Annotated in this window: 46 protein-coding genes and 3 tRNA genes (1 of these 49 only partly in view); 16 read left to right on the top strand and 33 right to left on the bottom strand. The window is 72.1% G+C overall.

Annotated features, from left to right (window positions below):
* Positions 1–551, bottom strand: partial view of a catalase gene (locus KUM38_RS13265; RefSeq protein ID WP_217129535.1) — the 5' end (the start) only. The gene continues 901 nt to the left of window position 1, outside the view; only the first 551 of its 1,452 coding nucleotides appear in the window; it begins with the start codon at positions 549–551; the stop codon falls past the left edge of the window.
* A 144-nt stretch (positions 552–695) separates the two neighbouring features.
* Between KUM38_RS13265 and KUM38_RS13260 the strand changes: the two genes are divergently transcribed.
* A complete protein-coding gene (locus KUM38_RS13260) occupies positions 696–1,112 on the top strand; it encodes a Fur family transcriptional regulator (protein WP_190161507.1) in 417 nt (138 codons plus the stop codon).
* A gap of 114 nt (positions 1,113–1,226) precedes the next feature.
* Here the strand turns inward: KUM38_RS13260 and KUM38_RS13255 are convergent.
* From KUM38_RS13255 to KUM38_RS13240, 4 genes are all read right to left on the bottom strand, one after another.
* A tRNA-Met gene (locus KUM38_RS13255) sits at positions 1,227–1,300 on the bottom strand.
* Between the two features lie 287 nt (positions 1,301–1,587).
* On the bottom strand, positions 1,588–3,405 hold the full coding sequence (locus KUM38_RS13250) for a tetratricopeptide repeat protein (protein ID WP_217129534.1): 1,818 nt from the start codon (positions 3,403–3,405) through the stop codon (positions 1,588–1,590).
* A 223-nt stretch (positions 3,406–3,628) separates the two neighbouring features.
* Positions 3,629–3,702, bottom strand: a tRNA-Met gene (locus tag KUM38_RS13245).
* A gap of 55 nt (positions 3,703–3,757) precedes the next feature.
* Entirely contained in the window at positions 3,758–6,697 is a 2,940-nt protein-coding gene (locus tag KUM38_RS13240) for a UPF0182 family protein (protein ID WP_254397128.1), read from the bottom strand.
* Positions 6,698–6,861: 164 nt separating this feature from the next.
* Here KUM38_RS13240 and KUM38_RS13235 point away from each other — a divergent pair, with 164 nt between their 5' ends.
* Positions 6,862–7,404, top strand: a complete 543-nt coding sequence (locus tag KUM38_RS13235) for a PPA1309 family protein (protein WP_254397075.1) — start codon at positions 6,862–6,864, stop codon at positions 7,402–7,404.
* 9 nt (positions 7,405–7,413) lie between these two features.
* Here the strand turns inward: KUM38_RS13235 and KUM38_RS13230 are convergent, their stop codons facing one another.
* From KUM38_RS13230 to KUM38_RS13215, 4 genes are all read right to left on the bottom strand, one after another.
* Positions 7,414–8,508, bottom strand: a complete 1,095-nt coding sequence (locus KUM38_RS13230) for a PDZ domain-containing protein (protein ID WP_217129531.1) — start codon at positions 8,506–8,508, stop codon at positions 7,414–7,416.
* Between the two features lie 97 nt (positions 8,509–8,605).
* A complete protein-coding gene (locus tag KUM38_RS13225) occupies positions 8,606–8,770 on the bottom strand; it encodes a hypothetical protein (protein WP_167534472.1) in 165 nt (54 codons plus the stop codon).
* A gap of 173 nt (positions 8,771–8,943) precedes the next feature.
* The gene (locus tag KUM38_RS13220) at positions 8,944–9,402 is read right to left on the bottom strand and encodes a molybdenum cofactor biosynthesis protein MoaE (RefSeq protein WP_217129530.1); all 459 of its coding nucleotides are present in this window, start codon (positions 9,400–9,402) and stop codon (positions 8,944–8,946) included.
* A 119-nt stretch (positions 9,403–9,521) separates the two neighbouring features.
* On the bottom strand, positions 9,522–10,634 hold the full coding sequence (locus KUM38_RS13215; protein ID WP_217129529.1) for an SDR family oxidoreductase: 1,113 nt from the start codon (positions 10,632–10,634) through the stop codon (positions 9,522–9,524).
* Positions 10,635–10,826: 192 nt separating this feature from the next.
* Between KUM38_RS13215 and KUM38_RS13210 the strand changes: the two genes are divergently transcribed.
* A complete protein-coding gene (locus KUM38_RS13210) occupies positions 10,827–12,269 on the top strand; it encodes a zinc-dependent metalloprotease (RefSeq protein WP_217129528.1) in 1,443 nt (480 codons plus the stop codon).
* On the top strand, positions 12,266–12,787 hold the full coding sequence (locus KUM38_RS13205; protein WP_217129527.1) for an NUDIX hydrolase: 522 nt from the start codon (positions 12,266–12,268) through the stop codon (positions 12,785–12,787). Before KUM38_RS13210 ends, KUM38_RS13205 begins: the two co-directional genes overlap by 4 nt.
* Positions 12,788–12,845: 58 nt before the next feature.
* On the opposite strand, the gene KUM38_RS13200 is transcribed toward KUM38_RS13205, so the two are convergent.
* From KUM38_RS13200 to KUM38_RS13185, 4 genes are all read right to left on the bottom strand, one after another.
* Positions 12,846–13,601 carry an AIM24 family protein gene (locus KUM38_RS13200; protein ID WP_217129526.1) on the bottom strand — a complete coding sequence of 252 codons (756 nt, stop codon included), beginning with the start codon at positions 13,599–13,601 and terminating at the stop codon, positions 12,846–12,848.
* A 17-nt stretch (positions 13,602–13,618) separates the two neighbouring features.
* A complete protein-coding gene (locus tag KUM38_RS13195; protein WP_217129525.1) occupies positions 13,619–14,299 on the bottom strand; it encodes an AIM24 family protein in 681 nt (226 codons plus the stop codon).
* Positions 14,300–14,310: 11 nt separating this feature from the next.
* Positions 14,311–16,077, bottom strand: coding sequence for a TerD family protein (locus KUM38_RS13190; protein WP_217129524.1), 1,767 nt, complete (start codon positions 16,075–16,077; stop codon positions 14,311–14,313).
* Between the two features lie 136 nt (positions 16,078–16,213).
* Positions 16,214–16,810 (bottom strand): M48 family metallopeptidase, encoded by a 597-nt coding sequence (locus tag KUM38_RS13185; protein ID WP_217129523.1) that lies wholly within the window; start codon positions 16,808–16,810, stop codon positions 16,214–16,216.
* 217 nt (positions 16,811–17,027) lie between these two features.
* Between KUM38_RS13185 and KUM38_RS13180 the strand changes: the two genes are divergently transcribed.
* The gene (locus tag KUM38_RS13180; protein ID WP_217129522.1) at positions 17,028–18,254 is read left to right on the top strand and encodes a TOMM precursor leader peptide-binding protein; all 1,227 of its coding nucleotides are present in this window, start codon (positions 17,028–17,030) and stop codon (positions 18,252–18,254) included.
* Positions 18,247–19,614: an AarF/ABC1/UbiB kinase family protein gene (locus KUM38_RS13175; protein ID WP_217129521.1), complete on the top strand. Its 1,368-nt coding sequence runs from the start codon at positions 18,247–18,249 to the stop codon at positions 19,612–19,614. The genes KUM38_RS13180 and KUM38_RS13175 overlap by 8 nt, the downstream gene beginning before the upstream one ends.
* A gap of 43 nt (positions 19,615–19,657) precedes the next feature.
* On the opposite strand, the gene KUM38_RS13170 is transcribed toward KUM38_RS13175, so the two are convergent.
* The 5 genes from KUM38_RS13170 to KUM38_RS13150 all read right to left on the bottom strand — a co-directional run bounded on the left by KUM38_RS13170 (position 19,658) and on the right by KUM38_RS13150 (position 23,628).
* Positions 19,658–19,867 (bottom strand): hypothetical protein, encoded by a 210-nt coding sequence (locus KUM38_RS13170; protein WP_217129520.1) that lies wholly within the window; start codon positions 19,865–19,867, stop codon positions 19,658–19,660.
* A 136-nt stretch (positions 19,868–20,003) separates the two neighbouring features.
* Complete coding sequence (locus KUM38_RS13165) at positions 20,004–20,327, bottom strand: hypothetical protein (RefSeq protein WP_217129519.1); 324 nt, start codon at positions 20,325–20,327, stop codon at positions 20,004–20,006.
* Entirely contained in the window at positions 20,324–20,692 is a 369-nt protein-coding gene (locus KUM38_RS13160; protein ID WP_073932361.1) for a WhiB family transcriptional regulator, read from the bottom strand. The genes KUM38_RS13165 and KUM38_RS13160 overlap by 4 nt, the downstream gene beginning before the upstream one ends.
* 166 nt (positions 20,693–20,858) lie before the next feature.
* Complete coding sequence (locus tag KUM38_RS13155; RefSeq protein ID WP_217129518.1) at positions 20,859–21,173, bottom strand: hypothetical protein; 315 nt, start codon at positions 21,171–21,173, stop codon at positions 20,859–20,861.
* Positions 21,174–21,336: 163 nt separating this feature from the next.
* Positions 21,337–23,628, bottom strand: a complete 2,292-nt coding sequence (locus tag KUM38_RS13150; protein WP_254397073.1) for an ATP-dependent DNA helicase UvrD2 — start codon at positions 23,626–23,628, stop codon at positions 21,337–21,339.
* 101 nt (positions 23,629–23,729) lie between these two features.
* Here KUM38_RS13150 and KUM38_RS13145 point away from each other — a divergent pair, with 101 nt between their 5' ends.
* On the top strand, positions 23,730–23,987 hold the full coding sequence (locus KUM38_RS13145; protein ID WP_217129516.1) for a mycoredoxin: 258 nt from the start codon (positions 23,730–23,732) through the stop codon (positions 23,985–23,987).
* Between the two features lie 75 nt (positions 23,988–24,062).
* Here KUM38_RS13145 and KUM38_RS13140 read toward each other — a convergent pair.
* The 6 genes from KUM38_RS13140 to KUM38_RS13115 all read right to left on the bottom strand — a co-directional run bounded on the left by KUM38_RS13140 (position 24,063) and on the right by KUM38_RS13115 (position 34,258).
* Positions 24,063–24,137 (bottom strand) — tRNA-Trp (locus KUM38_RS13140).
* Between the two features lie 83 nt (positions 24,138–24,220).
* The gene (gene nudC, locus KUM38_RS13135; protein WP_308408960.1) at positions 24,221–25,165 is read right to left on the bottom strand and encodes an NAD(+) diphosphatase; all 945 of its coding nucleotides are present in this window, start codon (positions 25,163–25,165) and stop codon (positions 24,221–24,223) included.
* A gap of 149 nt (positions 25,166–25,314) precedes the next feature.
* A complete protein-coding gene (locus tag KUM38_RS13130) occupies positions 25,315–26,727 on the bottom strand; it encodes a dipeptidase (RefSeq protein WP_217129514.1) in 1,413 nt (470 codons plus the stop codon).
* A gap of 10 nt (positions 26,728–26,737) precedes the next feature.
* The gene (locus KUM38_RS13125) at positions 26,738–30,211 is read right to left on the bottom strand and encodes an ATP-dependent DNA helicase (protein ID WP_217129513.1); all 3,474 of its coding nucleotides are present in this window, start codon (positions 30,209–30,211) and stop codon (positions 26,738–26,740) included.
* Between the two features lie 100 nt (positions 30,212–30,311).
* Complete coding sequence (locus tag KUM38_RS13120) at positions 30,312–33,614, bottom strand: ATP-dependent DNA helicase (RefSeq protein ID WP_217129512.1); 3,303 nt, start codon at positions 33,612–33,614, stop codon at positions 30,312–30,314.
* Positions 33,615–33,871: 257 nt separating this feature from the next.
* Positions 33,872–34,258 carry an MGMT family protein gene (locus KUM38_RS13115; RefSeq protein WP_217129511.1) on the bottom strand — a complete coding sequence of 129 codons (387 nt, stop codon included), beginning with the start codon at positions 34,256–34,258 and terminating at the stop codon, positions 33,872–33,874.
* Positions 34,259–34,444: 186 nt separating this feature from the next.
* Between KUM38_RS13115 and KUM38_RS13110 the strand changes: the two genes are divergently transcribed.
* From KUM38_RS13110 to KUM38_RS13100, 3 genes are all read left to right on the top strand, one after another.
* Positions 34,445–37,120: a lysylphosphatidylglycerol synthase transmembrane domain-containing protein gene (locus KUM38_RS13110; RefSeq protein ID WP_217129510.1), complete on the top strand. Its 2,676-nt coding sequence runs from the start codon at positions 34,445–34,447 to the stop codon at positions 37,118–37,120.
* A gap of 69 nt (positions 37,121–37,189) precedes the next feature.
* On the top strand, positions 37,190–38,740 hold the full coding sequence (locus tag KUM38_RS13105) for an alpha/beta hydrolase (RefSeq protein WP_217129509.1): 1,551 nt from the start codon (positions 37,190–37,192) through the stop codon (positions 38,738–38,740).
* Positions 38,741–38,877: 137 nt separating this feature from the next.
* Entirely contained in the window at positions 38,878–40,377 is a 1,500-nt protein-coding gene (locus tag KUM38_RS13100) for an alpha/beta hydrolase (RefSeq protein ID WP_217129508.1), read from the top strand.
* Positions 40,378–40,448: 71 nt separating this feature from the next.
* Here the strand turns inward: KUM38_RS13100 and moeZ are convergent, their stop codons facing one another.
* From moeZ to KUM38_RS13065, 7 genes are all read right to left on the bottom strand, one after another.
* On the bottom strand, positions 40,449–41,627 hold the full coding sequence (gene moeZ, locus KUM38_RS13095) for an adenylyltransferase/sulfurtransferase MoeZ (RefSeq protein WP_217129507.1): 1,179 nt from the start codon (positions 41,625–41,627) through the stop codon (positions 40,449–40,451).
* 63 nt (positions 41,628–41,690) lie between these two features.
* Positions 41,691–42,446 carry a spherulation-specific family 4 protein gene (locus KUM38_RS13090; RefSeq protein WP_217129506.1) on the bottom strand — a complete coding sequence of 252 codons (756 nt, stop codon included), beginning with the start codon at positions 42,444–42,446 and terminating at the stop codon, positions 41,691–41,693.
* Positions 42,434–43,432, bottom strand: coding sequence for an NAD(P)-dependent oxidoreductase (locus KUM38_RS13085; protein ID WP_217129505.1), 999 nt, complete (start codon positions 43,430–43,432; stop codon positions 42,434–42,436). Before KUM38_RS13085 ends, KUM38_RS13090 begins: the two co-directional genes overlap by 13 nt.
* Positions 43,433–43,902: 470 nt before the next feature.
* Positions 43,903–45,027 (bottom strand): hypothetical protein, encoded by a 1,125-nt coding sequence (locus KUM38_RS13080; RefSeq protein WP_217129504.1) that lies wholly within the window; start codon positions 45,025–45,027, stop codon positions 43,903–43,905.
* Positions 45,024–46,700, bottom strand: coding sequence for a DUF3492 domain-containing protein (locus KUM38_RS13075; protein ID WP_217129503.1), 1,677 nt, complete (start codon positions 46,698–46,700; stop codon positions 45,024–45,026). The genes KUM38_RS13080 and KUM38_RS13075 overlap by 4 nt, the downstream gene beginning before the upstream one ends.
* Positions 46,701–46,915: 215 nt before the next feature.
* Positions 46,916–48,544, bottom strand: a complete 1,629-nt coding sequence (locus KUM38_RS13070; protein ID WP_217129502.1) for a DUF3152 domain-containing protein — start codon at positions 48,542–48,544, stop codon at positions 46,916–46,918.
* An 8-nt stretch (positions 48,545–48,552) separates the two neighbouring features.
* Entirely contained in the window at positions 48,553–49,608 is a 1,056-nt protein-coding gene (locus KUM38_RS13065) for an alpha/beta fold hydrolase (protein ID WP_217129501.1), read from the bottom strand.
* A 244-nt stretch (positions 49,609–49,852) separates the two neighbouring features.
* Here KUM38_RS13065 and KUM38_RS13060 point away from each other — a divergent pair, with 244 nt between their 5' ends.
* The 4 genes from KUM38_RS13060 to KUM38_RS13045 all read left to right on the top strand — a co-directional run bounded on the left by KUM38_RS13060 (position 49,853) and on the right by KUM38_RS13045 (position 51,751).
* The gene (locus KUM38_RS13060) at positions 49,853–50,080 is read left to right on the top strand and encodes a hypothetical protein (RefSeq protein ID WP_217129500.1); all 228 of its coding nucleotides are present in this window, start codon (positions 49,853–49,855) and stop codon (positions 50,078–50,080) included.
* Between the two features lie 199 nt (positions 50,081–50,279).
* A complete protein-coding gene (locus KUM38_RS13055) occupies positions 50,280–50,924 on the top strand; it encodes a TetR/AcrR family transcriptional regulator (RefSeq protein WP_085574399.1) in 645 nt (214 codons plus the stop codon).
* Between the two features lie 154 nt (positions 50,925–51,078).
* The gene (locus KUM38_RS13050) at positions 51,079–51,306 is read left to right on the top strand and encodes a DUF3107 domain-containing protein (RefSeq protein ID WP_019522837.1); all 228 of its coding nucleotides are present in this window, start codon (positions 51,079–51,081) and stop codon (positions 51,304–51,306) included.
* Positions 51,307–51,481: 175 nt separating this feature from the next.
* Positions 51,482–51,751 carry a hypothetical protein gene (locus tag KUM38_RS13045; protein WP_217129499.1) on the top strand — a complete coding sequence of 90 codons (270 nt, stop codon included), beginning with the start codon at positions 51,482–51,484 and terminating at the stop codon, positions 51,749–51,751.
* 274 nt (positions 51,752–52,025) lie between these two features.
* Here the strand turns inward: KUM38_RS13045 and KUM38_RS13040 are convergent, their stop codons facing one another.
* A complete protein-coding gene (locus KUM38_RS13040) occupies positions 52,026–52,781 on the bottom strand; it encodes a ferritin-like domain-containing protein (RefSeq protein ID WP_030834591.1) in 756 nt (251 codons plus the stop codon).
* A 480-nt stretch (positions 52,782–53,261) separates the two neighbouring features.
* Between KUM38_RS13040 and KUM38_RS13035 the strand changes: the two genes are divergently transcribed.
* Complete coding sequence (locus KUM38_RS13035; RefSeq protein ID WP_254397071.1) at positions 53,262–55,667, top strand: DEAD/DEAH box helicase; 2,406 nt, start codon at positions 53,262–53,264, stop codon at positions 55,665–55,667.
* Between the two features lie 76 nt (positions 55,668–55,743).
* Positions 55,744–56,625 carry an alpha/beta fold hydrolase gene (locus tag KUM38_RS13030; protein WP_217129498.1) on the top strand — a complete coding sequence of 294 codons (882 nt, stop codon included), beginning with the start codon at positions 55,744–55,746 and terminating at the stop codon, positions 56,623–56,625.
* Between the two features lie 15 nt (positions 56,626–56,640).
* On the opposite strand, the gene KUM38_RS13025 is transcribed toward KUM38_RS13030, so the two are convergent.
* The gene (locus KUM38_RS13025; RefSeq protein WP_217129645.1) at positions 56,641–57,543 is read right to left on the bottom strand and encodes an NYN domain-containing protein; all 903 of its coding nucleotides are present in this window, start codon (positions 57,541–57,543) and stop codon (positions 56,641–56,643) included.
* Positions 57,544–57,671 lie beyond the last annotated feature (128 nt).

Here is a 57,671-nt window from a genome sequence, read left to right as displayed (position 1 = left end):
ATGCCGCGGTCACCGAACAGCCAGGTCACCTGGTGCGTGGACTCCGGCGACAGACCCCAGAAGTCGAAGACGTTGTCCGCCTCCGTCGAGCCCGTGTACGGGTCGCGCTTCTGGGTGTGGATGAAGTCCGGGAACTTGATCGCGTCCCGGATGAAGAACACCGGGGTGTTGTTGCCGACGAGGTCGTAGTTGCCCTCCTCGGTGTAGAACTTCAGCGCGAAACCGCGCGGGTCGCGCACGGCGTCCGCGGCGCCCAGGTTGCCGGCCACCGTCGAGAAGCGCAGGAAGGTCTCCGTCTCCTTGCCGACCTCGGAGAGGAACGCGGCCCGCGTGTACTGCGTGACGTCGGCGGTCACCGTGAAGGTGCCGTAGGCACCGGCACCGCGGGCGTGCACCACACGCTCCGGGATGCGCTCGCGGTTGAAGTGGGCCAGCTTCTCGATGAGGAGCTGGTCCTGAACGAGGACCGGGCCACCGACGCCCGCGGTCTCGCTGTTCTGGTTGTCGGCTACCGGAGCACCGGCCTCCGTAGTGAGCGGTCCCTGCGTCACGTGCGCCTCCTGCGTCCTTGCTGACCAAACCGTGCCTTGGCCAAATCCGATCTCGATCCTACAATGGACAATGTCTAAGTCAAGTAAAGCTCCAAAGTCACACCCGTTCGGGATTCCTTTCCCCCTGCTGTTAGGCTGGTGCCTATGAGTGACCTTTTGGATCGGCTCCGCGGACGTGGATGGCGGATGACCGCGCAGCGCCGTGTCGTGGCCGAGGTCCTCGACGGCGAACACGTCCACCTGACGGCCGACGAGGTGCACGCCAGGGCTGTCGCCAAGCTGCCCGAGATCTCCCGGGCGACCGTCTACAACACCCTGGGCGAGCTGGTCTCGCTCGGTGAGGTGCTGGAGGTCGCCACGGACAAGCGGGCCAAGAGGTACGACCCCAACGCCCACCGCCCGCACCACCACCTGGTGTGCGCGCAGTGCGGCGCGATCCGCGACGTCCACCCGACCGGCAATCCGCTGGCCGACCTCCCCGACACGGAGCGCTTCGGCTTCACGGTCTCCGACGTCGAGGTGACGTACCGCGGAGTCTGCCCGAACTGCGCGGCGGCCTGAGACACACGAGCGAGCCCCGGCACCGATGGGTGCCGGGGCTTCTCCTCTGCCGTCCGGACGCGCCGTACGCACCGAGGGCCGGAACCCTGTCGGATTCCGGCCCTCGGCCTTCAGTAGCGGGGACAGGATTTGAACCTGCGACCTCTGGGTTATGAGCCCAGCGAGCTACCGAGCTGCTCCACCCCGCGTCGATGAATGAAACACTACGTGAAGACGTCCAACAGAAGCAAATCCGTTCCCGCGCGCCACTGCGAGCGATCGTGCCTCCCCCAGTGCCTCAAGGGCCTGGGAGGTACTCCAGGGCCGATGGGGGTCCCCCACTCGAGCGGAGTCGAGAGTGGGGGAGGGTGGGCGATGGGGGCACCTCCCGCTCATGGGGTCCCTCCGCCCGAGCGAAGCCGAGAGTGAGGAGAAGCCGAGCGTGGGGGAGGCACCCGCCAGCGCCGGGCCGCACGACCAGCCCCCGGCCCACCCGTCATGCCGACAGTTCCTCACGCAGCGCGTCCCGCAGCCGAGTGGCCCGCTCCGCGACCGCCGCCGGCCCCAGCGCCACCGCCCGCTCCGCCCACCGCTGCCCCTCCGCCAGCTCCCCCCGCCGCGCGTAGACCAGCGCGAGCCGCAGCGCCGCCCGCCCGTGCCCCGCATCGGCCGCCCGGGTCCACCACACGGCCGCCTCCGGCTCACTGCCCTCACGGGCCAGCAGCAACCCCAGATTGAAGGCGCCGTTGCGCGACCCGGCCTCCGCCGCCTCCCGGTACCAGCGCGCCGCCTCCACCACGTCCCCCCGGGCCGCCGCGAGCATCCCGACCCGCACCTGCGCCCGCCGGTGACCCTGGGAAGCGGCCCGCTCGTACCACTCCTCGCACTCGCTGCGCCGGTTCACCGGCTCCCCCAGCTCGTGCGCGGGCTCCGGCGGCCTGCGGGCGTCCAGCACCGTGGCCAGCCGGTACGCGGCCTCCGCGCTCCCCCCGCCCGCCGCGCACCGCAGGAACCGCTCCGCCTCGCTCTCCTCGCCCTCCCGCAGCCGCGCCATCCCGACCTGGAGCGCCGCTTCCATGTGCCCGGCGGCCGCCGCCCGCTCGTACCAGCGCAGCGCGGACCGCTCCTCGCCCCGGCCCGCGTGCAGGATGCCGAGGTTGAAGGCGGCGTCCACGCTGCCGGTCTCCGCGGCCTTGGAGAACCACGGCTCCGCTCCGGTCTCGTCCCCGGCCCGCAGCAGCAGGATCGCCAGCGCGTTCGCCGCCTCGCGATGGCCGGCGTACGCGGCCCGGCGGTACCACTGCTCGGCCTGGGCGGTCCGGCCCTGGTCGGCGCAGAGCAGCCCGAGGTTGTACGCGCCGTTGATGTCACCGGCGTCCATCGCGGCCCGGTACCAGCGCTCGGCGGTCTGGGTCTCGCCCCGCTCGGCGTGCAGCGCGCCCAGCGCGTTGGCGGCGTTGCCGTCGCCGTCCTGTGCGGCCCGCAGCCACCACACGGCGGCGTTCTCGGTGTCCCCGGCGTCGCGCAGCAGGAAGCCGAGCGCGCAGGCGGCCCGGGCCTCGCCGTCCTTGGCGGAGGTCAGGTACCAGCGGCCGGCCTCCTTGAGCTCGCCGCGGCGCTCCAGGATCGTCCCGAGGTGCAGCGCGGCCCGGCGGTGTCCCCGCGCGGCGGCCTGCCGGTACCACTGCTCGGCCTCCCGCACCAGCGCCGCGGCACCGTCGTCGCTCTCCCGCGCGGCCCTGCGGTCCAGCGCGCGGGCCAGCCGGTACGCCCCTTCCCGGTGCCCCCGCTCGGCGGCGGCCCGCATCCAGCGCTCGGCCTGGACCGTGTCCCCGCGGTGTTCCAGCAGGTCGGCAAGGGCGTACGCGCCGAGGGTGTGACCCTGTTCGGCGGACTGGCGCAGCCAGTACTCGGCGGCGGGTTCGTCCCCTCGCTCCCGGTGGTGGCGGCCGAGCGCGTGGGCCGCCGCGGTGGAGCCGGCCACGGCGGCGATCCGCCACCAGCCCGCGGCCTCGTCGGCGTAGCCCCGCTGGTGCAGCAGGACGCCCAGGTTGTTGGCGGCGGCGCGGTCGCCCGCGGTGGTGGCGGCACGCAGATGGGGTTCGGCTCCGTCGAGATCACCGCGGCGCAGCAGCATGGCGCCGAGGACGCTCATCGCCTCGACGTCGCCGGCCTCGGCGGCGAGCCGCTGACGCAGCTCCTCGGCCGCCTCGTCGGCGGCCTCCCCCGTCTCGTCGCGGGGTTCCTCCCGAGGGGAGGACTGCACAAAACGCCCTGTCCCGAACAGAGTTGCCTTGTCCCCCATACCATCCATCGTCGCACCACCTGCAACCTGGGTACACCTGGTATACCGCAGTCAGTGAGGTCACTACAGCGTTTTGTCGACATGCCCACAGAGAGACAAGTCAAACACAGATCCGCCAACTCCCGTCGGCGGCACGGCCGTCACCCGCCCAGGCACATGCGTTCGCCCATCACAAAGGCCCGGATTCCTGGAGGAATCCGGGCCTTTGATGTCGCTGACTTCGCGACGTGAGTAGCGGGGACAGGATTTGAACCTGCGACCTCTGGGTTATGAGCCCAGCGAGCTACCGAGCTGCTCCACCCCGCGCCGTTGCGTTGCAACCGTAGCACGGCGCGGGACGGACGTCTGACCAGCCTGCTCGCTAACTGCTCGGGCTCGCGTCGGGACCGGGACCGCTGTCCCCGTCGCCGACGCCGCCGCCCCCTTCTGCCGACTGGGCCTCCTCGGCCTTGCGCAACGCTTCCTCCAGGTCCTTCTGCGCCTGGCCGTAGGCCTCCCAGTCGTTCTTCTTCAGGGCTTCCTGGCCGGCCTCGAAGGCCTTCTGGGCGTCGTTCAGCGCTTCCTGGACCGTCGGGTCGTCGGACGTCGGCGGTGGCGTCGTGCCTTCCTCCTCGCCGGTTCCCTCGTCCTCGCCCGGTGGTGGCTCGGTGGCCGTGCCCTCACCCCCGAAGACCTTGGCGAGGGCCTGGTCGAGGGTGTCCTCGAAGGCGGTCTGGCCTCCGTAGGTCACCAGCACCTTCCGCAGCAGCGGGTACTTCAGTCCACCACCGCGTACGTAGACCGGCTCCACGTAGAGCAGTCCTCCGTCGAGCGGGACGGCCAGGAGATTGCCGTACTCGACCTCGGAGTCGCCGCCTCTCAGCAGCCTGATGGACTCAGCGATGTCCTGCTCGGAGTTGAACTGGCTCTGGACCTGTTTGGGTCCGGCGGCCGTGGTGCTGGTCGGCAGTTTCAGCACTCTGATCTTGCCGTAGTCATCGGTGCCCGGATCGGCGTTCACCGCCATGAAGGCACTGAGGTTGTCACGCCCGTTCGGCGTGAACGTCGTGGTGAGCGAGAAGGTCTGCTCCTGCTGGTCGGGCATCTTCATGCTCAGGTAGTACGGAGGCACCGCGTCGCCCGTCTTGTTGGTCGGGTCGTCCGGCACCTGCCACACCTCGCTGCCCGAGAGGAACGTCGTGGCGTCCTTCACGTGGTAGCGGGTCAGCAGTTCGCGCTGCACCTTGAACAGGTCCTGCGGGTACCGCAGGTGGGCCATCAGCTCGCCGGAGATCTCGGTCTTCGGCTGCACCGTGTCCGGGAACGCCTTCATCCAGGTCTTCAGGACGGGGTCCTGGGTGTCCCACTGGTAGAGCTTGACCTCGCCGCTGTACGCGTCGACGGTCGCCTTCACCGAGTTGCGGATGTAGTTGACCTGGTTCTGCTGGGCCACCACCGCGCGCTGGTCGTTGGTGGCGGTCAGCGAGTCGGCCGTGGTGTCACCGAGGGTCGTCCGCGACGCGTACGGATAGCCGTTGGTGGTCGTGTAGGCGTCGACGATCCACTGGATACGGCCGTCCACGACCGCCGGGTAGGCGTCGCCGTCGATGGTCAGCCACGGGGCGATCGCCTCGACGCGCTCCTTGGGCGTGCGGTTGTACAGGATCCGCGAACCCTCGCCGATCGCCCCGGAGTACAGGATCTGCGGCTCGTTGAACGCGACCGCGTAGGCGGCCCGGTTGATCGGGTTCTCGAGGTCGACCCCACTGTCGCCCCGGTAGCTGTACGTCTTCTCGCCGCTGTCGTCGGAGTAGTCGATCTCCTTCTGGGGACCGCCGACGATCGAGTACGTGGTGGTGCGCTCGCCGTAGTAGACGCGCTGCTCGTACTCCGGGAGTTCTCCCTTGGACGGCAGGTCGGACTCGATGAAGTCCGGACGGCCGCCGGAGTCCACGCTGGTGCCCTCGGCCGCGACGACACCGTATCCGTGGGTGTAGCGGAAGTGGTCGTTGATCCAGTTCCGCTTGGGGATGCCCTCGAGGTTCAGCTCGCGCAGACCGATGACCGTGTCCTGCTCCTTGCCGCCGATGGGGTACCGGTCGACGTCCAGGTTGGTCGGGAACGCGTAGTAGTTCCTGATCTGCTGGAGCTGCTGGAACGTCGGCGAGACGATGTTCGGGTCCATGATCCGGATGCTCGCCGTGTCGGTGACGTCGTCCCGCAGCTGGGTCTTGTCCTCGGTCTGGCTCGTGCCCGGGTAGTCGGTGACCTTGGAGTCGTCGATGCCGTAGGCCTCACGCGTGGCCTTGAGGTTCTTCTCGACGTACGGCGCTTCCTTGGCCTGCTCGTTCGGCTGGACCTGGAACTTCTGCACGATCGCCGGGTACAGGCCGCCGATGAGGATCGCCGACAGCACCATCAGGCCGAAGCCGATCACGGGCAGCTGCCAGGTGCGCCGCCACAGGGTGGCGAAGAACAGCAGCGCGCAGATCACGGCGATGCAGAACAGGATCGTCTTGGCCGGCAGATAGGCGTTGGCGTCGACGTACCTGAGGCCCGTCCAGCTGTCGGTGGCCTTGAAGTCGCTGGACTTCACCGCCAGTCCGTACCGGTCGAGCCAGTAGGCGACCGCCTTCAGGGTGACGAAGACGCCGAGGAGCACCGACAGGTGTCCGGTGGCCGCGGCCGTGGCGCGCGCGCCCGGACTGGTGATGCGCAGCCCGCCGTACAGGTAGTGGGTGAGCGCGGCGGCGATCAGCGCCAGGATCGTGGCGGCGAAGCCGAAGCCGAGCAGGAACCGGTACCAGGGCAGGTCGAAGGCGTAGAAGGAGACGTCGAGCTTGAACTGCGGGTCCTTCTGGCCGAAGGACACGCCGTTGACCCACATCAGCCAGGTCCGCCACTGGCCCGACGCCGAGGCGCCGGCGATCAGACCCACCAGCGCGGTGATGCCGAGCAGCAGCCACTTCTTGTACGGGGCGATGCCCATCCGGTACCGGTCGAGGTTCTGCTGCTCCATCGACATGGCGCTCAGCGGTGGCCGCATCCGGTGTGCCAGCCAGACGTTGAAGCCGACCGCGAGGGCCATCAGCAGACCGAAGACGAAGAACAGCCCGATCTTGGTCCACAGGGTCGTCGTGAACACCGACGAGTAGTTGACCGAGCGATACCACAGCCAGTCGGTCCAGAAGCCCGCGAACATGGTGAACACCATGCCGAGGACGGCCAGGACGCCCAGTGTCATGAGCAGGGTCCGGACCCGTCGGGACGGCCGGCCCACTCTGATCCGTGGCCCCGTCGGGCCTCCGCCGCGGTCCGGCATCTGGAAAGCCAAGGTAGGCACCTCGAAGTTCGCTGTTGATTCGTCAGGCCCGCGTCTTCACGGACCGTGCGTGGCCCCCCGTGATCGTGGGCCCACACCTATGCAACTTACTCACGCTTTACTCGGTTCCCGATTCCGGCCGGGAACGAGAGAGGATTGTGACCATGTCCAACACACCCATGGCGGCCAATCCGCTCACCCGGGCCGTGCTCGAGATCGACGAGTACGTCTCCGGCCTCGGCTGGGACCAGCCCGCCCGCCTGTTCGCCCTCGTCGACACCGCCCGGCTGCGGGCCGAACAGCCCTCGCTCGCGGACCGGCTCGGTCTGGGCGACGAACAGGAGACAACCGCGCTCACCCCGATCGAGCAGGACGAGATTCCAACGGGCAAGCCGCTCGACGAGTTCCTGGGCACCATCGCCTGGCCCGACTCGGTGACCGGCTGCGCCCTGACCGTGGAACGGCTGATGCTGCCGCCGTCGGCCGAGGCCCAGGTCCCCAAGGACCTGGACGAGGCCGCGCTGACGAAGTGGGTGGCGCGGCACCCGGAGCGTCAGGAGGTCCGGATGACGGTCGCGGTGCTGCGCGACGGGGCCCGCGAGTCGGCTCTGCGACTGCGTGAGAAGGACTCCGCCACGGAGGTCCTCACCGGCTCCGAACTCGTGCCGGGCCTGGCCCAGGCGCTGGCGGCGACGTTCGAGGAGTAGCGGGACGGGTCAGGACGCCGTGCACGTCGGCAGGTCCGAGGTGTCGCCGGAGCGGATGTCCTTCAGGGCGTCCAGGGCGTCGTCGATGGTGTCCACCTTCACCAGGGTGAGGCCCTTTGGGGTGTCCTTGGCGGCGGACGCGCAGTTGTCGGCGGGCGTGAGGAAGTACTGGGCGCCCTTGCTGCGCGCGCCGACCGTCTTCATCTCGATCCCGCCGATCGGCCCGACCTTGCCGTCGTCGTCGATCGTGCCGGTGCCGGCGACGAACGTGCCGCCGGTCAGGCTGCCCGGGGTGAGCTTGTCGTAGATGCCGAGGGCGAACATCAGGCCCGCGCTCGGCCCGCCGACGTCGGCGAGCTTGATGTCGATGGTGAACGGGAAGGTGTGGTCGGTCCCGGCGGAGATCCCGACGATGGCGCGCTTCTCGCCGCCGTCCTCGGAGGCCGTGGTGGTGATCGTCACCTTCTCGGTCTTCGTCGCCGCCCGGTTCTCCTTCTCGGCGGCGGCCTGCTCCTTGGCCGGCACGATCGTGAAGACGACGTCCTCACCCGGCTCGTGCTCGGTCACCCGCTCGGCGACGTCGGCCGGCTCCTTCACCGCCTTGCCGTCGACGGCCTTGATCACGTCGCCCGCGTGCAGCTCGCCCTCGGACGGGGACCCCTTGACCACCGTGGAGACGATCACCCAGGACTCCACCGGGACGTCGAGTTCCTTCAGGGCCGCGACCTTGGCGCTCTCCTGGGACTGGCTGAATTCCTCGGCGTTCTCCTGGGTGGACTCCTCCTCCGTCTTGCCGTCGGGGTAGAGGGTCTCGTGCGGAACGACCTTGTTGTCGTGCGCGAGCCATCCGTAGACGGCCTCGACGAGGTTCATCCGGTAGTCGGCGCTGGTGACCCGTACCGTGGTCATGTTGAGGTGGCCGTCCGCCGGGTAGGTCCTGCGACCGTCGATCTGCAGCACCGGCTCGCCGTCGTGCTCGCCCAGCGTGTTCACCGTCGGCCCCGGGGACATCTCCGAGTAGGGCACGGGGATGAACACTCCCGCGCACAGGAGCGCGATCAGCATCAGGGTGGAGGCGAGCATCGTCGCGGTGCGGCGTGGCATGCCTCGACAGTACGGGACAGGCCTGTCAGCGCACCGTCAGGGCCACCCGGACGGGCGGCCCTGCACGTCGTACGCCGTGACCTGTTGTTTTCGGCCTTCAGCTACCCGAGCGCGGTTTTTCCATGGCCTCGCGGAACCGGGCGTAACCGATGAGTTCGGGGCCGTCTCCCCGCACCTTGCGGGTGCGATTGGCCCAACTGCCCCACAGTCCCGCTCCGATCGCGGCCACAAGCGGAATCAGCAACCAGGCAAGCGCCGCCATGCCGACCTCCCAACCCCATGAGCGTCCGCAACACTGACTGATCAGCAGATTAACCATCAGCAGTGACAACGCTCACGCCAGGGGTGGGGTTACGCAACCGGAGGTCCGGGCCTGCTTCCAGCAGGCACCCACCCGCCCTCCTGTCGCCCGACCACCACCCCTCGACGACGGCGCTACGCGCCGACCCATTCCTCGGTGCCGTCCGAGAACCGCTGGTGCTTCCAGATGGGCACCTCGTGCTTGAGGTCGTCGATCAGCTTCCGGCAGGCCTCGAAGGCCTCCCCCCGGTGCGGGCACGACACGCCGACGACCACGGCCAGGTCCCCGACCCGGAGGTCCCCCACCCGGTGGACGGCGGCCAGCGCCCGAACGGGGTACTCGGCGGCCACCTTCCCGGCGATCCGCCGCATCTCGTCCTCGGCGCTGGGGTGGCACGAATAGCCGAGCTCGTCGACGTCGGCGCCCCCGTCGTGGTTGCGCACGGTCCCCACGAACAGCGCCGTCCCGCCGGCCGCGTCGTCCCCGACCGCGCGGAGGATCTCGTCCACGGACAGCGGCGTGTCGCGGATCGAGATCAGCTTGATCGGGTCCTGTGCGGCCTGCTCACCCGGGTGCTCGTGCGTGGATGCCATGCCCCTATCGTGCCCCACCCCGGCGACGACGCGGAACGGCGTCATCACCCGGTACGCGCGCGTGCCCGTTCGGAGCTTCCTCCAGTAGGCACGTCTCGGAGCCTCCTCCAAGAGGCACGTCAGATCCGGCGCCGGGCCTTGCGGGCCCGTCGCACCACCGCGGCCGCGCCCAGCAGGGCCACCGTCGCTCCCGCGGCGCCCGCCGCCGTCGCGTCCTTGCGCCCCAGTCGCCGGCCGGCGACCGTGTGCCTGCCGGACACCTCCTCCAGCAGCTCCGCGAGCACCTCCTCATTGGTGTGCGCGGGCCGCCACCCGGCGTCGTGCAGCCGGCTCCCGCTCACCACCCAGGGGTGCATCGTGTACGCCAGGTCCCCGGCCGGGGACGGGGTGAGACCGATCCGGTGCAACCGGGCCGCCGCGCCGAGCGCGACCGCCGACGGCAGCTCCATCCGCCGGATCCCGCTGAGCTCCTCGACCTCCTCCTGCTCCAGCCACCCGTCGCAGCCGACGGCCAGCTCACCGTCGACCTTCTCCAGGACGGCGTACTCCAGGGCGCTGCACAGATCCTCGACGTGGCAGAACTGCCACGCGGGCCGCGAGCCGGCCACCACGAGCAGCCTGGGCGACTCGAAGTACCTGGTCAGCGCGGTGTCGGTACCTCCCACCAGCACGGCGGGACGCACGACCGTGACATTGAGCCCCGGGTGTGCCCTGGGCGCCCGGCGCGCGAGCCGCTCGATCTCCAGGAGGTCGCCGACGCCCGTGGCCTCCGCCGTGGCCCGCAGCTCCGCGTCCTCGGACAGCGGCAGCTCGTTGTCCGGCAGCGCCCCGTAGACCATCGTCGACGTGCACAGCACCACGCGACGCACTCCGGCGGCCGCGGCGGCCGTCAGCACCGTCTGTGTGCCCCGCACGTTGTAGGCCGTCCGGGCGGCGGCATCGGTCTCCAGATCGAGGTCGAGCGCGAGATGGACCACCACGTCGGCCCCGCGCAGCTTGTCCGCGATGGCCGGATCCCGTACGTCCAGGATGTGCCAGCGCGCCTCGGCGCACTCGCCGCGCCGCTCGTCGATGGCGATGACCTGCTTGATCTCCTCCGAGGCGGCGAGCCGCGCGGTGAGCAGCGCGCCGATGCCGGACGCGGCACCGGTGACCGCGACGACGGGCCCGCGCGCCGCGGGGGCGGTCGGGCCGTTTCGCGCTGCGCGAACCTGTGGATCTGGGGAACTCACCGGGCGTCTCCAGCGGTTGTCTTCAGTACGAGCGCGAGCGACGCGTACGTACCAGGTGGCATCCATCCTGCCGCAGGCCTGCTGTCGGCGAAGCACCGAGGCCCGAACCGCTTCAGGTGTCTACGCTGGGTGGTGTTGTCGGGCAGCCGTGCCGCCGGAAAGAACCGGTGGCCCTACCAGCCGAGGAAACCCGTGAGTGACACCCCATTCGGATTCGGCCTTCCGCCGGAGGAGCCGGACGACGGCGACGAGGGCAAGAAGAAGGACCCGCAGAGCGGTGGTGGTCAGGGCCCGGCCAACCCGTTCGGCTTCGGCATGCCCGGAGCCGGAGGCTTTGGCGGCCCGGGCGCGGACAATCCGTTCGCCGCGATGTTCGGGTCACTGAACCCCACCGACCTGGGCGCAGCGTTCCAGCAGCTCGGCCAGATGCTCTCCTACGAGGGCGGGCCGGTGAACTGGGACATGGCCAAGCAGATCGCCCGGCAGACCGTCTCGCAGGGCACCGCGGAGGGTTCGAAGGACGCGAGCGTCGGCCCCGCCGACCGCAGGGCCGTGGAGGAAGCGGTCCGTCTGGCCGACCTGTGGCTGGACGACGCGACCTCCCTGCCGTCGGGTGCCAGCTCCGCCGTGGCCTGGAGCCGCGCGGAGTGGGTGGAGGCCACCCTCCCGGCGTGGCGGGAGCTGGTCGACCCGGTCGCCGAGCGCGTCGGGAACGCGATGGGCGATGTGCTGCCGGAGGAGATGCAGGCCATGGCCGGCCCGCTGATCGGCATGATGCGCTCCATGGGCGGCGCCATGTTCGGCACGCAGATCGGGCAGGCCGTCGGCGTGCTCGCCGGTGAGGTCGTCGGCTCGTCCGACATCGGCCTGCCGCTGGGCCCGGCCGGCCGGGCCGCGCTGCTGCCGCTGAACATCGAGACGTTCGGCAAGGACCTGGGCGTCTCCCAGGAGGAGGTGCGGCTGTATCTCGCCCTGCGCGAGGCCGCCCACCAGCGCCTGTTCGCGCACGTCCCGTGGCTGCGCTCACACCTGTTCGGCGCCGTCGACGGCTACGCGCGCGGGATCAAGGTCGACACCGGCAAGCTCGAGGACGTCGTCGGCCAGTTCGACCCGCAGAACCCCGAGCAGCTGCAGGAGGCCCTCCAGCAGGGCATGTTCCAGCCGGAGGACACGCCGGAGCAGAAGGCCGCCCTGGCCCGGCTGGAGACGGCGCTGGCGCTCGTCGAGGGCTGGGTGGACGCCGTGGTGCACGCCGCGGCCAAGCCCCGGCTGTCGTCGGCCGACGCGCTGCGCGAGACGCTGCGCCGCCGCCGCGCCTCGGGGGGCCCGGCGGAGCAGACGTTCGCCACGCTGATCGGTCTGGAGCTGCGCCCGCGCCGACTGCGCGACGCCTCACGCCTGTGGGCCTCGCTCACCGACGCGCGCGGGGTCGACGGCCGGGACGCCCTGTGGGCGCACCCGGACATGCTGCCGACGGCGACCGACCTGGACGACCCGGACGGCTTCGTGCACCGCGAGCAGATCGACTTCTCCGAGCTGGACAAGATGCTCGGCGAGGCCGCCGGCAAGCCCGACCTCAAGAAGAAGGACGAGGGCGAGGACAAGAGCGAGAACAAGGGCGACGACGCCGAGTGAGCCTCCACGACGACGCCGTCCTCGTGCTCAAGGGGTACGAGGACCAGTCCGAACTGCGCCAGACCTATCTGGACCACCTCGCGGCGCATCCGGACGGCATGTGGAAGGCCTGTACGGACGGCCACATCACGGCCAGCGGCCTGGTGATCGATCCCGAGCGGGGCCGGGTGCTGCTGACCCTGCACCGCAAGCTGCGGATGTGGCTCCAGATGGGCGGGCACTGCGAGCCGGGTGACGTCTCGCTCGCCGCGGCGGCCCTGCGGGAGGCGACGGAGGAGTCCGGCATCGCGGGACTGGCCCTGGTGGCCGGTGGCCCCGTGCGTCTGGACCGCCATCACACACCGTGCGCCTGGCACCTGGACGTCCAGTACGCGGCGCTGGCTCCGGCCGGCGCCGTCGAGGCGATCAGCGACGAGTCCCTCGACCTGCGCTGGTTCCCGTACGACGAGGTGGCGGACGTGGCGGACACCTCCGTCACCCGATTGGTGGAAGCGGCCCGGACGAGACTGGGCGTCTGACACAGGGGTGAGGGGCGGCCGCCCGGGCGGTCGCCCCTCACCCCTGTGTCGTCCCCGGTCAGCTCCAGACGTTGCCCTGGTTCTGGCCGCGGGCCCCCTGCTGTCCCACGCCGTACTGCGCGGCGAGGCCGCCGCCCGTCTGGGCGTTCTGCGGCGGCAGCAGTTCGCTGGGCTGGACGAGCGCGAAGCCGCTGCCCATGAAGCTGAGCTCCCAGCCCTCGCCGGTGTTGCCGCGGCGCCGCCACACCCCGGAGGAGTGGGTCTGGGCCTGCATCTGCACGCGCAGGGACGTGGACCAGGCGACGATCGCGTCGGCGTCGCAGTTGACGTACTTGTCCGGCGTCACCTGCATCAGCAGCGGCATGCCCGAGGTCATCAGGGCGACCTTGCCGCGGCCTGTGATGTTGAGCTGGTACTTCCCGGAGCCGGAGATGCCGTACAGGCTGTCGACGGCGATGACCTCGTGGTGCAGCGAGGAGTCCATCGCGAGCACATAGCTGCTGTCGACCGTCAGCCCGTCCTGCTCCACCTCCATGACGTGGATGCGCTGGGCGAGGTTGGCGAGGTAGACCGTGCCCTGCCCGTGGCAGCGCATCAGGTCGAGTCCCTCACCGGTCTGCGCACGCGCGCGTGATGCGCTGTTGCCCTGGAACTCGGCGTCGAACTCGACGAGTCCCTGGTAGGCGACCATCGTGCCCTTGCGGGCGAGGATGTCGTCGTGGCCCTCCAGGGCGACGCGGAGCATCTGCTGGTTCTGCAGGCTCCAGCGCTCCTGGGTCTGCTGGTCGTTGAAGGCGAAAAGCGGGCTCTGCATGGTGTGGTTGCTCCCCCTCAGCCCCGGACCCGGAGACGGTCGGTGCTGTCCTCACTGGGCTGGACGACGACGATGCCCTGACCGGAGAAGGCCATCTGGTAGGCCTCCCCGCTGCCGCGGCCGATCAGCGACTGGGCGCGGAAGCTGCGCTTGCCCTTCACCTTGAGGTTCGGGGACCAGGCGACCAGGGCGTCCGGGTCGACATACGTCTCGTCGTCGCCGCCACCGCAGTCCACGACGATCGGCTTGCCGCGCGAGGTCAGCGCGACCCAGCCCTGTCCGGAGATCTTGGTGTTCCACAGGCCCTGTCCGGCGAACTTCGCCAGGCCCTTGACCCGCTCCACGCCCCACGTGAGATGGGCGTCGAAGGCGAGCAGATTGGTGGCGTTGACGGAGATGCCGTCGCCGTTGAGGTTGATCACGACGACGTTGGCGCCGTAGTCGGCGAGGTAGAGCAGGCCGTCGCCGGAGCACTTCATCAGCGGCGCGCCCTCACCGGTCATCCAGTCCTTGGCGATCTGGCGGACGGCCGGCGGGTTGGGCTCGTACTGGACGAACCCCTCGTAGGCGACCATCGAGCCCACGCGCGCGAGGAGGTCGTGCCCGGTCTGCATGGCGACCTTCAGCATGTGGTTGCCGTGGTTCTCCATGCGGGCGGTGACGGGGGCGGGGGCATAGCCCGCGAGTGGCTGGTTCATGACGGGCTCCCTCAGATCTCGTACGGCTGGACGACGATGAAGTTGCCGGGTGCGCCCCGGAACTGGAGGTTGACGCTCTCCCCGGTGTCGCCGGGGTAGGAGTTGCGGCGCATCCGCACCTGGCTGGAGACGACCACCTGGGAGGCGGCCGACCAGGCGACCACGGCGTTGCAGTCGGCGAACGTGGTGGGCGTGACCGGCAGCACCACCGGCGTGCCGTGGGTCTTGACGACGATGGTGCCGGTCCCCTGGAACTGCATCGTGAACAGCGCGCCGCCGGGGATGCCGTGTCCCTCGATGCGGCGGACCTCGTACTGGAGGCTCTCGTCGAAGGCGAGGACGTTCTCGGCGGAGACGCACACGGCGTCGCCCTGGAGCTCGATCGGGTGCAGCATCGTGGAGTTCTCGGCGAAGAACACCTGGCCCTTGCCGGTGCAGCGCATCAGCTGCATCTCCTGGCCGGTGGCGTTGCCGACGATGCGGCCGGAGAAGCCGGCGCCCTTGTAGCTGAAGTCGACCTTGCCCTGGTAGAGCACCATGCTGCCCTGCCGGGCCAGGACGGGCTGCTCGCCGATGCCGAGGTCGACGCGGACGAGCTTCTTGTTCTGCTGCGTCCAGCGCTGACCGGTGGGCGTCTCCTTGAACTGCTGGAGCGCGCCGAGCACGCCGGGGCCCTGCGGTGCGCCCTGGGGTGCGCCCTGGGGTGCGCCCTGAGGCGCCCCGTACGGGGCCTGCTGACCGGGCGGTTGTCCGGGCGGGGGCTGCTGTCCGTAGCCCGGAGGGGGCGTGGGCTGTCCATAGCCGGGCGGCGGGACGGGTGCCTGCGGGACCTGCGGCTGTCCGTAGCCGGGGGGCGGCGGGACGGGTGCCTGCGGAACCTGCGGCTGTCCGTAGCCCGGGGGCGGCGGGGCGGGCTGGCCGTACGGCGGCTGCTGGCCCGGCTGACCGTAGGGCGCGGGCGCCGGCGCCGGGGGCGGCACCGGGGAGCCACCGGGCGGGGTGTGCAAGGGGGCGGCGATGGTCGGTGCGGCGTGCACCGGCGGCGCGGAAGGTGCGGGGGCCGGCGGCGGCGCGAAGCCCTGTGCGGCGGGCTGGGGCGCGGGGGCCGGAGCGGGCGCGGGGGCGGGAGCCGGGGCCGGGGCGGGCGCCGGGGCGGGCGCGGCGCCTCCGGGTACGCCGAACGCGGGCGGGGCGAAACCGGGCGCGGCTCCGCCCGCCCCCGGCTGCTGCTGGGGGGCGGCCGGCTCGTCCTCGGCGACCTCGCCGCCGAAGTTCCGCAGCAGCGCGTCGAGCCCGCCGTCGAAGCCCTGCCCGACGGCGGCGAACCGCCAGACGTCCTTGAAGTAGAAGTCGCCCAGCATCACGGCCCGCTCGGTGGAGAACTCCGAGCCGCTGAACGGATACCGGGCCACTTCCTCGCCGCCCGCGACGATACGGATGTACCCGGGACCGATCTGCGACATCTGCCCGGCGCCGTCGAGGGTCGCCGTGAAGGACAGCTTCCTGATCTGCTGCGGGATCCGGTCCAGCGTCACGCGGAACGACTCCGTGTCGCCCGCCTGGGCGCCCAGGAGCTGGACGGACTCCTCGGGGGACTTCGGCTGGTTGTAGAAGATGAAGTAACGCTCGTCGGAGAGCCGTTCGTCGGCGTCGAGACCGAAGCAGCTGATGTCGAAGGTCAGCCCCGGACCGGAGATCTGCACACCTACGTACAGATCCATACCCGCCGTGAGGTCACTGATCCTGGCCTTGTGGCCGCGTTGGAATTCCCTGGCCATACGTACGACCGTCCCCCATCCCGAATGTGAGTGCGTCGCGCCAGGCTAACGGCAAACTCGGACACCGGATGAAGTCGGTACAGACCCGGTACACAACGCGTGCGTAGGCCTACGGTGCGCTCACCTCGAGCGGTGCTCACGCATCACGCGCACCCGGCACGTGCGGCAGCCGCTCGGCCGCGACCACCCCTTCGAGGTAGCCGCGGGCCCGCTCGGTCCTCGGATACGCCTCCAGCAGCCGCCAGAAGCGCGGGCCGTGCCCGGGCACCAGCAGGTGCGCCAGCTCGTGGCAGAGGACGTAGTCGACGACGTACTCGGGCATGCCCTGCAGCCGGTGCGACAGCCGGATGCTTCCCTCGGACGGGGTGCACGAGCCCCAGCGCGTGTTCTGGTTGGTCACCCAGCGCACCGAGGCGGGCCTGGCCCGTCCGCCGAAGTACTGGTCGGACAGCCGCCGGGCGCGCTCGGCCAGCTCCGTGTCCCCGAGGGTCCGCCTGCTCTCCTGTGCGGCCAGCTTGTCGAGCATGACGGTCACCCAGCGCTGCTCCTCCGCCTCGGACATCCGGGCAGGGATGAGTACGACGGTGCGATCGCCCTCGCGGTACGCGGAGACCGTTCTGCGACGGCGGGCGCTCCTGCGGACCTCGATCGCGCTCGCCCGTGAGCCGTTCGTCGGCTGGCTCGTCGTGCTGCGCTGTGACTTTCCGGCGCTGTGCAGTGGGTCGGCGGGCACGCCCCGACGGTACCCGCTGCACACGGGGAAGTCTTGGCTCCGGGACGGTTCCCTGGCGTTCCCCCCCACCGAGCGCCGGATTTGTACGATGAATCCCACCGCCTGTGGACAACTTTCGGCAGCCTGCGCCCCGTCCCGGCATGCTGGCATGCGTCGGACGAGCTGTGAAGGGCTCGACCACTCAACGGGGACGATCCGGGACATACGGGGGCCTGTCATGCATCCGATGGTCAAGCCCGCGCTTCGGCGCGGATGGCGCGATCTCAACACCGTGCAGTTCGGGATGACACCGGCGCACGCGTTGACGCTGGGCCCTGTGGACACGGCCACGGGCAGCTTCCTCGACCTGCTCGACGGCACCCGCGGGCTGGAGCTCCTGCGGGAGGAGGCACGGCGCATGGACCTGCCCGAGGGCCATGTCGACCGGCTGGTGCGCCGGCTGTCGCGGGCCGGGCTGCTGGACGACTCGCGGGGCGGCGGGCCGGACGCCGAGGCCCTGCGGGAGAAACCGGAGGTGCTCGACCGGCTCCGTCCGGATCTGGCGTCCCTCGCCCTGACCACCTCCGCACCGGGCGATCCGCTCCGCCGGCTGGCGGCGCGCCGCAGTATGCGGGTGCAGGTGAGAGGCGGGGGCCGGGTGGGCACCACCCTCGCGGCACTGCTGTCGGGGGCCGGGGTGTGCGAGGTCGACGTGCGCGACGTCGGGCGGGTCGAGCCGTGGGACGTCGCGCCGGGCGGGCTGCCCGCCGAGGCCGTCGGCGACCGCAGGGACGAGGCGGCCCGCCGCGCGGTACGCCGGGCCGCCCCGGACCGCCCGCCGCACCGGACCGCCCGCTCTCCCCGCGCAGAGGGCGACCCCGGCTTCGGACTGGTCGTCCTCGCCCCGCGGGACGACGTCGCCGTGCACGCGCCCGATCCGACGGCCGCCGAAACCCTGGTGTCCTCGGGCACACCTCACCTCTACGCCGGTGTCGTGGAGGGGACCGGTGTGGTCGGCCCGCTGGTCCTGCCCGGTGAGACGAGCTGTGCGGGCTGTCTCCAGCAGGACCGCACCGACCGGGACCCGGTCTGGCCGCGCCTGGCCGCCCAGTGGCGCTCCGGGCGGCAGCGCCGGGTGGGCGCCTGCGACGTGACGCTGGCCACGACGGTGGCCGGACTGGCGGCCGCTCACGCGCTCACCTTCCTGGACGGCCGGGTCCCGTCCAGCGCCGGCGCACGCTGGGAGGTCTCCCTCCCCGCTCTGCACTGGCATGCGCGCCCGGTCCGGCCGTATCCGGACTGCCCGTGCGGAGCCGCGCGCAAAGATCCGGAAAAAGGTAAGGGAGAACACACCTCCGGGGACGGGGGGTCACACGAGACAATGACCGTGCACGGGCCGTCGGAGGAGTGGCGCCGCAAGGCGGACGCGAAGCGGCCGGCAGGGACTTGGAGGGCGCATGTCTGATCTTCCCCGCAAGGCGGTCACCCGGACCGCCAAGCTGGCCGCGCTCCCGCTCGGCTTCGCCGGGCGGGCTACCTGGGGACTCGGCAAGCGGATCGTGGGCGAGTCCGCGGAGCTTGTCGGCCGCGAGCTCCAGCAGCGCACCGCCGAGCAGCTGTTCAAGGTGCTCGGCGAGCTCAAGGGCGGTGCGATGAAGTTCGGCCAGGCCCTGTCGGTCTTCGAATCGGCCCTGCCGGAGGAGGTCGCCGGTCCCTACCGGGCGGCACTGACCAAGCTGCAGGAGGCCGCCCCGCCGATGCCCACCCGTACCGTCCACGCGGTGCTGGAGAAGCGGCTGGGCGCAGGCTGGCAGAAGCTGTTCCTGAAGTTCGAGGACAAGCCGTCCGCCGCGGCCTCGATCGGCCAGGTGCACCGGGCGGTGTGGCACGACGGCCGCGAGGTGGCGGTCAAGGTGCAGTACCCGGGCGCCGGCGAGGCCCTGCTGTCCGACCTGAACCAGCTGAGCCGCTTCGCCCGTCTGCTGGGTCCGCTCATCCCCGGCATGGACGTCAAGCCGCTGATCACGGAGCTCAAGGACCGGGTCTCCGAAGAACTGGACTACGGCCTGGAGGCCCAGGCCCAGCGGACCCACGCCGAGGAGTTCGACGGCGATCCCGACGTCGTCGTGCCGGATGTGGTCCACCAGTGCGAGCAGGTGCTGATCACCGAGTGGATGGACGGCACACCGCTGTCGGAGATCATCTCGGACGGCACGGAGGCCCAGCGCGACCGGGCCGGCCAGCTTCTGGCCCGCTTCCTGTTCTCCGGTCCCGCCCGCACCGGTCTGCTGCACGCCGACCCGCATCCCGGCAACTTCCGTCTGCTGCCCGGCGGTCCGGAGGGCGAGGACGACTGGCGCCTGGGCGTACTGGACTTCGGCACCGTGGACCGGCTCCCGGGTGGGCTGCCCGAGCCCATCGGCGAGGCCCTGCGGATGACGCTGGACGGCGAGGCGGAGGCCGTCTACGAGATGCTCTGCGCCGAGGGCTTCGTCAAGGAGTCGATCGAGCTGGACCCCGACGCCGTCCTCGACTACCTCCTGCCGATCATCGAGCCGGCCCAGGCCGACGAGTTCACCTTCACCCGCGGCTGGATGCGGAGCCAGGCGGCCCGGATAGCCGACCCCCGCTCCCCCGCCTACCAGCTGGCCAAGCAGCTCAACCTTCCCCCGGCCTACCTCCTGATCCACCGGGTGACCCTGAGCACGATCGGCGTGCTCTGTCAGCTGGGGGCGACGGTGCGGCTGCGGGAGGAACTGGAGGAGTGGCTGCCGGGCTTCGTCCCGGAGGAACCGGCGGAGGAGGAACCGGCCGCCCAGGCCTGACGGACCCGAGGGGCACGTCGAGCGCCGCGGGCACCGGCTGCCCCTACCACCACTGCGCGTCCAGGCGGCCCTCGATCGCCCGCAGATTGTCGCGGGAGCACGCCTCGCAGTAGTGACGGCGGGCGCCGTCCTCCACGGAGAAGGTCCAGGTCGGCTGCGGCCCCTCGGCGCGGGTGCCGCAACGGGCACACACCAGCGGCTCCGGCTCCGCCGCGGAACCGCCGTCGTCACTGCCACCGGGAGGACTCGTCACCCGGCGACGATAACGCCGTTCCCGACGGTCCGCCCCGCACAACGCACCGCGGGGGCCGGTCCGTTCACACGGACCGGCCCCCGCGGGGAGAGCTGGGCCTCCGGGCTGGGGAGACCGCCGCTTCAGGTGGTACCGGTTACTGCATGACCGCCATGGCGAGCGCGCGGCGGGCGCGCCGGGAGGCGCGCTCGGCCCGGCGCTGCATCCGGCGAGCGGTCACCAGGCCCGCGGCCTGGCGCTCCCGCTGCGCCTCCTGCAGTCGCTCGTGCATATGCGCACGGGCCAGGGCTTCTGGGATGAGTTGCATCTCTCGGGTCCTGTTCTGGCGCGAGTCGTTCGCACCACTGGTGGTGAAGTCTTCGGTCGCGGAGCCTGCGGGCTCGTGAGTGGACGGCATCATCGGGGCCTGCTTCTGGGGGTCGTGCGTGAGGGGGCGGTCGATCGTTCCTGGGGTGTTCATGCCGTGACCGGGTTCTTGCGCGGGCGGCCACGCGGCCGCTTGCGGGCGACGACAACTCCCTGGACGAACAGCTCGCCGCCCCAGACGCCCCAAGGCTCACGCCGCTCCTTGGCGCCGGCGAGGCAGGCCTCGATCAGCGGGCAGGTGCGGCAGAGGGACTTGGCGTACTCGACGTCCGCCGGCGACTCGGCGAAGAAGACCTCCGGGTCGTAGGAGCGGCACGGGACGGGCACGCCGAGGTTCTCGATGGCGTCGTCGAGCGCGGTGAGCGCGGTGAGCGGAGTCAAGGTCGGGTCCTCCGTGGAGCCGGGCTTGGGGATCGTGTCGGAAGGCGGTACGGACGGGACGTGCGCTTCGAGTTGCACGGTTCGTCTTCCTCGTCTGGTCGTTTCCGGCCTGTTGGCCGGGTGGCGGCTGGTACCGGGTTCTTTTCTTGTCCCGGGGCGCTTCGCTCTCCCGCTTGAGGGAAAACAGAAGGGCCGCGGATCCCGGATGGGGTTCCGCGGCCCTGAAGGCGCCGGCCTGATCGGATCAGGCTGGATCACTCCAGGGTTCTGGCCCACGGAAGGCCCACATCAGGTGGTGCTGCGTCGTCTGCTTCCGGAATCCGGCACCGGCTGCCGCAAAGGCATAGGCCTTCGCCTGTGCCACTACCGCTTCCAGTGCCTCGGTCGGTCGCTCATCGCGCTCACGGACGGCAGGAGCCGCGGGAGCAAGGGAGGACACCAGGTGTGCGGCACGAATGCCGGACAGACCGGTGCCCTGGTTCGAGGCGCCGAGCATGCACAGGGAGACGGCCGAGCGATCGGTCAGTTTGACGATGGAGCTGGTGTTGATGCTGATCACTGGACTCGCCTCCTCTCGGCGTCTAGGGGACCGGGGTGAACCGGTCCGCGGATATGCAAGTACAACACGGAGCCAGGGCCTTGGAGAAGGCCACCGTCCCCGTGCCTAAGAACCTATGGGGATTGCCGGGGCATGCGCAAACTATTTTTCCGACGAGTTGGGATCAGTCCTGATCCCGTTCCCCGTCGATGTCACGACCTGCGCAGATGGCCAGAACATCGGCTCCGTAGCGATTCAGCTTGCGCATCCCCACCCCGGGGATCCTGGCCAGCGCGTGCGCGTCGTCGGGGACCGTCTCGGCGATGGCCATCAGCGTCTTGTCGGTGAAGACGCAGAAGGCGGGCTGCCCGCTGCGTCCCGCCTGGTCGGCGCGCCACTCACGGAGCCGCTCGTACAGGCCCTCGTCCATGTCGGTGGGGCAGTCCTCGCAGCGCATCAGCTTCATCTCGCCCGCGTCGGTCAGCGTGCGGCCGCACACCCGGCAGCGCGCGGGGCTGCGCTGCCTGCGCCTCGGACTCGGGACGACCGAGGCGGACGCCGCCCCGGACGAGCCGTGCTCCACACCTCCCGCGCCGACCGCGCCGCCACGGCCCGCGGCGGCGTTCGAGCCGGGACGCAGCCCTTGGAGGAAGCGACTGGGGCGACGGTTCGGCCGGCTTCCGGGTGAACGGGAGAGCGCCCAGGAGAGATGGAGGCGCTCGCGGGCGCGGGTGACACCGACGTAGAGGAGACGGCGCTCCTCCTCGATCTGCTCGTCGGTCTTTGCGTAGGTGATCGGCATCATGCCCTCGGCGACGCCGACCAGGAAGACGACGTCCCACTCCAGGCCCTTGGCCGAGTGCAGCGAGGCGAGGGTGACGCCCTGGACGGTCGGGGCGTGCTGGGCGCCGGCCCGCTCGTCGAGTTCGGCGACGAGGTCGGCGAGGGTGGCGCCGGGCCGGGCGGCGGCGAAGTCCTGGGCGAGATGCACCAGCGCGGCCAGTGACTCCCAGCGCTCCCTGACCGCTCCGGAACCGGCCGGCGGCTGGGGCGTCCAGCCCTCGCCCGAGAGCACGGCGCGCACCTGGGAGGGCAGGTCGGGGGCGTCGTCGAGGAGGGCGTCGTTGCCGCCGAAGCGGGCCGCGCCGCGCAGGGCGATGCCGGCCTTGCGCACCTCGGGACGGTCGAAGAACCGCTCGGCCCCCCGCAACTGGTAGGGCACGCCGGCGTCGGCGAGGGCCTGCTCGTAGGTCTCGGACTGGGCGTTCGTCCGGAACAGGACGGCGATCTCGCTCGCCGGGACCCCCGCGTCGATCAGCTCACGGATACGGCGGGCGGCGCCCTCCGCCTCGGCGGGCTCGTCGGTGTACTCGGTGAAGACCGGCTCGGTCCCCGCGGCGCGCTGGGAGACCAGTTCCAGCCGGTGATCGGCGGCCCGGCCACGGGCCTGGGCGAGCAGGCCGTTCGCCAGGTGGACGACCTGGGGGGTCGAGCGGTAGTCACGGACCAGCTTGACGACGGTGGCCCCGGGATGGCGGGTGCGGAAGTCGAGCAGATGGTCGGGGGTTGCGCCCGTGAACGAATAGATCGTCTGGCTGGCGTCGCCGACCACGCACAGGTTCTCCCGCTCGCCGAGCCACAGTTCCAGCAGGCGTTGCTGGAGCGGGCTGACGTCCTGGTACTCGTCGACGACGAAGTGCTGGTACTGGGCGCGGACCTGCTCGGCGATGTCGTGCCGGTCCTGCAGGACGGCGACGGTCAGCAGCAGCACGTCCTCGAAGTCGATGACGGCGCGCTCACGCTTGAGGTCCTCGTAGGCGGAGTAGAGCTGGGCGATCTCGGCGGGGTCGCGGGGGGACTCCCGGCCGGCCTTGGCGGCGGCGGCCGCGTAGTCGGCCGGGACGGTCTGGGTGACCTTGGACCACTCGATCTCCGCGGTGACGTCCCGCAGCTCGCCCCGGTCGAGCCGGATGCGGCAGGCGACGGCCGCGTCGGCGACCAGCTGGACCTTGCGGTCGACGAGCCGGGGCAGGGAGCCGCCGATCGCTTTCGGCCAGAAGTACTGGAGCTGACGCAGTGCCGCGGAGTGGAAGGTGCGGGCCTGGACGCCGACGGCCCCGAGCTGGCGCAGCCGGCCGCGCATCTCCCCGGCGGCGCGGTTGGTGAAGGTGACGGCGAGCACGCTGGAGGGCTGGAGGATGCCCGCGCGCACCCCGTAGGCGATCCGGTGGGTGATCGCCCGGGTCTTGCCGGTGCCGGCGCCGGCCAGCACGCACACCGGACCCTGCAGGGCGGTGGCCACGGCGCGCTGCTCGGGGTCGAGCCCTTCGAGCACCGCGTCGGCCGAGTCCGGTACCCGTGGGAAGAGGGTGGAGTGCGTTCCTGCTGTCACACAGCCATGCTGCCAGGTCGCCGGAGACGGATGAGCCGGTTGTCCACAGGGAGGGCCTCGCGGTCGTACTAATGCGGCAGGCATCACGTGGGAGCCGTGCGGCACCCGGCGGGAATGCTTGCGCTTTCACGTACGTTCCCCCCACATCGAGGACTTTCCCGAGCCGCCGAAGGAGCGCGAGAGGCATGCAGGGCACTGTGACGATGTACAGCACCACGTGGTGCGGCTACTGCCGCCGGCTGAAGAGCCAGCTGGACCGTGAGGGCATCGCGTACACCGAGATCAACATCGAGCAGGACCCGGAGTCCGCGGCCTTCGTCGAGAAGGCGAACGGCGGGAACCAGACGGTGCCCACGGTGCGTGTGGTCCCGTCCGCCGGCGGTGACGAGGTCGTGATGACGAACCCGAGCCTCGCCCAGGTGAAGCAGGCCCTCGCGGTCTGACGTCCCCCGGCGCCGTGCCCCCTCCGGTCGAGGTCACCGGAGGGGGCACGCCTGTGTTCAGGGGCACGGGGAGGGCGGAACCGACCGGATTCGAACCGGTGTCCTCGCGGTTTTGGAGACCGCGCGCGACGACCTCTGCGCTACGGCTCCGCCCGGCCCGACAGCGTAGCCGGTGCGCGGGACGGGGCCCCGGCGGCTTGCGCCGGGGCTCCGTCGGAGCGCCGGGCGTCCTGTCAGAAGGCGCCGCGGGTCGGCAGGTCCTTGCCGTACCAGCGCTCGATCAGGCGGGCCGCGATCGAGATGCCGTACGGCGGGAGCACCTCGCCGGACTCGAAGGCGGCGCCGAGTTCGTCGCGGGAGAACCAGCGGGCCTCGTGGATCTCGTCGCCGTCGACGTCGATCTCGGTCGTGGTGGCGCGGGCGGTGAAGCCCAGCATGAGGCTGGACGGGAAGGGCCAGGGCTGGCTGGCGACGTACTCGACCTCGCCGACGCCGATGCCGACCTCCTCGTGGACCTCGCGGCGCACCGACTGCTCGATGGACTCCCCCGGCTCGACGAATCCGGCGAGCGTGGAGAAGCGGCCCTCGGGCCAGTGGACCTGGCGGCCGAGCAGGATGCGGTCCTGGTCGTCGACCACGGCCATGATCACCGCGGGGTCGGTGCGCGGGTAGTGCTCGGCGCCGCAGGCGGGGCAGCGGCGGATGTGACCGGCGGCGGCGATGACGGTGCGCTCGCCGCAGCGGGAGCAGAAGCGGTGCAGCCGCTGCCAGTTCTCCAGGGCGACCGCGTGCACCATCAGGCCGGCCTCGCGCGGCGACAGGAGCAGTCCCGCCTCGCGCAGGCCGGCCGGGCGGGCGGAGTCGTCCATGCGGCCGGGCAGGGAGTCCTTCTGGAGGGCGAAGTAGCTGACGCCCTCGTCGTCGATGCCCAGGAAGTAGCGGTGGGCCTCGGTGAGCGGGGCCTCGAAGGACGGGGTCATGACGAGTTCGGTACGCCCGTCCGCCGTCTCGTCGATGAGGACCTGGCCGCCGGAGACCACGAAGCAGCGGGTCGAGGGGTGGCTCCACGCCGCCGCGAGCCATGCCTCGTCGAGCCGGTGGTGGGCGGCGCGGTCGATGCCGCTCGGGGCGGTGAGCGAGATGGGTCGGTCGGCGGTGTGGTCGGTCCAGGTGGTCACGGGTGCTTCCAACTCCCCCGGTGGAACGGATTGGGTCGGCGGGCGGTTCGGCGGGACGTGCGGCGGGAGGGACCGGGTCCTGCGGGGCCTGGCGGCGGGTCCCTTCCAGTGTGCCCCGCGCGGGCGTCCGGTTCGGACGGCGTGCGAGGTCAGGGGGCGTGCCGCCAGTGCTCGGCGAGGTCGCCCCACAGGTACGCGCTGGTCTCGACGCCTTTGAGGAGCAGGTCCAGGTCGACCTTCTCGTCGGGGGCGTGCCAGCCGTCGGACGGGACGGAGATGCCGAGGAACAGCACCGGTGCGCCGAGGACGTCCTGGAGGTCGGCGGCCGGTCCGGAGCCGCCCTCGCGGGTGAAGCGGACGGGTGTGTCGAAGGCGCGGCCCATCGCGCGGACCACGGACTGCAGGGCCGGGTGGTCCAGTGGCGTCAGGCAGGGGCGGGTGGCGGGGCTGAAGGAGATCTCGTGGCGGATGCCGTCGGGCAGCTGTCCGGGCACCCAGGCGCCGACGGCCTCGCGCACGTGCTCGGGGTCCTGGCCGGCGACGAGCCGGAAGGACAGCTTCACCATGGCGGAGGACGGGATGATCGTCTTGCTGCCGGGGCCCTGGTAACCGCCGCCGATGCCGTTGACCTCGGCGGTGGGGCGGGCCCAGACGCGCTCCAGCGTGCTGTATCCGGCTTCGCCCCGGGTGCCGTGGGACTTGGCGGTGCGCAGCCACTGGTCTTCGTCGAAGGGCAGTTCGGCGAAGAGTTCGCGTTCGCGGTCGGTGAGCTCGACGACACCGTCGTAGAAGCCGGGGATCGCCACGCGCGCGTGCTCGTCGTGCAGGGCGGCCACCAGACGGGCGACGGCGGTGGCCGGGTTGGGCACCGCGCCCCCGAAGGAACCGGAGTGGATGTCCTGGTCGGGGCCGTACAGCCGGATCTCGCACTCGGCGAGGCCGCGCATGCCGGTGCACACGGTGGGGGTGTCCTCGGACCACATGCCGGTGTCGGAGACGATCACGGCGTCGGCGGTGAGCCGGTCCGCGTGCTGTTCGACGAGCGCGCGGAAGTGCGGGGAGCCGGATTCCTCCTCGCCCTCGATCAGCAGTTTCAGGTGGACGGCCGGGGTGGTGCGGCCGGTGGTGGCGAGGTGGGCGCGGACGCCGAGGGTGTGGAAGAACACCTGGCCCTTGTCGTCGGCCGCGCCGCGCGCGTAGAGGCGGCCGTCGCGGACGACGGGTTCGAAGGGCTCGCTGTCCCAGCCGTCCTCGCGGGCCGCGGGCTGCACGTCGTGGTGGCCGTAGACCAGCACGGTGGGTGCCTCGGGGTCGGCGGAGGGCCATTCGGCGTAGACGGCCGGGGCGCCGGGGGTGGGCCAGACCTCGGCGGTCGGGAAACCGGTCTCCTTGAGTTTGGCGGCGAGCCAGTCGGCGCTGTGGCGCACGTCGGGCGCGTGGTCGGGCTGGGCCGAGACGGACGGGATGCGCAGCCACTCGGTGAGGTCGTCGAGGAAGGCGACGCGGTGCTGTGCGATGTACGTACGGACGGCGCTGACGGCAGTGTCAACGGGCTGGCTCATGTCCTCGAGCCTATCGGCCCGCGCCGGTGTCCTCGGAGTGCGGTATCTCACCGGACGGCTCCCCGAGCAGCAGCCGTTCCAGCTCCGCGCGGCCGGGCAGGGCGTCGGGGCGGACGACCTCACCGGTGCGTACGTACAGGAACGCGGCCGTGACGCTCTCCAGGGGGACGCCCTGCTGTTCGGCCCAGGCGAGCCGGTAGACGGCGAGCTGGAGCGGGTCGGCGGTGCGGTCGCGGCCGGTCTTCCAGTCGACGATCTCGTACGTCGTCCCGTCCCCGTCGTCCTTCCGGTAGACGGCGTCGATGCGGCCGCGGACGACGCGGCCGGCGAGCGACAGCTGGAAGGGGGCTTCCACGCGGTGGGGCGTGCGGTGGGCGTACTCGGTGCGCTCGAAGGCCTCCTTGAGGGCTTCCAGGTCGCGTTCGTCGGCGATCTCCGCGTCGCTGCCGGGCAGCTCGTCCGGGTCGAGCATGGGCAGGGTCAGTTCCTCGAAGCGCGCCTCGACCCAGGCGTGGAAGCGGGTGCCGCGGCGGGCTGCGGGCTGCGGGGGGCGGGGCATGGGGCGGGCCAGTTCCTGGGCGAAGCCGTCCGGGTCGGCGGCCAGGCGCAGCAGCTGGGAGGCGGTCAGCGAGGCGGGCAGCCGCACCTCGGTGATGCTCGCGCGGGTGTGCAGGAGCTCTCCGGTGAGGGCGTCGAGGTCGCGGTCCCAGGAGGCGACGGTGCGGGCCTCCTCGGGGGTGAGACGGGGTCGCGGCGGGTGGGACGGCTCCGCGGCGCGCGGGTGCGCGGTGGCTTCCGGCGCCGTCGCCTGGTGCGGGACGGTGGGACGGTCGGTGCTCCAGGAGTCCCAGTCGTCCGGGCCGGCGTCGGCGAAGGGGTCCTCCTCGGGGAGGGGGTCCTCGTCGTCGGGCGGTGGCGGCCAGTCCGGGTCCTCGTGGGTGTCGGGGTCGTGTACGGCCGTGGCGGGGCCGTCCGGGTGGGCGGCGAGGCGGCGGAGGTGGGCGAGGACGGTGTCGGCGGCCGCGCGGCGGCGCGTGAGGGCGGCGTCGTCGAGGGGCAGGGGCCACACCTGGTCGTCGCCGGCCCGGTGCAGGGCGGGGTTCTCCTCGTCCTCGGCGGGCTCGTCGGCCCACGCCTCGATCTCGCCGTGTCCGGCGGCGCAGTGATCGTGGAGGGCGTGGAGGAAGTCGGAGGGCCCGCGCGGTTTCTTCTGGCTGGGGCCCCACCAGTGGCCGGAGCCGAGGAGCAGGGAGCGGGGGCGGGTGAAGGTGACGTAGCCGAGGCGGAGTTCCTCGGTGTGCTGGTGTTCCTTCATGGCCTCGTGGAAGGCCTTCAGGCCGCGGGAGTCCCAGGACTCGACGTCGGGCAGGGTGTCGGCGTCGCCGCGCAGTCCGTGCGGCAGCACCTTGCCCTGCGCGGTCCACTTCTCGCGGCCCTGGGTGCTGGGGAAGGTGCCGGTGACCAGTCCGGGGACGGCGACGACGTCCCATTCGAGGCCCTTGGACTTGTGCGCGGTGAGGACCTTGACGGTGTTCTCGCCGCCGGGCAGCGCGTTGTCGAGGCCCTTCTCGTACTGGGCGGCGGTGCGCAGGAAGGCGAGGAAGGCGAGCAGGGTGGCCTCGCCGTCGCCGGCGGCGAAGGACGCGGCGATGTCGAGGAAGTTGGAGAGGGTCTCGCGCCGACGGGCGGCCAGGGCGTGCGGGGAGGCGGAGAGTTCGACCTCCAGGCCGGTGACGGCGAGGACGCGGTGCAGGACGTCCATGAGGGGGTCGGCGAGGGAGCGGCGCAGGTCGCGCAGTTCGGTGGCCAGGCGGGCGAAGCGTACGCGGGCGTCGGGTGAGAAGGGCAGGCCGTCGTCGTCCCCGCGGCCGTCCAGCGGTGTCTCCAGGAAGGTGTCGAGGGCGTCGGCGAGCGAGATCACCTCGGCCGGGTCGACGCCCTCGACGGCTTCGGCGAGCCGCCGGTCGGGGTCGTCGTCGCCGTCCACGCGCGCGTGGGAGACGAGCCGCCGTGCGCGCCGCCCCAGCAGGGCGAGGTCGCGCGGCCCGATGCGCCAGCGCGGGCCGGTCAGCAGCCGTACGAGGGAGGCGTTGGCGCCGGGGTCCTGGAGGACCTCGCAGACGGCGACCAGGTCGGCGATCTCGGGAAGGTGCAGCAGCCCGGACAGGCCGACCACCTCGACAGGGACGTCCCTGGCGACCAGGGCGCCCTGGATCTCGGCGAAGTCGCCGGCCGTGCGGCACAGCACGGCGATCTCGCCGGGCGCCTTGCCGGTGCGGACGAGGTGGGCGATGGAATCGGCGATCCAGTCGATCTCCTCCGCGTGGGTGGGCAGCAGGGCGCAGCGGACGGTGCCGTCGCGTTCGGCGCCGGGGGCCGGGCGGAGGGCCTCCACGCCCGCGTGCATGGCGCGCAGCGGCTCGGCGAGGCCGTTGGCGAGGTCGAGGAGGCGGCCGCCGCTGCGGCGGTTCTCGCTGAGCGACTGGCGGGTGGCGGGGCGGCCGTCGGCGTGGGCGAAGTGCTCGGGGAAGTCGTCGAGGTTGGCGACGGAGGCGCCGCGCCAGCCGTAGATCGCCTGGCAGGGGTCGCCGACGGCGGTCACCGGGTGACCGGTGCCGCCGCCGAACAGTCCGGCCAGCAGGACGCGCTGGGCGACGGAGGTGTCCTGGTACTCGTCGAGGAGGACCACGCGGAACTCGTCGCGCAGGACGCGGCCCACCTCGGGGAGGGCGGCGAGCCGGGCGGAGAGGGCGATCTGGTCGCCGAAGTCGAGCAGGTCCCGTTCGCGTTTGGCGGCCCGGTAGCGCAGTACGAGGTCGGCGAGCTCGCGCCGCGCGGCGGCCGCCTCGGGGACCTTGCGCAGGTCGGCGTTGGTGAGCTTGGTGTTCTCCAGGGTGCGCAGCAGCTCGGCGTCGTGGGCGCGCAGGTCCTCGGGCCGTACGAGGTGTTCGGCGAGCTCCGCGTCGAGGGTGAGGAGGTCGCCGACCAGGTCGGGGAAGGAGCGGGTGAGCGCCGGGTAGAGGCCGGGGGCCTCGCGCAGGACGCGCGCGGCGAGCTGGTAGCGGGTGGCGTCGGCGAGCAGCCGGGAGGTCGGTTCGAGGCCGATGCGCAGGCCGTGGTCGGTCAGCAGGCGGCCGGCGAAGGCGTGGTACGTGGAGATCACCGGCTCGCCCGGTGGGTTGTCCGGGTCGATGGCGTCCGGGTCGGTGACGCCGGCCTTGATCAGCGCCTTGCGGACGCGTTCGGCGAGTTCACCGGCGGCCTTGTTGGTGAAGGTGAGGCCGAGCACCTGTTCGGGGGCGACCTGGCCGGTGCCGACCAGCCACACCACGCGGGCCGCCATCACCGTCGTCTTGCCCGACCCGGCTCCGGCCACGATCACCTGCGGGGCGGGCGGCGCGGTGATGCAGGCCGTCTGCTCCGGGGTGAAGGGGATGCCGAGGAGCTCCTTGAGCTGATCGGGATCGGTGATACGGGCGGGCACACGCAGAATCTAGCGGCGGGCACTGACAGCGGAGGCCCTCAGAGCGCTCCGGGAGCGGAGAACCGCAGGTCGGCGCAGGGGGTGCGATGCGTCACGCCGGTCACTCGACCACGTGCCGGCCTTCGGGCCGGGCGCTGCACGAGGCACGGAACGCGCAGTGGGTGCAGTGCTGGCCCGCGGTCGGGGTGAAGCGTTCGTCGAGGACCTTGCCGGCGGCCGTGGCCAGCAGGTCACCGATCCACTCCCCCTCCGGTGGCTCCTGGGCCTGCACCTTGGGCAGGGTCTCGCCGCCGTCCCGTTTGGCGGCCCCCTGGCGCAGCTGGACGAGCTCGGCACCGCCCGGTTCGGGACGCGTTCCGTCGAAGACGTCGTCGACGGCGCCCTCCCCGACGGCGAGCTGGTAGACGGCGAGCTGGGGGTGGCGCTCCACCTCCTTGGCGCTGGGCGCCTGTTTGCCGGTCTTGAAGTCGACGACGTACGCGCGTCCCTCGTCGTCGGCCTCGACGCGGTCCATCTGGCCGCGGATGCGGACCTCGTAGTCGCCCGCTTCGAGGGTGACGTCGAAGTCGTGCTCGCTGGCCACCGGGGTGCGTCCGGCGCGGTCCATGACGTGCCACTTGAGGAAGCGTTCGAGTGCCACGCGCGCGTTCTCCTTCTCCTGCGCCGACTTCCACGGCGCGTCGAAGGCGAGCGCGTTCCACACCGAGTCGAGGCGCTCCATGAGGACGGCGAGGTCGGCCGGGGTGTGCCCGGAGGCCACCTCGTCGGCGAGGACGTGCACCACGTTGCCGAAGCCCTGGGCGGCGGTCGCGGGTGCGTCGGCCTTCACCTCACGGCCCAGGAACCACTGCAGGGCGCAGGTGTTGGCGAGTTGGTCGAGGGCGCTGCCGGAGAGCACGACGGGCTGGTCGCGGCTCCGCAGCGGCACCTTGCTCTCCGTGGGCTCGAACATGCCCCACCAGCGGTAGGGGTGCGCGGAGGGCACCAGTGGACGGCCGTCCTCGTCGGCGAGCGCGGCGAGCCGGGCCAGCCGCTGGGCGGCGGCCTCCCGCAGGGTGTCGGAGACCCGGGGGTCGACCGTCGTGGCGCGCAGTTCGGCGACGAGCGCGGCGACGGACAGGGGGCGGCGCGGGCGGCCGGTGACGTCCTTGGGCTCGACGCCCAGTTCGGTCAGGAAGCGGGAGGGCTGGTCGCCGTCGTCGGCGGGCGCCTTCACGGCCGTCACGACGAGCCGTTCACGCGCGCGCGTGGCGGCGACGTAGAACAGGCGGCGTTCCTCGGCGAGCAGCGCGCCGGGGGTGAGGGGTTCGGCGAGTCCGTCGCGGCCGATGCGGTCGGCCTCCAGCAGGGAGCCGCGGCGGCGCAGGTCCGGCCACAGTCCCTCCTGGACGCCGGCCACGACGACCAGGCGCCACTCCAGGCCCTTCGAGCGGTGCGCGGTCATCAGGCGCACGGCGTCGGGGCGGACGGCGCGCCGCGTGAGGGTGTCGGCGGCGATGTCCTCGGCCTCGATCTCCTCCAGGAAGTTCAGGGCGCCCCGGCCGCCGGTGCGTTCCTCCGCGCGGGCGGCGGTCGCGAAGAGGGCGCACACGGCGTCGAGGTCCCGGTCGGCGTTGCGGCCGGCCGCGCCGCCGCGCCGGGCGGAGCGCTCCAGGCGCCCCGGCCACGGTGTGCCGTCCCACAGGTCCCACAGGGCCTCCTCGGCCGTACCGCCGCCCGCCAGGCGCTCGCGGGCCCGGCGCAGCAGGCCGCCGAGACGCTGGGCGCCCCGCGCGTAGGCGGGGTCGTGCACGGAGAGCCGCTCCGGTTCGGCCAGCGCCCGCGCGAGCAGCTCGTCCGAGGGCGGCGGCAGCGGGTTACCCGCGGCCCGCTCCTCCTCGCGCAGGGCCCGTCCGAGGCGGCGCAGGTCGGCGGCGTCCATGCCGGCGAGGGGGGAGGTGAGCAGGGTGAGGGCGGTTTCGGTGTCGAGCCAGCACGCGTCGGTGTCGGTTCCGGCGTCTTCCCGTCCGCCCGCCTCCGCCGTCGCCACCGCGTGCAGGGCCGTCAGCAGCGGGGCCACCGCCGGTTCGTGGCGCAGGGGCAGGTCGTTGCCGTCGACGTCCACGGGGACGCCCGCCGAGGTGAGCGCGCGGCGGACGGTGGGGAGGGTGCGGGCGCCGGCCCGGACCAGGACGGCCATGTCGTTCCAGGGAACGCCGTCCTCCAGGTGCGCCCGGCGCAGGATGTCGGCGACGTTGTCCAGTTCCGTGCCGGACGTCGGGTAGGTGTACACCTCGACCCGGCCGCCGTCCCGGTCCGGGGTCAGCTCCCGGTGGGCGCGGACCTTCTCGGCGGGCAGGCGGGGCAGCGGCATGCGCCGGGTCACCCGCCGCGTGGCCTCCAGCAGAACGGCGCCGGAGCGCCGGGAGGTGCGCAGCACCTCGACCGGGGCCGGGCGGCCGTCCGCGCGGGGGAAGGCGTACGGGAACTCCAGGATGCCGCCCACGTCCGCGCCCCGGAAGGCGTAGATCGACTGGTCGGGGTCGCCGAAGGCGACGAGGGTGCGTCCGCCGGCCAGGGCGTGCAGCAGCCGTACCTGGGCGGGGTCGGTGTCCTGGTACTCGTCGACGTAGACGGCGTCGTACCGCGCGGACAGCTGCCCGGCGGTCTCCGGGCGGCCGGCGAGGAGTACCGCGCGGTGGACGAGTTCGGCGTAGTCGAGGACGCCCTGCAGGTCGAGGACGTCGAGGTACTCGGCGAGGAAGGCGGAGGCGGCGCGCCAGTCGGGGCGTCCGATGCGGCGGGCGAAGGCGTCCAGGGCGTCGGGGCCGAGGCCCAGTTCGCGGCTGCGGGCGAGCACCGCGCGGACCTCGTCGGCGAAGCCGCGGGTGGTGAGACAGGCGCGCAGCTCGTCGGGCCAGCGCACATGGGCGAGCCCGAGCCGTTCCAGGTCCACCTGACCGGCGAGCAGCTCGCGGACGGTGACGTCCTGCTCGGGGCCCGACAGCAGCCGCAGCGGCTCCACGAAGAGGTCGCTGTCCTGGTGGGCGCGGATCAGGGCGTAGCAGAACGAGTGGAAGGTGGTCGCCTGCGGGGCGCGCGCGGCCCCGATGCGCAGGGCCATGCGGTCGCGCAGCTCGACGGCCGCCTTGCGGCTGAACGTCAGCACCAGGATGCGCTCGGGATCCCCGCCACGGGCGATCCGCGCGGCCACGGACTCGACCAGGGTGGTGGTCTTTCCGGTGCCCGGACCTGCGAGAACGAGCAGCGGGCCGGTCTTGTGGTCAACCACGGAGCGCTGTGCGGCGTCCAGTCGAGGGGGATTCACGCGGGCCGGCGGGGTACGCACCAGTCGATGAGCGCCACGGTTCCCCCGCCGCACCTGGGGGTGCGACAGGCCGCTGGTGGAGGAAGAGGAGCTCACGTGGTTCGCCGGTCCTGGTGGGTGTGCTGTGGGGCCGTTCGCCGCGCGTGCGGGACGGGGGGCGCGGGGTGAAGGGGGCACGCGCAGTCGACGCTACGCCGGTGAAAAGTACGGAAGCAGGCTTTCCGCTTCTTCCCTCCGGGCACTCCGGCCGCACATGTCCCTTGCCTCACGAACGTACGTCATGCCACGAATGTGCTCCGTATCACCTCGGGGGAACAGAGGTCACACGGCGGCGTGCGCGAGGGCGGAAGCTGTCAGGTGTGACCCTCGGTGTGCCCACCGCCGTCCCACCGCGCCCGCCTCATGTCGAGGCGCGGCACATGGCCTTCCGCGGCCCGGCTCGCCTCCTTCAGGGGCGTGCCCTCCGCGCGGTAGTGGCCGAGGGCTCTCAGCTCGTGGCCCGGCAGCAGCACGCCGTCCGCGCGGACGACACGCCACCACGGCACCGCTCCCCCGTACAGGGCCATCACGCGCCCGACCTGCCGGGGTCCGCCCTCCCCCAGCCACTCGGCCACGTCCCCGTACGTCATGACACGTCCCGGCGGGATCAGCTCGGTCACCTCGAGGACCCGCTCGGCGTACTCGGGCAGGGCGTCCGGGTGCTCCGGACCGCCGTCGGACGGAAGGCTCTCCTGGCTCATCCGGCCCATCCTGCCCCACCCCACCGACAACGCGACGCGCTCGCGCGTGTGCGCACGTCTCGCCCCGGAGCGGCACTTCGGGCAGACTGTGCCGCCCCGCGTTCTGACCCTGATGCCCCCTTGTGCCGGTACGGCATGCCACCATCGTGCGGGCGGTGACTGGTGATACAAGATCGAGAAGAGACGATGAAGCAGCAGGGTGCGCACCCCGAAGGCACGGAGGGCACCCCTGACGCCTCGTCGCGCCCGGACGCCACGGACCCCGAGACGGCGCACATCGACGAGGTGGAGGGCGACGAGCCGCTGCTCCCCGCGCGGGTGCACCGCCCGTCCGACCTCATGCGGCTCCTGGCGGGCGTACTCGCCGTCGTGGTGCTGCTGGCGATCGCCGCGTTCGCCCACGGCACCACCTCGGGCCTGGAACAGGACATCAACAAGGGCACCGGGCAGGCACCCGACCTGCTCATCAAGATCGCGGGCCTGGCCTCCAGCATCGCGATCCTCCTGGTGCCGGTGGCCTTCGCCATCGAGCGGCTGATCAAGCGGGACGGACTGCGGATCGCCGACGGCGTGCTCGCCGCCGTCCTCGCGCACGGTGTGACACTCGCCACCGACCTGTGGGTCGCGCGTGCCGCTCCGGACTCGATCCAGGAGGCGCTCACCCAGCCCTCCCCCGGCGACATCCACGCCCTGACCGACCCGGTGCACGGCTATCTGGCCCCGGTGATCGCGTACATGACGGCCGTCGGGATGTCCCGCAGACCCCGGTGGCGCGCGGTGCTGTGGGTGGTGCTGCTCCTCGACGCCTTCTCGATGCTCGTGACCGGGTACACGACCCCGTTCTCGATCATCCTGACGGTCCTGATCGGCTGGAGCGTCGCCTACGGCACCCTCTACGCGGTCGGCTCTCCCAATGTGCGCCCCACCGGCCGCACCCTGATGGCGGGCCTGCGCACCGTCGGCTTCCACCCCGTGACCGCGTCCCGGGTGGAGTCCGGCGACGCCTCCGAGACCGGGGACCGGGGGCGCCGGTACTTCGTCACCCTGGAGGACGGTCCGCCGCTGGACGTCACGGTGGTCGACCGTGAGCAGCAGGCGCAGGGGTTCTTCTACCGCGCGTGGCGCAATCTGGCCCTGCGCGGCTTCGCCACCCGCAGCAGCCTGCAGTCGCTGCGCCAGGCGCTGGAGCAGGAGGCACTGCTGGCCTACGCGGCCATCGCGGCCGGCGCCAACGCGCCCAAGCTGATCGCGACCTCCGAACTCGGCCCCGACGCGGTGATGCTCGTCTACGAGCACAGCGGCGGGCGCACCCTCGACTCGCTGCCGGACGAGGAGATCACCGACGAACTGCTGCGCGACACCTGGCACCAGGTACGGGCCCTGCAGTCCCGTCGTATCGCGCACCGCAGGCTGGTGGGCGACGCCATCCTGGTGGATCGTTCCGGCACGGTGATCCTCACCGATCTGCGCGTCGGCGAGATCGCGGCCGGCGATCTGCTGCTGCGCATGGACACCTCCCAACTGCTGGTGACGCTGGGTCTCAGGGTGGGCGCCGAACGCGCGGTGGCCTCCGCGCTGAGCGTCCTCGGCCCCGACACCGTGGCGGACTGTCTGCCGATGCTCCAGCCCATCGCGCTGAGCCGCTCCACGCGCGGGACCCTGCGCAAGCTGGCCCGGGAGCGGGCGGAACGCGAACGCGAGGCGGTCCTGGATGCCTACCGGCAGTCCAAGCCGGCCCGCGCGGAGCACGGCGCCCACCAGATCGTGCTCGACAAGCCCGACAAGAAGGCCGTACGCGCGGAGCAGCGGGCCGAGAAGCGGGCCATCGACGAGGCCCTGGAGGAAGCGCGCGAGGAGGATCTGCTCACCCAGATCCGGCACGAGGTGCTGCGGATCAGGCCGCAGGCCCCGGTGGAGCCGGCCCGCCTGGAGCGGGTCCGGCCGCGGACCCTGATCAGTTTCATCGCCGGTGCGATCGGCGCGTACTTCCTGCTGACGCAGCTCACCCACATCGAGTTCGGCCCGCTGATCTCCAACGCGGAGTGGGGCTGGGTGGCCGCGGCGGTGCTGTTCTCGGCGGCCAGTTACGTCGCGGCCGCCATGGCCCTGCTCGGCTTCGTACCCGAGCGGGTGCCGTTCGTGCGGACCGTGGCGGCACAGGTCGCCGGGTCGTTCGTGAAGATCGTCGCCCCGGCGGCGGTGGGCGGTGTCGCCCTGAACACGCGGTTCCTGCAGCGCGCGGGGGTGCGGCCCGGCCTCGCCGTGGCGAGCGTCGGCGCGTCGCAGCTCTTCGGGCTCGGCTGCCACATCCTGATGCTGCTCTCCTTCGGCTACCTCACCGGCACCGAGAAGACGCCCTCCCTCACCCCGTCCCGCACGGTGATCGGGGGCCTGCTGACGGTGGCGGTGCTGGTGCTCGTGGTGACCTCGGTGCCGTTCCTGCGGAAATTCGTCGTCACGCGCGTGCGGTCACTCTTCGCGGGGGTCGTGCCGCGCATGCTCGACGTGCTGCAACGGCCGCAGAAGCTGATCACCGGCATCGGCGGCATGCTGCTGCTGACGGCCTGCTTCGTGATGTGCCTGGACGCCTCGATCCGGGCGTTCGGCGACGAGACGACGTCGGTGAGCATCGCCAGCGTCGCCGTCGTGTTCCTCGCGGGCAACGCACTGGGGTCGGCGGCCCCGACGCCGGGCGGCGTCGGCGCGGTCGAGGCGACCCTGACGGTCGGTCTCATCGCGGTCGGGCTGCCCAAGGAGGTCGCCGCGCCGGCGGTGCTGCTCTTCCGGCTGCTGACGCTCTGGCTGCCGGTGCTGCCGGGCTGGCTGGCCTTCAACCACCTCACGCGCAAGGCGGCCTTGTGAGCGAGGGCCCTGTACCTCGTACGGCCCGTGTCCCGCGCGCCCCGCTCCGGGCGACCGCAGGATGGGACCATGCCCCACCCCTTCCGTCTGCGTGCCGCCGCCCTGACCGCCTGCGCCGTGCTGCTGCCCGCGCTGCTGACCGGCTGCGGTGAGGACGACGACAAGGACGAGGACCTGACGGAGCAGCAGCTCAGCTGGACGGACTGCCCGGCCCCGTCCGAGGCGCAGGGCGGGGGTCCCGCCCCGTCGCCCCTCCCCGGCGGCCGGGGCGAGTGGAGTTGCGCCACCATGAAGGCGCCGCTGGACTGGGACGATCCCCAGGGTGACACCATCGACCTCGCGCTGATCCGGGCCAGGTCGAGCGGCGCGGCGAGCGAACGCATCGGCTCCCTGATCTTCAACTTCGGCGGCCCGGGCGGCTCCGGCGTCACCGCACTGCCCGGGTTCGGCGAGAAGTACGCGACCCTGCGCACCCGCTACGACCTGGTGAGCTTCGATCCCCGCGGGGTCGGGCGCAGCGCGCCCGTGACCTGTCTGGACGACCAGCGGCTCGACACGTACTTCCAACAGGACGGCACCCCCGACGACAGCACCGAGCGCACGGAACTCCTGGACAGCACCGAGGAGTTCAACGCCGCCTGCGAGAAGAACTCCGAGCGGGTGCTGCCGCATGTGCGCACCACGGACGCCGCCCGTGACCTGGACCTGATGCGCCAGGTCCTCGGCGACGACGTGCTGCACTACTTCGGCATCTCCTACGGCACCGAACTCGGCGGCGTCTACGCCCACCTGTTCCCGGAGAAGGTGGGCCGCGCGGTGTTCGACGCGGTCGTCGACCCCACGAAAACCGCGGAACAGGGCTCGCTCGGACAGGCGCGGGGGTTCCAGCTCGCCCTCGACAACTACGCCGAGGACTGCGTCTCGCAGAGCGAGGAGTGTCCCGTCGGCGACAGCGCACAGGAGGTGCAGGACCGGATCGCCGAACTGCTGAAGGACCTCGACGGCACACCCATCCCTGGCGTCTTCCCGCGCGAACTGACTCAGTCCCTGGCGGCCAACGGGATCCTGCAGGCGCTGTACTCGAAGGACCTCTGGAAGTTCCTCACCGACGGTCTCGCGCAGGCGTACGACGGTGACGGAACGATTCTGATGGTGCTGTCCGACTCATCGAACGGACGCAGCGAGAACGGCGAGTACAGCAACGTCATCCCGGCCAACGTGGCCATCAACTGCGCCGACGACGAACCCCGCTACACCACCGAGGACGTGGAGCGCCGGCTGCCCGAGTTCCGGGCCGCGTCCCCGCTGTTCGGGGAGTACCTGGCGTGGGGAATGGTCGGGTGCACCGACTGGGCGGTGCCCGGGGCCGCCGAACATCCGGATGTCCACGCCCCCGGTGCCGCTCCGATCCTGGTGATCGGCAACACCGGTGACCCGGCCACCCCGTTCGAGGGGGCGCGCAAAATGGTGCAGGCGCTCGGTACGGGCGTGGGTGTAGAGCTGACGTACAAGGGGCAGGGGCACGGGGCCTACAACAGCGGGAACAGGTGCGTGCAGGACGCGGTGCACCGCTATCTCCTGGACGGAAAGGTGCCGGAGACCGGGACCGTCTGCTCGTAAGCGTTCCTGTGGTTCTGGACAAAACAGCAGGTCATAGCGTTATCCACAGGTCGCCCCGGCGGGCGGCGAATCTGCCTACCATGGCTCGACCGCCATCCGCGGCACCTGCGGACGGCCAGCGAGGGGGGAATTGGCGCATGACCCGTTTCACACGGTGGACGGCCCTGACGGTCGCCGCCGCGCTGCTGACGGCCGGCTGCAGCAGCGGCGGCTCGTCGGACGACGACTCCGGCAAGGACGGAAAGAGCGGCGGGACAGCGCTCGACTGGGGGCGCTGCAAGGCCTCCGGGGACGCCCCCGCACCGGGCGAGGACTGGCAGTGCGCCACCCTCCGGGTGCCGCTGGACTGGTCGAAGCCGGACGGCTCCACGATCGGGCTCGCCCTGATCCGGGCCAAGGCCACGGGCGACGACCGCCTCGGCTCACTGCTGTTCAACTTCGGCGGCCCGGGCGGGTCCGGCGTGTCGATGATGCCGTCCTACGCCGACACGGCCTCCGAGCTGCGCGAGCGGTACGACCTGGTGAGCTGGGACCCGCGCGGGGTCGCCGCCAGCGAGGGTGTCCGCTGCCGCGGCGACAAGAGCATCCAGGCCGCCGAGTCGTCGGTGGACGGCACCCCGGACACACCGGCCGAGGAGCGGACGTTCCTCCAGGACGCCGCCGACTTCGGCAAGGGCTGCCAGGACGCCGCCGGGAAGCTGATGGCCCACGTCTCGACCACCGACACCGCTCGCGACATGGACCGCATCCGGCAGGCCCTCGGCGACGACCGTTTGAACTACTTCGGCATCTCCTACGGCACCGAACTCGGCGGTGTCTACGCCCACCTGTTCCCGAAGAAGGTGGGGCGAATGACGCTCGACGCGGTGGTCGACCCGAGCGCCGACACCGTGGGCCACGCCAAGAACCAGACCCGGGGCTTCCAGACCGCCCTCGACAACTACCTGAAGTCCACCGGCCGGGACCCCGAGCAGGGTTCGCGGGAGATCGCGGAGCTGCTGGAGCGGATCGACTCCGACCCGTTGCCGACGTCGTCGTCCGGGCGCGAGCTGACGCAGACGCTGGCACTGACCGGCATCGTCCTGCCGCTGTACAGCAAGACCAGCTGGCCGGTGCTGACCAGCGCGCTGGAGGCGGCCGAGGAGGGCGACGGCACGGAGCTGCTGGCGCTGGCCGACGGCTACAACGAACGTGACACCTCGGGGCGCTACGGCACGACGACCCACTCCCAGCGGGTCATATCGTGCCTGGACGACAAGCAGCGGCCGACTCCGGAGGAGACGAAGAAGCTGCTGCCCGAGTTCGAGGAGATCTCGCCCGTGTTCGGGTCCTTCCTCGGCTGGGACACGGCCGGCTGGTGCCACGACTGGCCGGTGCCCGGTCAGTTCGACACCCCGGAGGTGAGTGCGCCGGGCGCGGCGCCGGTCCTGGTCGTGGGCAACACCGGCGACCCGGCCACACCGTACGAGGGTGCCCGGAAGATGGCGGACGAGCTGGGCGAGGGCGTCGGTGTGGTGCTCACCTGGAAGGGCGAGGGCCATGGCGCGTACGGCAGCGGGAGCGACTGTGTCGACTCCACGGTGGACGCGTATCTGCTGGACGGCACGGTGCCCGAGGACGGCAAGATCTGCTCATGACGACGGCGGGGGCTCCGCGCACTCGTGGTGCCCGGAGCCCCCGCGTCGGCTCATGTACCTACCGGGACCGGTCAGTAGACCGGCTTCTCCGGCTCGATCTGGTTGACCCAGCCGATCACGCCGCCGCCCACGTGGACGGCGTCGGCGAAGCCCGCGGACTTCAGGACGGCGAGGACTTCCGCACTGCGGACACCCGTCTTGCAGTTCAAGACGATCTTCTTGTCCTGCGGCAGGCTCTCCAGGGCGTTGCCCATGAGGAACTCGTTCTTGGGGATCAGACGGGCGCCCGGGATGGACACGATCTCGAACTCGTTCGGCTCGCGGACGTCGATGAGCTCGATGCTCTCGCCGTCGTCGATCCACTCCTTGAGCTGCTTGGGAGTGATCGTGGAGTCGACGGCCGCCGCCTGGGCCTCTTCGGACACGACGCCGCAGAAGGCCTCGTAGTCGATGAGCTCGGTGACGGTCGGGTTGTCGCCGCAGATCGCGCAGTCGGGGTCCTTGCGGACCTTGACCTGGCGGTACTGCATCTCCAGGGCGTCATAGATCATGAGCCGGCCGACCAGCGGCTCACCGATGCCGGCGAGCAGCTTGATCGCCTCGTTGGCCTGGATGGAGCCGATGGACGCGCACAGCACGCCCAGGACGCCGCCCTCGGCGCAGGAGGGGACCATGCCGGGGGGCGGGGGCTCCGGGTAGAGGCAGCGGTAGCAGGGGCCGTGCTCGGACCAGAAGACCGACGCCTGGCCGTCGAAGCGGTAGATCGAGCCCCATACGTACGGCTTGTTCAGCAGCACGCAGGCGTCGTTGACCAGGTAGCGGGTCGCGAAGTTGTCCGTGCCGTCGACGATCAGGTCGTACTGGCTGAACAGGTCCATCACGTTGTCGGCCTCGAGCCGCTCCTCGTGGAGGACCACGTTCACGTACGGGTTGATGCCCTTGATCGTGTCACGCGCGGACTCGGCCTTGGGGCGGCCGATGTCGGACTGGCTGTGGATGATCTGGCGCTGCAGGTTCGACTCGTCGACCTCGTCGAACTCCACGATGCCGAGCGTGCCCACGCCCGCCGCGGCCATGTACATCAGACCCGGCGAACCCAGGCCACCAGCGCCCACAAAGAGCACCTTGGCGTTCTTCAGCCGCTTCTGCCCGTCCATGCCCACGTCGGGGATGATCAGGTGGCGGGAGTACCTGCGGACCTCGTCTACGGTGAGCTCGGGGGCCGGCTCGACCAGGGGTGGCAGCGACACGGGGACTCCGTTGGTCGGTCAATCACTACGGTTGTTCTTCGCTTAACACTGCCATGGCCTTTTTCATTCCGAGACACCCGTCCCGACACGCGAGACGATGTCGTCCCAGTAGCCGGGCAGGGGTTCCCAGGGGGCAGTGCGGGCGCGGTGCCCCGTGTGGTGGGTGTGGTCCGTGAAGTAGATCGTCGCGGCGCCCTGCCAGCGGGCGATGCGCAGGGCCTCGTCCAGGTGCGGGCGGGGCACTCCGTGCACGAAGTGGCAGAAGCGTTCGGGCGGGTGGTCGGCGGTCCACTCCGCCACCTGCGACCAGCGGTAGTCGTTCCACGGGCCGGAGAAGGTGACCAGCTGTTCGGCGTGTTCGGCGTATCCCGGGTACGGGTGGGTGCCGTGGCCGAGGACGATGTGGGCGTCATGGAACGCCCGGAGTGCGGTGATCGTGCGCCGGACCTCGGGGAGTGCGGCTCGGTCGGCGGGACAGCGGTCCAGCAGGAAGCCGTCGACCTGGTACCAGTCGGTGAAGCGGTGGGCGTCCGAGATCACCTCGCCGAACGTACGGGTGCCGTACGCCGTGTCGAGGTGGCCGAGGACGCGGACACCGGTGTTGCGGAGGCGGCCGGCCGCTTCCAGGCAGTGCGGGTCGGGCCGGGTGCCGGGGCCGTCGGCCACGTCGAGGGCGACCCAGTGCAGAGGGGTGCCCGGGCGGGTGAGTTCGCTCCACTCGGTCGGGGCGACGAGGGGGTGCGCGAGGCCGGGGACGCCGAAGCCCGTACGGACGCCGGTGCTCGCCGTACCGGCTTTGACGCTGGTCAGATACGGCATGCCGCCTCCATCCAGATGTCGGCGAGGGACTCCTCGAGGTTGATCCGGGGGCGCCAGCCGAGGCGGTCGCGGGCGGTGCGGACGTCGGCCTGCTGCCAGCTGCCGCAGCCGTCGGGGTACGGGAAGGCGACGGGGGTGGTGGGGTGGTGGTCGAGGTCGGGGCGGGGGTGGCCGATCGTGGTGCGGAGGGAGGTAGAGGGATGGGGCGCGTGCGGTGGGTGCAGGCCCGGGGGGGTGTCCAGTTCGTTGAGGGCGCCGCCGTAGCCGGCCACCCTGGCGAGGATTCCGGCGGCGTCGCGGAGTCGGACGGCGCGGCCCGAGCCGATGTTGATGACGCCCTGCGCGGCGGAGAGGGAGGCTGCGTGGACGGCGCGGGCCACGTCGCGGACGTCGATGAAGTCCCGTTGTGCGCCGAGACCGCCGAGCTTCAGCTCGCTGTCGCCGGACTGCATGGCGCGGCGCATCGCCTCGGCGAGGCGGCCGAGGGGGGAGCCGGCGGGGGTGCCGGGGCCGACGGGTGAGAAGACCCGGAGGACCACGGCGTCCAGGCCGGAGCCGAGGACCAGCTCGGTGGCGGCGAGTTTGCTGACGCCGTAGGGGCCGCCGGGGCGGGGGACGGCGTCCTCCGCCGTGGACGAGCCGGGCTGGCTGGGGCCGTACTCCGAGCCGCAGCCGATCTGTACGAGCCGTGCGCCGCAGCCGCTGCGGCGGAGGGCCTCGCAGACGGTGGCCACGGCGACGGTGTTGTGCCGGGTGAGTTCGCGGGCGCCGCCTCTCGTGGTGCCGGCGCAGTTGACGACCACGCCGGGGTGGACGGCGTCGAGGAAGCGGGTGAGGGCGCCGGGGCTGCCGGTGGCGAGGTCGAAGCGGACGTCGGCGTCGTCGCCGCGGCCGAGCGCGGTGAGCTGGACGGCGGGGTCGGCGAGGAGGCGGTCGGCTACGAAGCGGCCGATGTAGCCGTTGGCTCCGATCAGGAGGACTCTCATCGGGCGGCTCCTTCGGCGTCCGGGGTGGTCATGGGGGGCTCCTTCGGGTGTGTTTCCTGTGGCGCAAACGCCTGATGTCGGTGGATGGGGCGGGGTCTTCGGCGACTGCAGCCCGGCGCTGGGGCGGGGCGGGGGCGCATCAGCGCCTCCCGGCGCTTGCGGGGTGCTCCGCGTGGGTGTGGGCCGGGGGTGTTCGCGCGGCCCGGCGCTTGCGGGGTGCTCCGCGTGGGTGTGGGCCGGGGGTGTTCGCGCGGCCCGGCGCTTGCGGGGTGCTCCGCGTGGGTGTGGGCCGGGGGTGTTCGCGCGGCCCGGCGCTTGCGGGGTGCCTCCCCCACTCTCGACTTCTCCCCCACTCTCGGCTCCGCTCGAGCGGGGGACCCCCCATCGGCCTGGGGGCACCTCCCAGGCCCTTGAGGCACCGGGGGAGGCACGACTGCCCGCGGAGGGCGGGTAGTACTGGCCCCGTGTTGTCATCGCGGTTGCTCCGGGCTGATGTGCGCCGAGGCTCGGGCGAGTTTGCGGGAGGCGTGGATCAGCAGGGTCAGTGCCGCTGCCCCGCAGGTGAGGGTGGGGAGGGCGGCCGGGCCCCAGGTGCCGGTCAGGGTCTGGACCGGGGTGGCCAGGGCGTCACAGCCGGGAAGGCGGGCCGCGAAGAGCGTGGCCAGGGCCGTCGCCTGAGCGGTCGCCGTGATCGTGAGGATCACCCTCGGCGCGTGGGTGAAGCCGTGGATCGTGAGGAGGCGGGCCAGGAAGAGAAGGCCTCCCAGGGCGAGCGTCGAGGGCAGGGCGAGGGGCTCGCCGAGGAGCGTGGACGTCGCCGTGAGCAGAACGGCCACCGCACCCAGGAACAGGGCGAACACACCGATGAGCACCGGTCGTACGGAAGCCGAGAAGTCCTTCAGACCACGGCTCGACGCCAGCCGGCGGCGGACACGGGCGGCGAAGAGGCGGGCCGTCCAGGCGGCGGGCGCGCAGGACAGGGCGAGCGCCACGACCGGGGCGACGGCGAGCGGCCAGTCCCCCTCCGCCGTGCCGTCGGGCAGACCGTCGGGGCCGCCGGTGACCGCCGTACCGAGCAGACCGTCACCCAGGAGGGCGTAGCCGAGGAGCCAGCAGTTCCAGGACGCCGTGGCGGAGCGGGACCCGATGTCGGTCCGGGCGCTCAGCGGGCCCCGGCGCAGTGCCGCGCGCAGGGCGAGAGTGACGGCCAGGATGCCGGTGGCCGCCGCGTAGAGGCGGGTCTGGCCGTGGGTGAGGCGCAGGACGGTCGCCGTCGCCACGCACAGGGCGCCGGGGAGCAGGGTGAGGACGGTCCAGTCGGCGCGTGCCCCCGGACTCGTGGTGGCCGGGGCGGGCGGAGGCGGTGCGTCGTCGCGGGGGACCCTGGCGTAGAGCTCCTCCGCGAGGGAGAAGACGTCGCGGTGGCGGAAGCGGGCGGCGGTTCGGTCCGTGATGCCGTGGGCCTCCAGGCCCGCCGCGATCTCCAGGGGGTCCACCGCCCGTTCGCACAGGTCGCGGTGGTGGTGCAGCAGCGCCTTGACCGGGTCGGCCGCGCCGGGCGGAGTGCTGCGGTTCAGTTCGCCGAGGTCGGTCATCGGGCTGTCTCCGTCGCGGGTACCCGGGTGTCCATGGCCCCCGTGGGAACGGCACGGGGGGCGGGGTCGGTCCAGTGGCCGGGAACGTGGGCCTCGGCGGGGGTGGCGAAGGGCAGCGGGTCGCCGGTGTCGTCGAGGAGGAGGCGACGGACCGGTGTGCGCGCGACGATCTCCAGGTAGATGCCGTGGAACGCCGCGATGTTCTGGTCGACGGTGAACAACTCGAGTGCGCGGGCGCGCGCGGCGGCACCGAGGCGTACGCGGCGCTCGGGGTCGCGCAGCAGGGAGACGCACGCCTCGGCGAGCGCCTGCGGATTGCGCGGCGGTACGACGAGACCGGTGCCGCCGATGGCCTCCACGACCGCGCCGACGTCCGTGGAGACCGTCGCGCGTCCGCAGAGCATCGCCTCGACGAGGCCGACCGGGAAGCCCTCGACGACACTGGAGAGAACGGTCACGGCGCCCGAGGCGTACGCGTCGGCGGGGGTGGCCAGGCCCGGGCCGCCGATCTCCTCGAAGGACACCGGGTTGGCGCCCGCGGAATACGGGCCCTCGGCCTCGTCCGGGAAGAGGTGCGCGGCCAGCGCCTCGCAGTGGCCGAGGTAGGCGGCGCCCTCCGGGTCCGACGGACCGCCGATGATCCGCAACCGGCTCCTCGGCTCCTCCTTGCGGATCTCCGCGAAGGCGTGCAGCAGCGAGACCAGGTCCTTGGCGGGCTCCACGCGGCCGACCCAGACGAGGGTGTGCGGGTCCGCGCTCTCCGGGGACTCCCCCGCCTCCTCGAAGGGCGCGGCGTCCATGCCGGGGTACACCGTGCGGAGCTTCGCCCGGTCGGCACCGCAGCGTTCCTGCCAGCGGCGGGCGTGCGTGTTGCCCGGTGTGATGAACGCGGCCCGGCGGTAGGTCTCCGCGGCGAGCCTGCGGTGGAAGGCGGCGAGCAGGGAGCGGACCGCGGGTGAGGCGTCCGGGCGGGTGAGGTAGTGCGTCCGCAGGCGTACGCCATACTCGGTGACGAGGAGGGGGATGCCGAAGAAGTGGTGGGCGAGCAGGCCCGGAAGAGCCGCCACCCCGCCGGCGGCGGCGTGGCACAGGTCCACCGCGCCCAGCCCGTCCTCCTCGTACCAGTCGAGCGAGAGGGGGCGCAGGGCGCGCTCCAGGTGCGCGGCGACGGCCAGCAGATCGGGTACGCGGGCCTCACGCGCCGCACGCAGGGCGCCGGGCGCACGACAGGCGCGCTCCAGGGCGCGTACGGCCGTCTCGGAGCGGAGTGCGGCCACCAGACCGCCTTCGTCGCGGGCGAGTTCGGCGAGGCCCCGGAGAGCGGTGGCGAAACGGTCCGCCTCGGATGTCGCGAGCTCCGGGCCGGGGGCGGTGGGGTCCGTCGCGGTACAGAGGGCGGCGGCCAGTTCGCCGTAGTGCTCCGAGAAGCGCCGGCGTGCGCGGCGGCCGTACGCCACCCCGTCGTCCTCGGCCGCCCACAGCGGGGCGGTGCGGACCCGGCCGACCTGGGGCGGCAGCGGGACCCAGCCCGCGTCCTCCTGGGCTTCGCCGGTGCTGAACGCGTAGACGTCGAACTCGTGTTGGCCGAGCCCGCGCACCAAGCGGTCGCACCAGAGCCCGCCCTCACCGCCCACGTACGGATAACCACCCTCCGTAAGCAGTCCGATGCGCACGTGTGCACCCCCGATCTCCCGTGTGGGGAGCCGTCGTTGTCCGGCGGCTCGCAGCGGGACGAACGTATGCGGACAAGGAGGTGGCGTGATGGACGGTTGTCCATCACGCCACCAAAAGGGGTGAACGGGCGTAACTTTCCCGCGTGGGACGCGTTTCGCCGTGCTGGGCGATCAGTCCGTGATCGGCGGACGTCCGACGGACGGTCGGCGGGCGGTCAACCCTTCGGGTACGGCCACGCGTTCGGACGGCAGCTGATTCCGTCGTGGTCGAGGAACTTGGTCTGCTGCTGCATGACCGGGGCCAGGTCGCCGTCCTTGTCACAGGTGACGTGGTTGTAGCCCAGGCGGTGGCCGATCTCGTGGTTGATCAGCATCTGGCGATAGGCGTGCATCTTGTCGCCGTAGGTGTCCGCTCCCCGCGCCCAGCGGTCGGCGTTGATCATCACGCGCTCGGTGGCCGCCGAGTCGCAGGAGACGTTGTCCACGGTGGTGTCCAGGCCGGACTTGGCGCACCAGTCGGCGGTCGTGTCCGGACCGGCGAGGGTGATCACGAAATCGACCTCGCCGGAGTGGACGCGCTCGAAGGTGCGCGCGCCGTTGTGCGCCCAGCTGCGGTTGTCGTTGAGCGTCTTCTGGACCGCTTCGGCGAAGAGTTCGCCGTCGAGGCCGAGCCCCTGCTCCACGTCCACGCGGTAGGTGACCTTCTGCCCCTTGCCCGGAGCCTTGTCGATGCCGGGGATCGCGTCGAACTTCCCCGTGCCCCCGCGCGCGGCGCTCAGCGGGTACTTCTTGTCCATCTTCTGCTCGTACGTCAGCGGTGCGGCGCTGGGTACGGAGGGCGTCTCCCGGTCGTCCCCGCGCGAGGCGGAGTCCCGGACGTCGCGCGTCTGCTCGTCGGCGGCCTGCGCCTGTACGCCGGTGCCGCCGCGTTCGTCGGTGACCTGCCCGGCCACGACGACGGCCAGCACGGTGGTGACGGCGGCGGCCGCGATCCCGGTGAACGCCCACCCCTTGCCGCCCCTGGCCGGTGCGGGCTCTCCGGTCGGCGGCGCGTCGTCGTCGGGGTCGGCGGGGATGCCGGTGGCCGGGGCTGCGCTCCAGTCGGTGACGGCGGCGTAGGGGTCCGCGGGGCCCGGCGGGCGGGGCGCGGAGGCGGACGCGCGGGGAGAGAAGAGGTCGGTGTCCTCGCCGAAGGCGTCGAGGTAGTCCTGGCGCGGCCCTCCGGGAGGCGCCTGCCGCTGTCGCGGGAAGGGCGCACCCTGCCCCGCCGGCATGCCGTACCCGGCCCCGGCCGCCGTACGACCGTCCAGCGTTCCCCAACCGCCCCCGGGTTCCCGCTGCTCGGGATGCCCACCACGAGCCTGGGGAACGCCATGGGCAGGAGTTCCGTCGGGCAGCCGGGGAACGCCGTGCGCGGGGGTTCCGTCCGGCAGCCGGGGAAAGCCGTGCGCCGGGGTTCCGTCCGGCAGGCGCGGTACGCCGTGTGCGGGCGTTCCGTCCGGGAGCCATCCGTCCGGGAGGCGCGGCACTCCGTGCGCGGGCGTTCCGTCCGGGAGACGCGGTACGCCATGCGCGGGCGTTCCGTCCGGGAGGCGCGGCACTCCGCCGGCCGGTGTCCCGTATCCCGCCGTTCCGTACGCCGGAGGAGCCCCGTACCCCTGGGCTCCTCCCCTGGGCCCCTGTTGCGGCGGGGGCGCGGGTGTCCTGCGCGGGCCGGACGCCCGCGGCCTGCCCGCCTGCCCGGCCCCGGACGAACCGTCCGGCGCCGGACGACCGTCCCGTACGGCGCTCTTGTCCGCGGTGCCGCCCTTCGGGGCGGGCCCACGGCGGCTGTGGCGTCCCACGTCGCGCCTCAGCCCCTCGTGTTCTCGGCGGTGATACCCCCACCGGTGCCGGCGGGTGAACCCGGAGCGCCCAGCGCGCCCGGCTCACCAGTATCCCCCTGATCCGTCGAATCCGTTGTATCCGCGAGGAGTTCGCGGAAGGCGAGGGCCACCGTCCCGGGGTACTCCATCATCGCGACGTGCCCCGCGTCCGGAATCGTCACCAGCCGGCAGTTCCGGAAGGCGCGCGCCGACCGCTGGGCCATGCGGAAGCCGACGAGCTGGTCCCGGCCGCCGTAGACGAGCAGGGTCGGCGCGAGCACCCGCTCGGCCTGGCGCCACAGCCCCTGCTGGCCGCCCAGCAGATAGGCGCTGACGAGCCCGCGCGCGGAGCGCGCCATCGCGTCCCAGAAGTACGGCAGCCGCAGCCGCCGCTCCATCTCCTGCACGGCGTTGCGGAACCCTTCCGGCGACACCCGCGCGGGATCGCCGTAGCAGAGCTGCATCACGCCCCGGACGCGCTGTTCCGCCGTCCACTCGCGGGTGATCCGGGTGAACAGCAGCGCGACCCCGGGCACCGCCAGCAGTCCCGTGGGGACGGCGGTGCGCTGCACCCGCAGCTCCGGCAGGGCCGGTGACACGAGCGTGAGGGTGCGGACGAGGTCGGGGCGTACGGCGGCGACACGGGTCGCGACCGCGCCGCCGAGCGAGTTGCCGAAGAGGTGCACCGGGCCGCGGCCGGTCGCGTCGAGATAACGGATCACCGCGCGTGCGTGCGCGGTGATGGAGTAGTCGCCGTCGTCCGGGGGCGGGGAGTCGCCGAAGCCCGGCAGGTCGACGGCCTCACTGTCGACGACGTCGTCCAGCAGCGGCATGAGCGCCGACCAGTTCAGCGAGGAACCGCCGAGTCCGTGGACGTAGAGGGCGGACGGCAGCCCCTCCCGCGCGGGTGGCCGTGACCGCACCGACAGCGTGACCCCGGGCAGCTCCACCGAGCTGAGCCGCTCGCCCTCCGCGATCCTGACCGCCGCCACCTTGGGAAGCACGTTTGCGGGCGGCACGGACGGCAGCTCGGTCGAAGACATGCGGCAATGTTACGAGACGATCACGCAGTGGTTCGTGTGTTCGCCGTCACAAGCCGCCACGAGGGGTGGCGCTCCGGACCACCCCAGGGGCGGAGCCCGCCGTGCGCTCCCCGTCACGTCCCGGTCGCGGATCGCATAGCGTCCGAATCGGGTGTCTCCTAGGCTCGTAGGTAGGGCACCCGCACATCGTCCCCGCAGTCTTCAGGGACGTTCGCAGCAGACGTTCGCAGGAAGGGAGCCCGGCATGGCCGTAGATCCGACCGACCCCGAGACGTTCGTGGAGGACGAGGACGCCCGCGAGGACGAGGAGTTCGACGTCGAGGCGCCCGAGGTCGACGCGGCCGAGCAGCACGCGGAGGTGAAGCCGGACCGCGACGACCCGATGACCGGCATCGATCCCGACCGCGCCAGCGAGGCGGACCTGATGGAACAGGCCAGGATCGTCTCCCTCGACGAGGACGACTACCGGTGACGAGCGCACCGGCAAGGACCGTCGCCGAGCAGTGAGGAGGAAACTTCTTGCCCGCTCTGACAGCTTTTGAAACCGTCCGTATGGCTTTCACCGTCGTCCGGTCCGTGAAATTCTGCGCTCTCACCGCGCACACCACGATTACCGAAAAGTACGATGGCGGCGCGGCTCACACCGCACGTGGACGACAATGGGAGGCGGCGTGACAGCCATCGAGCAGACAGACGCGGTACGCCCGAGGGGTACACGCCTGCCACGCCGTGCCCGACGGAACCAGTTGCTGGGCGCCGCCCAGGAGGTCTTCGTCGCGCAGGGCTACCACGCGGCCGCGATGGACGACATCGCCGAGCGCGCGGGCGTCAGCAAGCCGGTGCTCTACCAGCACTTCCCGGGCAAGCTCGATCTGTATCTCGCACTGCTGGACCAGCACTGCGAGGCCCTGATCCAGTCGGTGCGCCACGCGCTGGCGTCGACGTCGGACAACAAGCAGCGCGTGCGGGCGACCATGGACGCCTACTTCACGTACGTCGAGGACGACGGCGGCGCCTTCCGCCTGGTCTTCGAGTCGGACCTGACGAACGAGCCCGCCGTGCGCGAGCGCGTCGACAAGGTGACCAACGAGTGCGCGGAGGCGATCTGCGACGTGATCGCCGAGGACACCGGGCTGTCGCGGGCGGAGTCGATGCTGCTCGCCTCGGGGCTCGGCGGTCTCGCCCAGGTGGTGGCGCGGTCCTGGCTGCACAGCGACCGCAGCGTGCCGCGCGACCAGGCGGTGCAGCTACTGGCCTCGCTGGCCTGGCGGGGCATCGCGGGATTCCCGTTGCACGGCAACGAACAGCACCACTGAGGAAGGTGGGCGGGCGTCAGCGGCTGTTTTGTTCCCGCCGGCTGTTCGCTCCTGGCGTTGCCGGGCGCAGCGTGTACGTCCCCTCACCGGGCTAATGTGTGCTGGTACGGCGCGGAAGGTCGCGCACTTCACTGACCGTCGGAGGGACATAGCCGTGGAGGTCAAGATCGGCGTGCAGCACGCGCCCCGCGAGATCGTTCTGGAGAGCGGTCAGAGCGCCGAGGAGGTCGAGCGCGTGGTGGCCGAGGCGCTGGCCGGGAAGTCGCAGCTGCTGAGCCTCGTGGACGAGCACGGCCGTAAGATCCTGGTCCCGGCCGACCGTCTCGCCTACGTCGAGATCGGCGAGCCGGCCCCGCGCAAGGTGGGCTTCGGCGCGCTGTAGGCGCGACCGGCAGTCGAGTGGTCGTGGAAGGGCCCGGCGGTTCGAGACCGCCGGGCCCTTCGCATGTGCACGGACGGCGCACAGATCCTCCACAGGGGGATTGGATTCCGCAGGTCAGGGGTAAGACGGGCTACGACCGATGTGAGCAGGCCGGCCATGTGGGAGGGACCCCGACATGCTCTTGGAAGCGCTCAGCTCCGCGATCCTCGGCCTGACTCTGGCGTGGGCGGCCGCCCGCCGCCTGCCGCATCGTCTCCCCGACCGCGCCCTGGTCCTGCCGACCGGTGTGGCCGGAGCACTGTTCGGCGCCTTCCTCATGAGCACCGCGCTGGACGCCGGCAACCTGCTGACGATCCTGCTCGGCGCGGTGATCGTGTCCGTGGCGTCCCTGTCGCTGCTGCTGCGCCCGGCGGGAAGACTGCGCCGCCGATCGGCGACCGCCTGACCGGCCGCCGGTGGTGGCGCCGGTCGTGAACCGGCCCCCGGCCGCCCATTCGGTGGATCGCCGGTCGTGAACCGGCCCCCGGCCGCCCATTCGGTGGATCGCCGGTCGTGAACCGGCCCCCGCCGTCCGTCCGTCCGGCGGATCTCCTGTCATGAACCGGCCCCGGCCACCCGTCCGGCGGATCACGCCGCGGGCGCCGGGTCGGCGTCGGCCCGGCGCCGTCGGTCTCCTCCGACATGACGCGCGTGACGCACCGGACCGACCCCGGCCGCCCTCAGGCCGCCAGCCCCAGTGCCGCCATGCGCTTGGTGTGCGCTTCGGTGATCCGGGAGAACATCCTGCCGACCTCGGCGAGGTCGAACCCGTCCGCGACGCCGCCCACGAGCATGGTCGACAGCGCGTCCCGGTCGGCGACGACCCGCTGGGACTGCGACAGCGCCTCACCCATCAGCCGCCGCGCCCACAGCGCGAGCCGTCCGCCCACGCGCGGGTCCGCGTCGATCGCGGCGCGCACCTTCTCGACGGCGAAGCCGCCGTGGCCGGTGTCGTCGAGCACGGCCAGCACCAGGGCGCGGGTGTCGGAGTCCAGGCGGGCCGCGACCTCGCGGTAGAAGTCGCTGGCGATGGAGTCGCCGACGTACGCCTTGACCAACCCCTCCAGCCAGTCGGAGGGCGCCGTCTGCTTGTGGAAACCGTCGTACGCGGCGACGAACGGCTCCATCGCGAGCGTCGGCTCCTCGCCGATCCCGGCGAGCCGGTCGCGCAGCCGCTCGAAGTGGTGGAACTCGGCCGACGCCATCTTCGCCAGCTCCGCCTTGTCCGCCAGCGTGGGCGCCAGCTTGGCGTCCTCCGCCAGCCGCTCGAACGCCGCCAGCTCGCCGTACGCGAGCGCGCCGAGCAGGTCCACGACAGCGGCGCGGTACTGGGGGTCGGCGGAGGCGGCCGCCCAGTCCATGGCGGCGACGCCGGTGGGCCCGGCGGAGGTGTCGGGGGTGTCCGCGGCGTTGTCAGGCTTGTCAGAGCTCGTCATGAAGCGCACAATAGCCCGCTTGTCACGCCCCGGAAGGTCCTGGCCGATCAGTGTGACGACGACTACGTGACCAAATCGGCCATGGCGTGTGCGCGAATCCGGGGTATGGTGGTAATGCGCCTGCTGAGCACTCTGACGTACTCGACAGGCCGCATGTATGAGGATGCCCGGTCGGAGGCCCGATCGGCTCCGACCCGACAGCCCTCCTTGCCGTACGCCACACTGCGTGCGGATTCCGGAGGGGAACCCTCAGCGGTACGAGCGCTCGAGCGTCGGCAGTGGTCCCGTGCCCTACGGCATCGCCCGTAAGGCAGCCGACGTCCCCGGCACGGTTTCTGCACGACCCCCGCGCTCGCCTCGCACCGCGCACACAGAAGAGGCAGCACCCTGACTACGACGTTCCGAGAGCTCGGAATCCTCCCCGAGACCGCCGAGGCCCTGGAGGCCGTCGGCATCATCACCCCCTTCCCCATCCAGGAGATGACGCTCCCCGTGGCCCTGTCGGGCACGGACGTCATCGGCCAGGCCAAGACCGGCACCGGAAAGACGCTCGGTTTCGGCCTTCCGCTCATCGAGCGCGTCACCGTCCCCGCGGATGTCGAGGCCGGCCGCGCGAAGCCCGAGGACCTCACCGACGCGCCGCAGGCGCTGGTCGTCGTCCCCACCCGCGAGCTGTGCACGCAGGTCACCAACGACCTGCTCACCGCCGGCAAGGTGCGCAATGTGCGCGTCACCGCGATCTACGGCGGCCGGGCCTACGAGCCGCAGGTCGAGGCGCTGAAGAAGGGCGTCGACGTGGTCGTCGGCACCCCGGGCCGACTGCTCGACCTCGCCGGGCAGAAGAAGCTCAACCTCAAGCACGTGAAGGCCCTCGTCCTCGACGAGGCCGACGAGATGCTCGACCTCGGCTTCCTCCCCGACGTCGAGAAGATCATCAACTTCCTTCCGGTCAAGCGCCAGACCATGCTGTTCTCGGCCACCATGCCGGGCGCGGTGATCGGTCTGGCCCGGCGCTACATGTCGCAGCCGACGCACATCCGCGCCACCGCGCCGGACGACGAGGGCGCGACGGTCGCGAACACCACGCAGTTCGTCTACCGCGCGCACAACATGGACAAGCCCGAGATGGTCGCGCGGATGCTGCAGGCCGACGGCCGGGGCCTGGCCATGGTCTTCTGCCGTACCAAGCGCACCGCCGCCGACCTCGCCGACCAGCTCAAGCAGCGCGGCTTCGCCTCCGGCGCGGTCCACGGCGACCTCGGCCAGGGCGCCCGCGAGCAGGCGCTGCGCGCGTTCCGCAACGGCAAGGTGGACGTGCTCGTCTGCACCGACGTCGCCGCCCGCGGCATCGACGTCGAGGGCGTGACGCACGTCATCAACTACCAGTCCCCCGAGGACGAGAAGACGTATCTGCACCGCATCGGCCGCACCGGCCGCGCGGGGGCGAAGGGTACGGCGATCACGCTGGTCGACTGGGACGACATCCCGCGCTGGCAGCTGATCAACAAGGCGCTGGACCTGGGCTTCGGCGACCCGGTGGAGACGTACTCCACCTCCCCGCACCTGTTCTCGGACCTCGGCATTCCCGAGGGCACCAAGGGCGTCCTGCCGCGCTCGGAGCGTACGCGCGCCGGGCTGGACGCGGAGGAGCTGGAGGACCTGGGCGAGCCGGGCGGGCGTGGACCGCGCGGGCGTGGTGGCCGGGGCGGGCGCGACGACTCCCGTTCCGCGGAGCGCGAGACCTCGGCCCGTACGCCGCGCCGCCGTCGCCGTACGCGCGGCGGTGCGGTGCTGGACGAGGCCGCGCAGCAGCCCGTGAGCCCGGCCGCCGAAGGCGCCGGCGAGGCGGAGACCGACGCGGTCGCCCGCACCCCGCGCCGCCGTCGCCGTACGCGCGGCGGAGCCCCGGCCGGGGCGACGACCGCGGTGGAGGCGGCGGAGTCCGCCGTCGACACGGCGGAGGGGACGGCGGCGGAGGCCGTCGAGACTCCCGCGAAGCCGCGCCGCCGCCGGACGCGCCGGGGCGCGGCGGACACGGCAGCCGCCGTGGTCACCCCGGTGGCCGAGGAGACCACGGTTGTCGCGGAAGCCCCGGTCATCACGGAGGCCCCCGTCGCCACGGAGGCCCCGGTCGTCACGGAGGCCCCGGTCGTCACGGAGCCCGAGGCTCCGGTCGCCGAACCGCGCCGTCGCCGCACCCGCAAGACCGCGGACACCGCGGTGGTGGACACGGCGGAGGCGACCACCGAGCCGGCCGAGGCCGTCGAGGAGACCAAGCCGCGCCGCGCCCGCAAGACCGCGGCCAAGAAGGCCGAGACCGCGGTCGACACGGTCGAGGCAGGCGCTGAGGCGGTCGAGGAGGTCAAGCCCCGCCGCACCCGCAAGACCGCGGCCAAGAAGGCGGAGACCGCCGTCGACACCGCCGAAGGCACCACCGAGCCGGCCGAGGCGACGGAGACCAAGCCGCGCCGCACGCGCAAGACCGCGGCCAAGAAGGCCGAAGCCGCCGTCGACACCGCGGAAGCCGCCGAGGCCAAGCCCCGGCGTCGCACCCGCAAGGTCGCGGAGCCGGAATCGGCCGTCACCGTCGGGATTCCGGCGCAGACGGTTCCGGAGGCCGAGGCGGTCGAGGAGACCAAGCCGCGCCGTACGCGGAAGGCCGCGGCCAAGAAGACCGAGGCCGCCGTCGACACCACGGAAGCCGCCGAGGCCAAGCCCCGGCGTCGGACCCGCAAGGTCGCCGAAATTCCGGCGCAGGTCGCGGACGAGGCGGAGCCCAAGCCCCGCCGCACCCGCAAGGCTGCGGCCGTGGCCGAGCCTGAGCCGGAGGCCAAGCCCCGGCGGACCCGCAAGACGGCAGCCGCCGCGGAGTCCGCGGAGGGCTGACGCAGCGAACCGACGGCCCGGTCCCCCACCCGCGGGGCCGGGCCGTCGGCGTGTCCGCACCCGCTACCCTCACCCCGTGACCAGCCACTCCCCCTCCGCCCCGCCCCCCGGCACCCGCGTCCGCGCCCGCCGACTCCGTACCTCACGCGGCGAGTTCGCCGTCGTGGACGTGCCACCGGCCGCCGGAGTCACGGCGCGGGGGGTCGCGCTGCTGCTGCCCGGATACACCGGCAGCAAGGAGGACTTCACGCTGGTGCACGAGCCGCTCGCCGCGCGCGGCTACCGCACCGTCGCCGTGGACGGGCGGGGCCAGTACGAGTCGGACGGGCCCGCCGACGACGAATCGGCCTACGAACAGGACGAGTTGGCGCGGGACGTCCTCGCGCAGGCGAACGCGATCGGTGCGCCCGTGCACCTCGTCGGACACTCGCTCGGCGGCCAGATAGCCCGTGCCGCCGTCCTCCTCGACCACTCCCCCTTCCGCTCGCTCACCCTGGTCTCCTCCGGCCCCGCGCGGATCTCCGTCTCCCAGGAGCAGCGCGTGAAGCTGTTGCGGGACGCGCTCGCGGTGATGTCGATGGCGGAGTGCTGGGAGGCGATCCTGGCCATGGGCCCGCCCGAGGAGGTGGGCGGTCCCGCGCGCGGGCCCGTCGGCCCGGAGCACCTGCGGCGCCGCTGGCTGGGCACCAGTCCCGCGCAACTGCTGGCCACCGGAAGGCAGTTGTGCACGGAACCGGACCGGGTCGCGGAACTGGCCGCCGTACCCCTGCCGTTCCACGTCCTGTCGGGGGCACGCGACGACACCTGGCCGGTGCCGGACCTCGACGGGATGGCCCTCCGCCTCGCGGCGCACCGCACCGTCGTCGACGGGGCCGAGCACTCGCCCGCCGCCGACCGTCCCGCACCGACCGCCCGCGCCCTCGCCGACTTCTGGGACGGGCTCGCGTCCACCCCTTAGCGCTGCGCCTGCGCGTCAGTACTGCGTCTGCAGGTGGTCCCAGAAACCGTCGCGCAGGACGCGCCGCAGGTCCGCCTGGCCGCGCAGGGAGTACTGCAGCAGTCCCTCCGCCTCCACCAGCAGGTCCTGGTCGACGGATCCGGGCAGGTAGGGATGGCCGGGAAGCAGTTCCACCAGCGTGTCCCGGCCCCGCGCGGCCAGCCACTTCGCGGCGATCTGCGCACCGACGAACCGGACGTCCTCGCGGGCGGGCCGGCCCGTCGCGGGCTCGTACGCCGGTGCCGTGCGCCGGGAGACGTACGGCTTGAAGAAGTCCAGGTCGAGCGTGCGCTGGCTGTCGACCTCCCAGAGCAGCGGCTCGGCCTGGTTGCGGCCCTCGGGCGCCTCGATGCCCCAGAGGTGGACCCGGGCGCCGTACCCCTGGGCCGCCTCGACCGCCGAGACGAGGTCCTCGTCGCCGCCGAGCAGGGCCGCGTCGCTGATGGCGCGGTGCCGGGCCAGTGACTCCAGGTCGCTGCGGATCAGGGAGTCGACGCCCTTCTGCTGGTTGTTGGCGTTGAGGTTGCCGAGGCGGACCTTGACGTCCGGGAGCTCGGCGATGGACTGCTGCTCGGCGGTGTGGATGCGGCGTCTGGCCCCGTCGTACCAGTAGACACGCAGCAGCCTGCTGTCCGCGAAGACGGTGCGGGCGCGGTCGATGAACGCGTCGATGAGTCCCTCGGCGTCGAGGTCGAAGGCCCGGCGGTCCTCCGTCCCGGCCACGAGCCGGCCCGCGGCGGCGTACAGATAGCCCGCGTCGACGAAGATGGCGTGCGTCGAGGGCGTCTTCGCCACCTCGGCGAGCATGCGCTGGAGCAGCTCGTTGGTGCGGTCGATACGGGCGTGCAGCGCCGCGAGGTCTTCGTTCATCACCTCCATTGTCCCGGTGGTCACGCTACGAACACAACCGGTCCCGGTCGGTCTCCTTCGAAACCCTTACCGGTCAGTATTTAGTCGATCGAAAAATTTCTTTAGCGTAGGGAATGTTTGCATCACACAGGGCGTTG

This window comes from Streptomyces sp. AC558_RSS880 (genome assembly GCF_019049255.1).
GTDB lineage: Bacteria > Actinomycetota > Actinomycetes > Streptomycetales > Streptomycetaceae > Streptomyces.
Note: the sequence above shows the minus strand (reverse complement) of the source record. Positions and strands in the feature narration are given on the sequence as shown.

What these genes read in the sequence shown, in the direction of transcription:
- KUM38_RS13045 (WP_217129499.1), top strand. Translation starts at nt 51,482, where the DNA reads ATGCTCTTGGAAGCGCTCAGCTCCGCGATCCTCGGCCTGACTCTGGCG.
- KUM38_RS13065 (WP_217129501.1), bottom strand. Translation starts at nt 49,608, where the DNA reads ATGTCTTCGACCGAGCTGCCGTCCGTGCCGCCCGCAAACGTGCTTCCC.
- KUM38_RS13110 (WP_217129510.1), top strand. Translation starts at nt 34,445, where the DNA reads ATGAAGCAGCAGGGTGCGCACCCCGAAGGCACGGAGGGCACCCCTGAC.
- KUM38_RS13230 (WP_217129531.1), bottom strand. Translation starts at nt 8,508, where the DNA reads ATGCCACGCCGCACCGCGACGATGCTCGCCTCCACCCTGATGCTGATC.
- KUM38_RS13035 (WP_254397071.1), top strand. Translation starts at nt 53,262, where the DNA reads ATGACGCTCCCCGTGGCCCTGTCGGGCACGGACGTCATCGGCCAGGCC.
- KUM38_RS13175 (WP_217129521.1), top strand. Translation starts at nt 18,247, where the DNA reads ATGTCTGATCTTCCCCGCAAGGCGGTCACCCGGACCGCCAAGCTGGCC.
- KUM38_RS13150 (WP_254397073.1), bottom strand. Translation starts at nt 23,628, where the DNA reads ATGCCTGCCGCATTAGTACGACCGCGAGGCCCTCCCTGTGGACAACCG.
- KUM38_RS13090 (WP_217129506.1), bottom strand. Translation starts at nt 42,446, where the DNA reads ATGCCGTATCTGACCAGCGTCAAAGCCGGTACGGCGAGCACCGGCGTC.
- KUM38_RS13025 (WP_217129645.1), bottom strand. Translation starts at nt 57,543, where the DNA reads ATGGAGGTGATGAACGAAGACCTCGCGGCGCTGCACGCCCGTATCGAC.
- KUM38_RS13220 (WP_217129530.1), bottom strand. Translation starts at nt 9,402, where the DNA reads ATGGCATCCACGCACGAGCACCCGGGTGAGCAGGCCGCACAGGACCCG.
- KUM38_RS13105 (WP_217129509.1), top strand. Translation starts at nt 37,190, where the DNA reads ATGCCCCACCCCTTCCGTCTGCGTGCCGCCGCCCTGACCGCCTGCGCC.
- KUM38_RS13085 (WP_217129505.1), bottom strand. Translation starts at nt 43,432, where the DNA reads ATGAGAGTCCTCCTGATCGGAGCCAACGGCTACATCGGCCGCTTCGTA.
- KUM38_RS13080 (WP_217129504.1), bottom strand. Translation starts at nt 45,027, where the DNA reads ATGACCGACCTCGGCGAACTGAACCGCAGCACTCCGCCCGGCGCGGCC.
- KUM38_RS13200 (WP_217129526.1), bottom strand. Translation starts at nt 13,601, where the DNA reads ATGCAGAGCCCGCTTTTCGCCTTCAACGACCAGCAGACCCAGGAGCGC.
- KUM38_RS13115 (WP_217129511.1), bottom strand. Translation starts at nt 34,258, where the DNA reads ATGAGCCAGGAGAGCCTTCCGTCCGACGGCGGTCCGGAGCACCCGGAC.
- KUM38_RS13180 (WP_217129522.1), top strand. Translation starts at nt 17,028, where the DNA reads ATGCATCCGATGGTCAAGCCCGCGCTTCGGCGCGGATGGCGCGATCTC.
- KUM38_RS13040 (WP_030834591.1), bottom strand. Translation starts at nt 52,781, where the DNA reads ATGACGAGCTCTGACAAGCCTGACAACGCCGCGGACACCCCCGACACC.
- KUM38_RS13225 (WP_167534472.1), bottom strand. Translation starts at nt 8,770, where the DNA reads ATGGCGGCGCTTGCCTGGTTGCTGATTCCGCTTGTGGCCGCGATCGGA.
- KUM38_RS13145 (WP_217129516.1), top strand. Translation starts at nt 23,730, where the DNA reads ATGCAGGGCACTGTGACGATGTACAGCACCACGTGGTGCGGCTACTGC.
- KUM38_RS13060 (WP_217129500.1), top strand. Translation starts at nt 49,853, where the DNA reads ATGGCCGTAGATCCGACCGACCCCGAGACGTTCGTGGAGGACGAGGAC.
- KUM38_RS13130 (WP_217129514.1), bottom strand. Translation starts at nt 26,727, where the DNA reads ATGAGCCAGCCCGTTGACACTGCCGTCAGCGCCGTCCGTACGTACATC.
- KUM38_RS13240 (WP_254397128.1), bottom strand. Translation starts at nt 6,697, where the DNA reads ATGCCGGACCGCGGCGGAGGCCCGACGGGGCCACGGATCAGAGTGGGC.
- KUM38_RS13190 (WP_217129524.1), bottom strand. Translation starts at nt 16,077, where the DNA reads ATGGCCAGGGAATTCCAACGCGGCCACAAGGCCAGGATCAGTGACCTC.
- KUM38_RS13195 (WP_217129525.1), bottom strand. Translation starts at nt 14,299, where the DNA reads ATGAACCAGCCACTCGCGGGCTATGCCCCCGCCCCCGTCACCGCCCGC.
- KUM38_RS13165 (WP_217129519.1), bottom strand. Translation starts at nt 20,327, where the DNA reads ATGAACACCCCAGGAACGATCGACCGCCCCCTCACGCACGACCCCCAG.
- KUM38_RS13260 (WP_190161507.1), top strand. Translation starts at nt 696, where the DNA reads ATGAGTGACCTTTTGGATCGGCTCCGCGGACGTGGATGGCGGATGACC.
- KUM38_RS13100 (WP_217129508.1), top strand. Translation starts at nt 38,878, where the DNA reads ATGACCCGTTTCACACGGTGGACGGCCCTGACGGTCGCCGCCGCGCTG.
- KUM38_RS13250 (WP_217129534.1), bottom strand. Translation starts at nt 3,405, where the DNA reads ATGGATGGTATGGGGGACAAGGCAACTCTGTTCGGGACAGGGCGTTTT.
- KUM38_RS13235 (WP_254397075.1), top strand. Translation starts at nt 6,862, where the DNA reads ATGTCCAACACACCCATGGCGGCCAATCCGCTCACCCGGGCCGTGCTC.